Source organism: Kitasatospora sp. NPDC059812 (assembly GCF_042732075.1).
In the GTDB taxonomy this organism is placed as follows: domain Bacteria; phylum Actinomycetota; class Actinomycetes; order Streptomycetales; family Streptomycetaceae; genus Kitasatospora.
Window position 1 is genome coordinate 1 of sequence record NZ_JBHWIO010000058.1, and the last position, 45,639, is coordinate 45,639.

Genomic DNA, 45,639 nt, shown 5'->3' on the forward strand with positions numbered 1-45,639 from the left:
GGCGGCCGCCCAAGACCCACCCCATTCACCCGCCGCCCAGCCGCGCGCGCCCGGGGCGGGGCCCTCCCCGCCCACGGGAGCAACTGAGCTGGGGTGGGGGGCTCAGGGGCGGAGGAGGTGTTCGGCGAGGTCGACGGCTTCGCGGAGGGGGACGAGGCGGCAGTCGGTGGTGCCGAGGTGGGTGGTGGTGATGCCGGTGGCGGCGGCGAGGACGCGGGTGCCGAGGTCGGCGAAGTGGAGGTCGTCGAGCTCGGGGGCCCGGAAGGTGAGCCAGCCGTCGGGGCCGACGCAGCGGTATTCGCGCAGGGGGACGTCGGGCATGCGCTGGTCGGCGAGGTGGAAGGCGGTGAAGCGGGCCATCGGGACGCCGAGCATCAGCACCCGGGCGTCGAGGTCGTAGAGGCGTCCGAGCGGGGACTCGGGGCCGAGGTGGGAGGTGAGGGGGTGGTGGGCGGTGATCTCGCGGGCGTGCCGGCCGAGGGCCGTCCAGGAGGTCTGGGGGTGGCGGCTGCGCAGGGCGCCGGGGCGGGTGCGGATCTCCTCGGAGAGGGCGCCCATGGTCGGCGAGCAGGGGGTGGTCGCCGGGTCGAACCGCGGCATCCGGGCCCGGTAGGCGGCGGTCTCGGCCGGGGTGAGGCCGGCGGTGGCGGTCTGGTGGATGCGCGAGGTGGCGGAGTTCTCGGGGGTGGCGGTGTAGGCGACCAGGGTGCCGCCGGGGCCGAGGACGTGGAGCAGCGCGTCGGCGACGGTGGCGGCGCCGCCGTCCACCGGGCCGAGGGCGCGCAGGGAGGCCTCGACGTGCACCACCATGCCCGGGCGGACGCCGAGTTGGGCGAACCCGGCGGCCAAACCCCCAGCGGTGAGGGCGGTGCCGGTGAGAGCAGTGACGGTGCGCATGGCCGCTCCTCTGGGTCAGACCTCGGCGTGGCGGGCGTGGCCGCGCTCGTGACCGCGCTCGTGGCGGGCCCGTTCGGCGGCCCGTTCGGCGGCGGCGGGCACCGGTACGGCGAGCCACGGTGCGACGCTCTCACGCATGCCGTCGGCGAAGCGCAAGCCGAGCGCCGTGAGTGCGCCGGATCCGGCCAGCCGGTCAACGGCTTCGGCGGTGTACCGGCGCCAGAGCGCGAACTGGGTGCGAGCCCGGTCGGCGGCCTCGCCCGGCAGCCCGTCGTAGGCGAGCGCGCGGGTGCCCCAGTACTCGGTGACGGCGAGGTGCGCGTAGGTGCCCTGGAGCAGGCCTTCGAGCGGGCGCGGGTCGGGCCGCCACGGCGCGAGGTACAGCTGGTCGTCGGCCGGGTCGTGGAGGTCGAACAGGTCCAGTACGGCGCCGAGTTTGACGTGCTGGAACTCGTGCGCGAGCAGCAGTGCGAGCGTCGGCGCGGTCGCGGGCCGGGCGATGCCGACCGCGCCGTGGGCCTGCCGGGCGGCCGAGCTGACGTCCCGCCCGGTGGGGCCCGGCCGTAGCGGGGTGATGGTGGTGAGGCCGGCCCGGAGGCCTTCCGCGTACGCGGGCAGGTCGTGCCCGAGCAGTTCCCAGGCTTCGCGCAACGCGCCTGTCCAGTCGAGCAGTTCGCCGTCGGAGAGCCGGCCGGCCACGGCGTGGTCGTGGCTGTCGCGCAACGGGTCGACGTCCTCCAGGGTGACCGTCCACCCTCCGGCCAGCCGGACCCGCCGCAGCGGCTGGTCCAGGGCGGCGGACACCGATCCGTCGGACGCCCGCACGCTGAACCCGTCGGCCAGGCCGGTGACGACCGCCTCCCCGTCCGGGGCGGCGGTCCGCCCGAGGGTCGGCAGGTGCAGCCACCCGCCGCGCACCGGCACCGCGACCGCGTCCCCCCGCCCGGCGCGGACGGCGGCGGCGGCGGCCAGGGCGGCCAGCGGGCCGAGCCCGACGGTGAGGTCCCCGGCAAGCCGGCGGGCGGCCCAGGCGCGGGCGTACGGGTGGGCGAGGACGGCGTCGACGGCGGCGGGTGCGCTCGCGTCGAGTTCGGACAGCAGCGCCCAGGCCGCCGATCCGGGCTGCCCGGAGGCGTCCCAGGCGGCGGCCAGCATGGCCCGGGTGAGGGCGAGTTGGGCGCGGGACAGGGCCCGTACGGTGTCCTGGTCCCCGTACCCGCGGGCGAGCTGGTCGAGCTGCCGCTCGGTGAGGGTGGCCGGCACCACCGGCTCCCCGGCCTGGGCGGGCACGGAAGGACCCACCGCGGCGGCGGAACCGGCGGCGGAACCAGCGGCGGCCGCGGAACCGGCGGCGTCGCCGGCGAGTTCGTTGATGAGCTTCATGAGGTCACCGCAGTAGACGGAGGGATTGTCGAAGCCCGTGTCGGCCCGGTACCGGTGGGCGTACAGACCGCCGCCGCAGCTGCGGACGACCGGGCAGGCCCGGCAGGCCGCGCTCAGCCCGGCCAGCCCCGACTGGCGGGCGGTCATGCCGGGGTGCAGCGCGACCTGGTCGAGGCTGTGCGTGAAGACGTCGTACCCCGTCTCCGGCGCGCCGTCGTAGGCGGTCTTGAGGCTGTCGGCCTGTTCGAAGCTGCCGTCCGTCTCCAGGACGACGAGGTCGGAGGGTTCCAGGCCGAGCGATTCGGTGAGGCTGGAGAGCCCGTGCAACGTCCGGTGGACGGATTCGAAGGTGCGGACGGCGAACGGGCGGCCGTCGGCGTCCCATCTCCGGTACACGGCCAACAGCCAGTCCGCGTAAGGCGTTTGCGCACCGTCGGCGGCCGGTTTCGGCCGGTCCTCCCAAGTGGCGTGCGGCAGCAGGAAGTCGACGGCGGGGGGGTCGAGTTCGGCCAGGGCCCGGTAGACGGCGTCCGGGTCGTTCTCGATGTCGACGGTGCAGAGCAGCCCGGCGTAGAGGTGCCGGTACGCGGGCCGGCGCAGCCGCTCGACCGCCCGCAGGACGTGCGGGTGGCTGCTGCGGCCGTCGGCGAAGCGGCGGTGGCGGTCGTTGGCGGCGCGGTCTCCGTCGAGCGAGATGCCGACCCTCATGCCGACTTCGGCGAAGAGTTCGCAGTAGGCGTCGTCCAGTTGGACGCCGTTGGTGTGGATGCGCAGGTCGAGTGCGCAGCCGGGCGGCAGGGCCGCCCGGAGCGCCTTGGCCGCGTGGCGTAACCGGTCCGGGCCGGCGAGCAGGGGTTCTCCCCCGTGCAGGACGACCCGGACGGCGGGCAGCCGGTGTGCGGCCGCGTGGTCGCCGATCCGCTCGGCGATCTTGTTCAGGACTTCGTCACCGATGACCTTGGGGCGTCGACGCCAACTGGTGTCGGCGTGCTCGTATACGTAGCAGTGATCGCAGGCAAGATCACACCGGCTGTGCACTTTCACGACGAATTGGGTGAAAGGCAGCGGAGTTGGCGTCATGGTCGATCGGATTCAGCCGGAGCCGACGGTCAGTCGGCCGATCAGATGGAGGAGTTGAAGGCCGCGACCGGCACCGCACCCGCACCGGTGTCGGGCAGGGCTCGTCGGATCCTGGCAGAGAGTTCCTCGGCGCCGAGCTGGGCGAGGTCGGCCAGTGAAGGCCGGATTTCGCCCTGAGGCTCCGTCAGTTCAGTGCGGGGCATGGTGTCCAGTGCGGGTGTCATGTTCGATTCTCTTCCACGATGGGGGTTAGAGAGAAGCAGGGCCGGGTATATACGTCGGCCTAGTCGACCAGGGTACTGCCAGCACGTGGGCTGCGCCGTGCTCTTGCGCGCCCCTAACAGCCCACTACCCCCTTCACGCAGCGAAGTCTCGCCAAAAGTTCACCCACTCGGCGGTCGCGTGAAGACACCTGACCGGCGCACAGGGGCACGGCGTCGCGCCGTCGAACCCACCCCGGCGGCGCCCCTGCGCCAACGTACGGCCGCCGACCCGGCCCGACCCGCTCCACCGGCGCGGCCGGAGCCCCCTCCCTCGACGCTCGCGCCCCACCCGAACCACCGTTGGGCGAAGGCCAGTTGGCGCGATTCGACAGCGCCCAACACTCTCCCGCCTCCGCACGACGGCGAGCCCGACGGCGGACCCGACGAACCCGACCAGCCCAACGGCGGACCCGCCGACGGACCCGCCGGCATTCGAACGCCTCGCAGACCCGCCCGCTACGGGCAGAGCCGCTCCACCCGCCAGCCGCCCGCTCCGGCCGGATCGGCGAAGTAGCGCAGCCGGTCGTGCAGCCGGTTCTCCCGCCCCTGCCAGAACTCCACGCTCTCCGGGATCACCCGGTACCCGCCCCAGAACGGCGGCACGGGCACGCCCTCGCCCTCCGGGTAGCGGCGCTCCAGTTCGGCGTAGCGCTGTTCGAGGACGTCGCGCCCGCCGACCGGGCTGGACTGCTCGCTGGCCCAGGCGCCGAGCTGCGAGCCGTGCGGCCGGGTGCGGAAGTAGGCGGCGGTCTCGTCCCGGCCGACCTTCTCCACCCGCCCCTGGACGATCACCTGGCGGGCCAGCGCGATCCACGGGAACAGCAGCGCGGCGTGCGGGTTGGCGGCGAGCTCGGAGCCCTTGCGGGAGCCGTAGTTGGTGAAGAAGACGAAGCCGCGCGCGTCGTAGCCCTTGAGCAGGACGGTGCGCGAGCTGGGCCGCCCCTGGGCGTCGGCGGTGGAGAGCACCATCGCGTTGGGCTCGACCACCCCGGCGTCGTCCGCCTCGTGGAACCAGCGGGTGAACTGGGCGATCGGCTCGGGCGCGAGCTGTTCCTCGACCAGGCCCTCGTGGGTGTAGTGCTTGCGCATCACGGTGAGGTCCGGTCCGGGCCGGGCATCGTCGGCCAGGATCCGGGTGGCGGGGCTCAGGGGCGTCGACTGGGCGCGTTCCGGGGTCTGCACGTCAACATCATCCCGTACGACAAGCAACCGGCACCGCTACCTCCGGACAAACCCCGGTGGGAGATAAGGTGTCCCGCCACCGCTCGACCGCCCCCCGTAAGGTGAATTGTCCCGAACCAGGCGTTTGGTTCCGGAGATTCCCGGGCACGACCGACCCTCGGCGGAAAAGTCAAGCGGGCCCAAGCGCAACATCACCATGGTGGTGTATGGCGCAATGCACCCGGTGCCTGTCACTCTGGCACCGAGTGCCAACCACCATTCGGTCACTGGCGCGCCGCCCCACCACGGCGCAGCGCCGATCGCAGAACTGAAGGAGCCGTCGTATGTCCGACTTCGTACCCGGGCTTGAGGGAGTCGTCGCGTTCGAGAGCGAGATCGCCGAACCCGACCGTGAAGGCGGCGCGCTGCGGTACCGCGGTGTCGACATCGACGACCTGGTGGGCCACGTCTCCTTCGGCCACGTCTGGGGCCTGCTGGTGGACGGCAAGTTCAACCCCGGCCTGCCGGCCGCCGAGCCGTTCCCGATCCCGGTGCACTCCGGTGACATCCGGGTCGACGTGCAGTCCGCGCTCGCCATGCTCGCCCCGGTCTGGGGCCTCAAGCCGCTGCTCGACATCTCCGCCGAGCAGGCCCGCGACGACCTCGCCCGCGCCGCCGTGATGGCACTGTCCTACGTGGCCCAGTCGGCCCGCGGCCAGGGCCTGCCGATGGTCCCGCAGAGCGAGATCGACAAGGCCGAGACGGTCGTCGAGCGGTTCATGATCCGCTGGCGCGGCGAGCCGGACCCGAAGCACGTCAAGGCCATCGACGCCTACTGGACCTCCGCCGCCGAGCACGGCATGAACGCCTCCACCTTCACCGCCCGCGTCATCGCCTCCACCGGCGCCGACGTGGCGGCCGCGCTCTCCGGCGCGGTCGGCGCGATGTCCGGCCCGCTGCACGGCGGTGCGCCGTCCCGCGTGCTCGGCATGATCGAGGAGATCGAGCGCACCGGCGACGCCACCACCTGGGTCAAGAACGCGCTGGACCGCGGCGAGCGCCTGATGGGCTTCGGCCACCGCGTCTACCGCGCCGAGGACCCGCGCGCCCGCGTGCTGCGCCGCACCGCCAAGGAGCTCGGCGCGCCGCGCTTCGAGGTCGCCGAGGCGCTGGAGAAGGCCGCGCTGGAGGAGCTGCACAACCGCCGCCCCGACCGCGTGCTGGCCACCAACGTCGAGTTCTGGGCCGCGATCATGCTGGACTTCGCCGAGGTGCCGGCGCACATGTTCACCTCGATGTTCACCTGTGCGCGCACCGCGGGCTGGTCGGCGCACATCCTGGAGCAGAAGCGCACCGGCCGGCTCGTGCGCCCCGCCGCGCGCTACATCGGCCCCGGCCCGCGCCGCCCCGAGGAGATCGAGGGCTGGGACGCCATCGGCCACTGAGCCCACCGAGCGCCCCGAGCGCTCCGAGCGCCCGCCGAACGCCCCCGAGCGCCCCGGGCGCTCCGCGTCCGCACCACCCCTGAACAGCGGGTCCGGCCTCCGTCGGGCCCGCTGTTTCCGCAGTTCGGGCCCGCTGTTTCCGCAGCTGGGAGCCGTGAAGATCACAGTCTCAGCGTGCGGACGACCGTACCCCGGGCGGCGCCCCGGCCGGTAGGCTGCGCGCGTGGCTCAGATCCAGATCCCCGCTGACATCAAGCCCGCAGACGGCCGTTTCGGCTGCGGACCGTCCAAGGTGCGCCCCGAGGCCCTGAGTGCCCTCGCCGCCACCCAGACCTCCCTGCTCGGCACCTCGCATCGCCAGGCCCCGGTCAAGAACCTGGTCAAGCGCGTACGCGAGGGCGTGAGCAGCCTCTTCTCGCTCCCCGAGGGCTACCAGGTCGTCCTCGGCAACGGCGGCTCCACCGCCTTCTGGGACATCGCCGCGTTCGGCCTGGTGCGGGAGAAGTCCCAGCACCTGGACTTCGGCGAGTTCTCCTCCAAGTTCGCCTCCTCGGTCAAGGCCGCGCCGTGGCTCGCCGAGCCGAGCGTCATCAAGACCGCCCCGGGCACCCACCCGCTGCCGGTCGCCGAGGCCGGCGTCGACGTCTACGGGCTCACCCACAACGAGACCTCGACCGGCGTCGCGATGCCGATCAAGCGCCCGGTCGGCGCGGACGAGGGCTCGCTGGTCCTGGTGGACGCCACCTCGGGCGCCGGCGGCCTGCCGGTGGACATCACCGAGACCGACGTCTACTACTTCGCCCCGCAGAAGTCCTTCGCCTCCGAGGGCGGCCTGTGGCTGGCCGCGTTCTCCCCGGCCGCCCTGGAGCGCGCCGCCGAGATCGCCGGCTCCGGCCGGTACATCCCGCCGTTCTTCGACCTGCCGACGGCCATCGACAACTCGTCGAAGGACCAGACGTACAACACCCCGGCGATCTCCACCCTGTTCCTGCTGGCCGACCAGCTGGAATGGCTGAACGGCAACGGCGGGCTCGACTGGGCCGTCGCCCGTACGGCTGACTCCTCGTCCCGGCTGTACGCGTGGGCCGAGAAGTCCTCCTACGCCAGCCCGTTCGTGGCGAACCCGGCCGAGCGCTCCCAGGTGGTCGGCACCATCGACTTCGACGAGTCGGTGGACGCCGCCGCCGTCGCCAAGGCACTGCGTGCCAACGGCATCGTGGACACCGAGCCGTACCGCAAGCTGGGCCGCAACCAGCTGCGCGTCGCGATGTTCCCGGCGATCGACCCGGCGGACGTCGAGGCGCTCACCCACTGCATCGACTACGTGGTCGAGCAGCTCTGAGCGATCCCGTGCACGGCTGAGGGCCACCGCCTCCGGGCGGTGGCCCTCAGCCGTTGCGGCGGGGCCGACCAGCCGGGCCGGGTAGGCGGGCCCGCCGGCCGGGCCTACCCGCCGACCATCGAGCTGATCAGCACGACGACCAGCAGCAGCACCAGGGTGCCGGTCACGATACGCATACGAGTCTTGGGATCCACGGTCAACGAGCGTACCTCCGGCCCACCCGCCGACGGACCGGAGCCCCGGGCCCAACGGCCGCTCCGGGCCCAACGGCCACCCCGGCCGAAACGACCACCCGGACCCAAACCGCCGCCCCGGGCCCGACCGCGCCCCGGCTCAGCTCCAGTCGGCGAGCGGCCAGGCGCGCAGCGACGAGTAGTGGGCGAAGCCGCCGTCCAGGTCGCTCTGCATCAGGTGCAGCTCGGCGGCCTCCCACTCGGGCCCCCGGTAGTCGGCCAGCGCGGCCGCCAGGGTGTCCAGCTCGGCCGCCGCGAGCCGCTGGACGGCCCGCCGGTGGCCGCGCGAGGAGCCGGCCCGGGCGAGCGTGAGGTGCGGGTGGAAGGCGAAGGCGTCGACCTCCCCGGTCACCGCGGCGGTGGCCTCGGACACGGCCTCGGCGAGCCGGCGCAGCGCCCAGGTCTGCCCCTCCACCCCGACCCAGAGCACCCGGTCGCCGAACCGGCCGGCGCCGGACAGCCGCAGCCGGTGCACCGGGTGCACCTCGGCGACGGCGGCCAGGCCCGCCTCCAGCTCCGGCAGTTCCTCGGCCGGCACCTCGCCGAGGAAGGCCAGGGTCAGGTGCCAGCCCTCGACGGTGGTCCAGCGCAGCCGGTCCGCCCCGGGCAGCCCGCGCACCGGCGCCACCGCGTCCGACAGCCCCTGCAGCACGTTGACCGGCGGCAGGACCGCCACGAAGAGCCTCATGGAGACATCTTCCCGCGCGAGGCGGTTTGGGCTAGAACGTTTCCTATGAAGATCCGCACCGGGGGACCGGACGACATTCCCGACATCCTCGCCCTGCTCGACAGCGCCGTGGGCTGGCTGGCCGGCCAGGGCCGCACCGGCCAGTGGGGCGACCAGCCCTTCAGCACCATCCCGGCCCGGGTCGAGCAGGTCTCCGAGTACGCCACCGAACCGTTCCTGATCCGCCTCGCCGAGGACGACGAGGGCCGCACCGTCGGCTGCTGCGTGCTGTCCGAGCAGCGGGGGAAGTACATCCCCGCAGTGGACGAGCCCGAGCTGTACGTCCGCATCCTGGTCACCGACCGCAGCCGCAAGGGCTCGGGGATCGGCACCGCGCTGATCGCCGACGCGGTCGAGGAGACCCGCCGGCGCAGCCTCGGCCTGCTGCGGGTGGACTGCTACGCGGGCGCCGACCGCAGGCTGGTCGGCCAGTACCGGGCGCTCGGGTTCACCGAGACCGAGTCCTTCGAGGCCGAGCAGCCGAACGGCATCTGGCCCGGCCAGGTCCTCGCGATCCGGCTCTGACCCTTCGGCCCTGCACCGAAGGACCCCCGACCCTGCACCGAAGCCCCGGGGCGGACCACCACCCCGGGGCATGGCGCTTCGTCAGCAGGCGGGCGCCAGCTCCGACTTGGCGGCGGTGATGGTCCGCGGCACGAAGGCCACCACCCGGCCGCCACGGCCGGGGTGCAGGTCGAACCGCACCCGCAGGTCCGCGCTGCGGGCCAGCACCAGGCCCACCACACCGGCCGCCAGCGCGGACACCAGTCCGCAGGCCAGCAGGCCGAGCCGGGGCCCGTACGAGGCGGTCACCCAGCCGACGATCGGGGCGCCGATCGGCGTGCCGCCGGTGAAGACCAGCACCAGCAGGCCCATCACGCGACCGCGCATCGCGGGGTCGGTGGCCAACTGCAGCATGGAGTTGACGGAAGTGTTGAAGCTGAGTCCGAACACCCCGATCAGCGTCAGCAGCACCGCGAAGGTCCAGTAGTCGGGTGCGAACGCGGCCACCACCTCCAGCGAGCCGAAGGCCAGCGCCGCCACCACCAGCCGGCGCAGCCTGGGCACGCCCCGGCGGGCCGCGAGCAGCGCGCCGGCCAGCGAGCCGACCGCCATCGCGGTGTTCAGCAGGCCGTACTGCCCGGCGCCGACCTTGAAGGTGTCGTAGGCGAAGCCGGAGAGCAGCGTCGGGAAGTTGAAGCCGAAGGTGCCGATGAACCCGGCCAGGACCATCGGCCAGAGCAGCTCGGGCCGCTCCTTGACGTAGCGCAGGCCCTCCCGCAGCTGGCCCTTCTCGCGGGCGATCGGCTCGGTCGGGCGCAGTTCGCTCTCCCGCATGGCGAGCAGCCCGCCGATCACGGCGGCGAAGGACAGCGCGTTGACGGCGAACGCCCAGCCGCTGCCGACCACGGCGATCAGCAGGCCCGCGACGGCGGGGCCGACCAGCCGGGCGGTCTGGAAGTTGGCGGCGTTCAGGCTGACCGCGTTGGCGAGGTCCTTGGGCCCGACCATCTCGGACACGAAGGCCTGCCGGGTCGGGTTGTCGACCACGGTGACCAGGCCGAGCAGCAGCGCGAAGGCGTACACGTAGTACGGCGTCACGACGCCGCCGATGGTCAGGACGGCCAGGCCGGCGGCCAGCAGGCCCATGGCGCCCTGGGTGTAGATCAGCAGCCGGCGCTTGGGCATCCGGTCGGCGAGCACGCCGCCGAACAGGCCGAGCAGCAGCATCGGCAGGAACTGCATGGCGGTGGTGATGCCGACCGCGAGGGGGCTGCCGGTGAGGCTGAGGACCAGCCAGTCCTGGGCGATCCGCTGCATCCAGGTGCCGGTGTTGGACACCACCTGGCCGGCGAAGTAGTAGCGGTAGTTGCGAACGCGCAGGGAGGAGAACATCCCCCCGGGCCTCGTGAAGCGGGCACCTGTGGGAGACGTGGACGCGTGGGTGCGTCCGGGAGCGGCGGGGTCGTCCGCCGCGGTGCGTTCGTCGGGGTCGTCGTCGCCGCTGCCGGGCAGCCCCGTGGGGGCGGGTGCCTGGAGGTCGGCGGCCGCGGCGCCTGCCGCGGCGGGGTCGGTGGTCTGGTCGTCGGTGCGGATGGCGGCGGCGCTGGCTGCGGCCGGCGGTGTCACGGTGGTCTCCCCTCGCGGCGCGACGGCCCGAACTGCGGCCGTCGCGCTCCTGGTTTCTGTGGTCGGTCCTGCGGTGATGCGGTACTCCTTCTTCTCCCGGCCGGCGGGCCGGGGTCGGCGTGCCTAGAGGTGTGCGAGCTTGTAGAGCACGGGCGCGGCCTCCCGGAGGACGGCCCACTCCTCCTCGTCGAGCCCCTCGGCGAGCTCGGCGAGCCAGACGTTGCGGCGCCGGCGGCTCTCGGCGAGGATCGCCTCGGCCTGCTCGGTGCTGCTGACGACCACCTGGCGGCGGTCCTCGGGGTGCGGCTCGCGCCGCACCAGCCCCTTCTCCTCCAGCATCGCGACGATCCTGGTCATGGAGGGCGGCTGCACGTGCTCCTTCCGGGCGAGCTCACCCGGTGTCGCCTTTCCGCATCTGGCGAGGGTGCCGAGCACCCCCATCTCGGTGGGGCTCAGCGACTCCTCGACCCGCTGGTGTTTGAGTCGACGGGAGAGGCGCATCGTGGACGATCGCAGCTGATTGATCGCTGCGAGGTCCTGCTCGGACATCTCGGGCATGTTCTTTAGCTTACGTCATTACTCTCGCTAAGGAAAATGCGTTCCCATTCCACCCCGCCGGCCCCGTCCGTTCACCGCGCGCCGGAAGATCGACCCGGTGCGATGCTGGTGCTGGGTCTCGAATGATCTCGACTGGAAGGGCCGACCAGACATGTCCGACCTCGCCGCCGACCCCGCCTCCGGCCTCGCCGCCGGCCTCACCGCCGCGCCGGGCGACACCGGCTTCGCCCGCCTCGCCATGGTCACCATCGACTGCGCCGACCCGATCGCGCTGGCCGGGTTCTACGGCGAGCTGCTGGGCTGGGAGAGCCGCCACCTGGACGAGCAGTTCGCGATCCTGGACAACCCGGAGGGCGGCAGCCCGCTGGGCTTCGGCCGGGTCTCGGGCTACCGGCCGGAGCCGTGGACGGAGCCGGACGGCGGCAAGCACTTCCACCTGGACTTCTACGTGGACGACCTGGACGAGGCCATCGCGAAGGCGCTCGCGCTCGGCGCGACCGAGCCGACGTACCAGCACGGCCGGACGCTCAAGGTGCTGATCGACCCGGCCGGCCACCCGTTCGGGCTAGCCCCGCTGGAGTGACGAACCCGGAGCGACGAACCCGGAGCGACGAACCCGAGGTGACGAACCCGGAGTAACGGACGAACCGACCGGGTGCCGTGCGCAGGCGGTGTCAGGAGTTGGTGCCAAGATCATGCAGGCCGCGTAAAGGTCCATCCTGACCTGGGACTTCACGAAAAGCGCGAACCTTGTGCGACCGTCCGGTAGTGGCTACTGTCCCCCGTTGTCAGGGGCACCACACGCCAGGTCTCCCTTCGGCGGCGCCGTTCCCGCGCCCGTTGCCGCGTTCCTTCCCGACCATCCGTGTCCGCCCGAGGCCTGGCGCCCTTCCTCCCCCGCATCCGTCCTGGGAGCTCTCTTGGGTGAGATCCATCATGCCGACCACGGCTGGGTGACACCGGCGGTCTCGTACTTCGTCGCCTGCCTCGGCGCCTTCGTCGCCCTGCGCAGCGCCCGCTGGGCACTCGTCTCGCAGGGCCGGACCAGGGTGGTCTGGCTGCTCTTCGCCTCGACCTCGCTCGGCGCCGGGATCTGGTCCATGCACTTCATCGCGATGCTCGGCTTCTCCGTCACCGGGGTCGAGATCAGCTACCGCCCCGGGCTGACCGTGCTCAGCCTGCTGGTCGCCATCGCCGTCGTCGGCATCGGCCTGTTCACCGTCGGGTACAGCCGCCGCCCCGTCCTGTCCCTGCTGGCCGGCGGGCTGACCACCGGCCTCGGGGTCGCGGCGATGCACTACCTCGGGATGGCCGCGATGGTCCTGCCCGGCCACCTCGACTACGACCGGCTCACGGTCTGGCTGTCCGTCGCCATCGCCGTGTTCGCGGCCACCGCCGCGCTCTGGGCCACCCTGAACATCCGCGGCACGCTCGCCGTCCTGGCGGCCGCGCCGGTCATGGGCGTGGCGGTGTGCGCGATGCACTACACCGGCATGGCGGCGCTCTCGGTGCGGCTCGACTACTCGCACTCCACCCAGGGCGGCGTGATGGCGCTGCAGTTCATCTTCCCGCTCGGGGTCGGGCTCGGCTGCTACGTCTTCTTCGGCTCGCTGGCCTTCGCGGTCTCGCCGAGCCGCAGCACCACGCAGCCGCTCCTGCTCGGCCCGGCGGCGCCGCTGGTCCCGCTGGTCCCGCTGGTCCCGCGCCAGCGGCGGCAGCGGGACGAGGCCGGCACCAGGCGCTGAGCCGGGCGGGCCCCAAGGCCCCTGAAGCCCCCCGTCTCCCAGTCCCCCAAGCCCCGAGGGCGTCCGACCGGGTCCCCCACCCCAGCCGGACGCCCTCGGCTCACTCCGGCCGACGCCGCCCGCTCACTCCGGCCGCCCCAGCAGCCTGGTCAGGTGCGCGGGCGTGGCCACCGGGCAGACCTTGTGCACGAAGTCCCGCCGCAGCACGTGGTACGGCTCGCCCGCCCGGTAGAAGTTGGCGTGCATCCGCCGCAGTTCCTCCGCCCGGTACTCGGCCAGCGGCTTCGCCTCCTCGTCGACGGACCGGCGGCGCTTCTTGTCGACCAGCCGCCCGGTGAGTTCGGGCGAGGCGCCGAGCGCGGCGGCCTCCCGGACCACCCAGCGCCGGAAGGCGGCCGCGTCCCCGCCGCAAGTGCGGTCCACCAGGCCGATCCGGCGGGCGTGTTCGGCGCCGACCGGCAGCGCCTCGGTGGTCAGCCGCGCGGCCTGCTCATCGCCGACCCGGCGCGGCAGGGTGTACGTCCAGTACTCGGAGCCGTAGAGGCCCATCAGCCGGTAGTGCGGGTTGAGCACCGCCGACTCCCGGCACCACACCTCGTCGGCGGCGAGGGCCGCCATCAGGCCGCCGGCCGCCGCGTTCCCGGCCAGGGCGGCGACGGTGAGCTTGTCGGTCGTGGTGAGGACCGCGTGGACCAGGTCGTCCATCGCGTTGATGTTCTCCCAGGACTCCAGCGCCGGGAAGGCCGCACCCTCGATGACGTTGAGGTGGATCCCGTTGGAGTAGAAGTCCCGGGGCGCCCCGAGCACCAGCACCGAGGTGGGCCGGTCGGCGGCCTCGCGGTAGGCGGCGAGCAGCCGGCGGCACTGCCCGGTGCTCATCGCCCCGCCCGCGTAGGCGAATTCGAGGTAGCCGACGTCGCCCTCCTCGCGGTAGCGCAGCTCCGACCAGGTGTCCCGGCGGGCCGCCGAGGTCGGCGTCACCGGGACTTCGCGGACCCGGTGCAGCAGGCCGGCGAGCACCGTCGCGGCCGGCTGCTTGAACGTGGCGGGCCCGCCCGGGGTGCGGCGCGGGCGCAACTGGGGGATCCAGACCGCGCCGTCCACGGTGGCGCGGCAGATCGCGCCGTCGCGGGTGGCGAGCACGGCGCCGGGCACCGGGCCGCGCAGCTCGTCCTCGGGGTGGCCGCCGTGCAGGAAGTACTCGCGTCCGAACAGCTCGTCGAGCACGCCGGGTTGGGAGTCGGCGGCGCGGAGCTTGCGCAGCACGGTGGCGGTGTCGTCGGCGGCCCAGTCGATCCGGCGCGCGTCCTGCCGCAGCAGGGGCCGCAGCCTGCCGTGGACGTCCGGCCGGTCGTAGTCGAGCGGTTCGGGGGTGAACAGCCCGCCCTCGAAGCGCTGGACGGCGAGCAGGACGGCCTCGACGGCCGCGTCGGCGACCTCGCCCCGGTACAGCTCGCTCTTGCCGCAGTCGGTGACGGGGAACTCGACGGACGCCCAGATGTCGCCGGCGTCCATCTCCTCGACGGCCTGGAGGACGGTCACGCCCCAGCGGTCCGCCCCCTCGGTGATCGCCCAGTCGAGCGAGGAGGGGCCGCGGTCGCCCTGGGGCCCGGGGTGCACGATCAGGACGGTCCGGGTGGACCAGATGTCCTGCGGGACGGCCTTGGTGAGCATCGGACAGATGATCAGCTCGGGGTCGGTACGGTCCACCGCCGCCCTCATCGCCTCGTCGCCGAGGGCGAGTTGGACGGCGACCTGGTGGCCGCGCCCGCGCAGCTCGGTGTGGACGCGCTGGGTCAGGCTGTTGAACGCGCTGGCGATCAGGAGAATGCGCAAGAGGGCCTCCGGACAGGGACTGGGGTCGCGCGCAGGCGATGAAACCAGGGCATGGACACGTAATGATTACGTTCTACGCCTTCCCGCCCGACCCTCACGCACTCCGCACACCTGTGCGCCCGGCGTGGCGTCCGCTTCGCCGGATCTCCCCAGCCCCTCCCCGGAGTTGACGGCCGCGGCCGCCCGCCGGCATCGACAGGCCCGGCCGCTCCCCGGCATTGACGGCCCCGGCCGCTACCGGGCGTCGACGGCCCCGGCCGCTACCGCGGAAACGCCCGGCGGGCCCGCCAGGTGGTGTGCTCGCGGGACACCGCGTCCTCCGCCTCGGCGGCCATCCGGGCCCAGCGTGCCTCGGCGTCCGGCGTCTTGAGGTCGAGGTCGGAGAGCTGGTTGCCGACGTTCTCCAGTTCGCGCGCGGCCAGCTGGTAGGCGGCGGCCAGCGGGCGCAACTGCTTGAGCTGGGTCCAGGCGATGACGGCGGCGGCCGCGGCCGAGCTGGCGCCGAAGACGTGCACCTGGAGGGCGCCGGTGGCCTGGGCGACGGCCGCCGCCGCGCCGATGATGATCAGCGCCGCGATGCCGAGCCCCCAGGACACCGCCTGCGTCTCGCACGCCTCGGCCCGGGCGCGGTACCAGGTGCGCTGGCCCTCGACCCGGGTGCGCAGGTAGAGCATGCGGCGGGTGGTCAGGCTGCCGGCCCGCATCCGCCGCATCTCCGGGGTGATCTCGGGGACGGTGCCGGGCGGCACGATCTCCGGGTCCTCGAAGGCCCGCAGCACGTCCTCGACCTGGAGCAGGTAGCCGCGGTCCACGTCCGCGGACTCCGCCTCGCCGTCGAACGGCCGGGCCCGGACGGTGTACTTCCAGGCCAGCGTCTTGACCGACTCGGCCGCCGCCCGGGCCTCGTACCAGCGCCCCTGCGGGTTGCTGCGGCGCAGCCGGGACCAGAAGTAGCCGGCGATCAGGAAGGCGCCCACCGAGTACAGCGGCACGCTGTCGAAGGAGCCGCGGTCCTTCGGCCCGGGGAACGAGCCGATCACGGCGGCGATCACCAGCATGGCGATCAGTCCGCGGTACCAGCGCAGCGTCTCGCGCTGGCCGTCCAGCGAGGCCTTGTCCGCCGTCCAGAACAGCTCCGGCAGCAGCTTCGCCTCGTCTCCCCCGGGCGGATCCTGTTGCACCATCGGTCGAGCCCCCTCCCCGTGTCCGTCCAGGCAGTATTCCCTCCGTCAACTTCGCTACACAGGCCCCTTTTTGACATTTTCCCGGGCGGCGTTCGACCGGCCCCGCAGGCAACGGGCTCCGCGGGCACCGGGCAACGACGGCGGCCCCGCCCTTTCCCCGAAAGGGAGAGGACGGGGCCGCCGGTGGAGCGGTACGGCGTCAGAGCAGGCCGAGGGCCGGCATCAGGTAGTAGAAGGCGAACACCGACGCCACCGCGTACAGCGGGACGGGCACGCTGCGCCCGCGCCCGGCGGCCAGGCGCAGGACGCAGAAGGCGATGAAGCCGAAGCCGATGCCGTTGGTGATGCTATAGGTGAACGGCATCATCACGATCGTCAGGAAGGCCGGGATCGCGATGGTGTGGTCCGACCAGTCGATCTCCTTGATCGAGCCCGCCAGGATCAGGAAGCCGACGGTGACCAGGGCCGGGGTCGCGGCCTGGGCCGGGACCATGGTGGCGAGCGGCGTGAGGAAGAGCGCGACCACGAAGAGCAGGCCGGTGACGATCGAGGCGAAGCCGGTCCGGGCGCCCTCGCCGACACCGGCGGTGGACTCCACGAAGCAGGTGTTCGCGGAGGCGGAGGTGGCGCCGCCGGCCGCGGTGGCGATGCCGTCGACCATCAGGATCTTGTTGATGCCGGGCAGGTCGCCGTTCTCGTCGAGCAGGTGGGCCTCGTCGGCGACGCCGAGGATGGTGCCCATCGCGTCGAAGAAGCAGGACATCAGCACGGTGAAGACGAACAGCACGCCGGTCAGCACGCCGACCTTCTCGAAGCCGCCGAACAGGCTGACCTTGCCGACCAGGCCGAAGTCCGGGGCGGCGACCGGGTTGCCCGGCCAGGCCGGGACGGTCAGGCCCCACTTGAGCGCCGGGACGTCGACGAGCTTGTCGATCACCACGGCGAGCGCGGTGCTGACCACGATGCTGATCAGGATGGCGCCGGGCACCTTGCGGATCAGCAGGACGAGGGTGAGCAGCAGGCCGAACACGAAGATCAGCACCGGCCAGCCGAGCAGGTGCCCGCTGCCGCCGAGCTGCAGCGGGACGGTGGTGTGCGCGGCGTCCGGCATGCGGCTGACGAAGCCGGAGTCGACCAGGCCGACGAGGGCGATGAACAGGCCGATACCGATCGCGATGGCCTTGCGCAGCCCGAGCGGCACGGCGTTCATGACCCGCTCGCGCAGGCCGGTGGCGACCAGCAGCATGATCGCGAAGCCGGCCAGCACGACCATGCCCATGGCGTCCGGCCAGGTCATCTTGGGGGCGAGCTGGAGCGCCACGATGGTGTTGACGCCGAGGCCGGCGGCCAGGCCGATCGGGACGTTGCCGATCACGCCCATCAGCAGGGTGGTGAGACCTGCGGTGAGGGCGGTGGCGGTGACCAGCTGGGCGCTGTCCAGGTGGGCCCCGGTCATGTCCGTGGCGCTGCCCAGGATGATCGGGTTGAGCACCAGGATGTACGCCATGGTGAAGAAGGTGGCGACGCCGCCGCGGATCTCGCGCGGCAGGGTGGAGCCGCGCTCGCTGATCCGGAAGTAGCGGTCCAGGGCGCCGGCGGGGGGCTTGGGGGCGCTGGAGGCGGGTTCGGGCGACTCGGTGGTCGGCTGGACCACAGGCATGCGTGCGTCCTCTGTGGGGGAGCTGAGGAGGGGGGACGCCCGGGGCGACGGTGGCCGGGCGGGGAACTTTCAGTATGGTTTCCCGATCGCACACGCGCTATCTTCGCGCGTAGAAACCAGAGGGCCCCTGCGGGCCTGCCGCCGCACCGTACGCTAGGCCCCATGCCCAAGACGCCGCTGCACCCCTCGCCCCCTCCGCTGGAGGCCAACGACGTCGCCATCGTCGGCGGCGGCACGGTGCTGTGGTTCGTCGCCTTCCTGGCCCTGCTCCCCTTCCAGGGCACCCTCTCCGACCACGGCCACGGCACCTGGCCGTGGATCTGCCTCTCCGGCGGCCTGCTCGGCCTGATCGGCCTCTGGTACTGCCGCGCCCGACGGGACGCCATCGCCCGCGACCGCGCCGCCGAGGCCGCGAACCGGGCGGCCGGAGACGACGGCCAGGACCCGGCCACCCAGTCGGACTGAATAGTCCTTTAGTAGCACGCACCGGACATAAGGCACCCGTAGAGTCGGTGCCATGACGCAGCCTGCCCACCCCGCGGAAGAGCAGCCCGGCGACGCCGACCGCCCCGACGGTGCGCACCCCCTCGGGCTGCTGCCCGGCCGACGCGGCGGGCTGACCTCCGCCGAGGTGGCCGAACGCGTCGCGCGCGGACAGGTCAACGACGTCCCCGTACGGTCCAGCCGCTCCGCCAAGGAGATCGTCCGGGCCAACGTCTTCACCCGCTTCAACGCGATCATCGGCGTGATGTTCGGGATCATCCTGATCGTCGGCCCGCTCCAGGACGGCCTGTTCGGCCTGGTCATCGTCGCCAACACGGCGATCGGCATCATCCAGGAGCTGCGCGCCAAGAAGACCCTGGACAGCCTGGCCCTGATCGGCGAGGCCCGCCCCGAGGTCCGCCGGGACGGCACCGTCGAACAGATCTCCGTCGCCGAGATCGTGCTCGACGACACGGTGCTGCTCGGCATCGGCGACAAGGTGATCGTCGACGGCGAGGTCACCGAGGCGGACGGCCTGGAGATCGACGAGTCGCTGCTCACCGGCGAGCCCGACCCCGTCCTCAAACAGCCCGGCGACCAGGTCATGTCCGGCAGCTTCGTGGTGGCCGGCGCGGGCGCGTTCACCGCCACCAGGGTCGGCCGCGAGGCGTACGCGGCGCAGCTCGCCGAGGAGGCCAGCCGGTTCACCCTGGTGAAGTCGGAGCTGCGCAGCGGCATCAACAGCATCCTGCGCTTCATCACCTACCTGCTGATCCCCACCGCCATCGGCCTGATCATCAGCCAGCTGGCCGTCGAGGGCCGCGACTGGCGCGAGGCCGTGCGCCGGATGGTGGCCGGGATCGTACCGATGGTCCCCGAGGGACTGGTCCTGCTGACCTCGGTCGCCTTCGCGATCGGCGTGATCCGGCTGGGCCGCAAGCAGTGCCTGGTCCAGGAGCTCCCGGCGATCGAGGGCCTGGCCCGGGTCGACACCGTCTGCCTGGACAAGACCGGCACCCTCACCGAGGGCGGCATGGACGTCGTCGACCTGCGGGTCCTCTCCGACGGCGAGCCCGGCGCCCCCGACCCGGACACCATCAAGCACGCGCTCGGCGTGATGGCCGGCGCCGATGCCCGCCCCAACCCCTCCATGCAGGCGGTCATCGACGCCTACGGGCGCGGCGACGGCGGCGCCCCGGGGGCCGGCGGCTCCCCGGCCGCCGACGGCTGGCGGGTGATCGAGGCGATGCCGTTCTCCTCCGCCCGCAAGTGGAGCGGCGTGCAGCTGCTGGAGCCGCAGGGCGGCGAGGCCAGCTGGCTGCTCGGCGCCCCCGACGTGCTGCTGCCCGCCGGGCACCCGGCGCTCACCGAGGTCGACGAGCTGGGCGCCAAGGGCCTGCGGGTGCTGCTGCTCGGCCGCACCCCCACCCCGCTGGACTCCCCCGACCCGGCCGACGGGCTCGCCCCGCTCGCCCTGGTGGTGCTCCAGCAGCGGCTGCGCCACGACGCCGCCGCCACCCTGCGCTACTTCGAGGGCCAGCAGGTGCAGGCCAAGGTCATCTCCGGCGACGCCGCGGTCTCGGTCGGCGCGGTCGCCAGCCATCTCGGTCTGCCCGGCGCCGACCACCCGCTGGACGCCCGGACGCTGCCCGCCGAACCGGACGCCCTCGCCGACACGGCCGAACGGACCACCGTCTTCGGCCGGGTCACCCCGCAGCAGAAGCGCCAGCTGGTCGCCGCCCTGCAGTCCCGCGGACACACCGTGGCGATGACCGGAGACGGCGTCAACGACGTGCTCGCGCTCAAGGACGCCGACATCGGCGTGGCGATGGGCACCGGCAGCGACGCCACCAAGGCGGTCGCCCAGATCGTGCTGCTCAACGACTCCTTCGCCACCCTGCCCTCGGTGGTCGCCGAGGGCCGCCGGGTGATCGGCAACATCGAGCGGGTCGCGGGCCTGTTCCTGGTGAAGACGGTCTACTCGGTCCTGCTGGCCCTGCTGGTGATCTTCACCCACTCGCCGTACCCGTTCCTGCCCCGGCACTCCACCGTGCTCTCCACCCTCACCATCGGCATCCCGGCCTTCTTCCTCGCCCTCGCCCCCAACAACGAGCGGGCCCGCACCGGCTTCGTGAAGCGCGTCCTGCGGCTCGCCGTGCCGGGCGGCGTCATCGCCGGCACCGGCACCTTCGTCGCCTACGCGCTGGCCCGCTCCGACCACGCGACCGACCTCAAGGCCGACACCAGCGTTGCCACCCTGACGCTCTTCCTGATCGCCATCTGGGTGCTCGCCATCGTCGCCCGCCCCTACAACTGGTGGCGCCTGCTGCTGATCGGCACCATGGGCGGCGCCTTCGCCCTGGTCCTGCTGGTGCCCTGGCTGGCGGAGTTCTTCCAGCTCTCGCTGGTGGGCACCCGCGACCCCCTGGTCGGCGTCGGCATCGCGGTGGTCTGCGGCCTGGCCCTGGAGATCGCCTGGCGCTTCATGAAGCGCCGCGTCGACTCCTGACCGGGGGCGGCGCCCCGGCCACAGACACCTCTGGCGGTCCGCCCTCCCGGCCTGCATGATGGCCAGCAGGAACGGGGGTGCCGACATGGCCCACACGGGTGGGGAAACCGAGCGCGAGACCGGGCAGGTGGAGGCGTTCACCGCCTTCCTGGCCGGCCTGCTGGCGGCCGGACTGACGGTCCTGGTCCTGGTCGGCGGCCGCTGGCTGACGAACGCCGGCGAGGTGACCGCCCCGGCGCTGCCGTGGGTGCCGACGGCCGTGAAGGCCCTGGTGGCGGCCGTCTGGCTGGCCACCACCACCGTCGTCTACCTGCGGCTCAAGCGCCGTGGGCGGGCCCGCTGAGCGCTCAGCCCTCGAAGTCCCGCGCCGCGGACAGCTCGTACGCCCGGTCCGGATCGGTGAGCACGGCCAGCACCTCGAACCGCCGGTGCCACTGCCCGACCGACCAGGCGAGCCCGGCCGCCAGGCCCTCCGGGGTGGCCGCGTGCAGCAGCCCGGGCACCGGCGGGAGCTCGAACTCGTCGTCCTCGTCGGCGGCCTCGGCCGCGTCCGGGTCGTAGGGCGCCTCCGGGGCGTCCGCCTCGACGTCCCAACGCCAGTCCACGGCGGCGTCGTCGCCGTCCGGGCCGACCACCAGCAGCTCCTCGTGCTCCTCGTAGGCGACCGGGCAACCGGGCAGCAGCTCCCGCACCACGGCGGGGACCCGGTGCAGCACGCCCTCGGAGAGCACCCGCCCGCCCGCCACCTCGCTGGCGAGCGAGACGTGCAGCCGCTCGGCGAGGTCGGCGGCGAGCGCCGGGGCGACCGGCACCAGCGGGTACGGGTGCAGGAGCTGGACGAGGTCGGGCGCGTCGGCGACGACCGCCCTGGAGGAGTCGACGACCACCGTGTGGGCCGGCCGGCGGCCGGTGTCCGGGTCGAGCGGCGGCAGCGCCCGCACTACGTCGACCGGTTCGATCCGCTCGATCTCGACCCGGGCCAACGCGCTGTGCAGGCCGTGCAGTTGGCGGTGGCCGAGGTCGGAGGCCGGATCGGTGAGCCGGTCCAGCACCTCGTCCGGGCCGTGCGGTTCGGCGAGCAGCGCGGCCAGCGTGGTGCGCACCCCGAGCGCGTGCAGGAACTGCTCGTCCAGGGTCGTCCGGGCCTCGTCGTAGAGGCCGCGCAGCAGCGGGTCGGCCCCGGCGGCGCGCAGTCCGGCGGGCTCGCGGCCGTCCAGCACCGGGTGGTCGCGCAGCCACCAGGCGGTGTACGGCGGCAGGTCGGTGTAGGAGCCGTCCGGCAGCAGGGTGCGGACGGGGTTGACGACGGCGTCCCGGTACGGCGGGCGGGAGAGCGCGGCGAGCGCCTCGGGCCAGGCGTCGTCGTCGACCAGGTCGAGGTCGCGGACGGCCAGCAGTTCGGCGGCCACCGGCGGGACGCCCGCGACGTCGTCGGCCTGCAGGGCTTCGAGGGCGTCCTCGGCCCAGTCGGCGAGGCCGTCGGGCGCCTCGTCGAGCAGCCCGGTGGGGTGGCCGCCGGCCGCGCGGTCGGCGGGCGCGGTGGGGTCGAGCCGCTCCAGGTCGTCCGGGTCGAGCACCACGTCCTCGGCGCGGACGAGGACGAAGTCGGCGAGCACGCCGACGGCGGTGAGCACCTCCGGGCCCCAGCGCTCCAACAGCTCGTCGTCCACCCAGCCGGCGTCCTCCTCGCGGGCGAGAGCCGCGAACGGGCTGCCGGGCAGGACGAGTTCACCGGCGCGGGCGGGCTCGCCCTCGTCGTCGAGCAGAGCCAGCCGGGCCAGCCAGCGGTGCTCGCCGGCGGCCGGGCCGGCGACCTTGACCAGCGCCAGGACGGCGTCCGCCAGTTCGAGCGCGGCCTCGACGTCGTCCTCGGCCACCTGGTAGGAGCGGGCGACGGCGGCCCGCACCTCGGGGGTGTCGAGCACCCCGGCCGGGGTGGCGGTGCCGGCGCCGAGCTTGGCGAGCAGCGGGTGGGCCGCCTCGGGGTGGGCGAGCCGCAGGTCGAGGGCGGCGAGCGCGTCGGCCAGCGACTCGGGGTAGCCGGGGAAGGCCGCCCAGTCGGCGTCCTCGGAGGGCAGCAGGACGCGCCGGGGCCCGGTGATGGTCCGGCCGTCGGCGAGCGGGACGGGCAGCGCGCCGAGCGCCTCCGGGTCTGCGGCACCGAGCGCCGCGTACAGGTTGCGCCACCAGGCGGGCTCGCGGTCCAGGCCGCCGAGCTGGTCGACCACGTCGGCCAGCGGCACCCGGCGCACGTTCAGCACCCGCAGCTCGGTACGGCGCTCCAGCCCGGCCGGCAGCAGCCCGGGGAAGATCGGCGCCAGCGCCTCGACCACCGAGCCGTCCGCCCCCTCCAGCAGGGTGGCGTCCCGGGGGCGCAGCGCGGGCGTGCCCGCCTCGACCGGCGCCGGGTGCGGCAGGAACGGCGTGCCGGGCAGCCGGGAGAGGACGGCCGCGCGGAGCGCGTTGTCGAGCGCGCCCTGGCCGAGCGGGCCGGGGACGAGGCCGAGCGAGCCGAGGTCGGCGCCGCGGGCGCGCAGCAGGTCGGCGTAGCTGTCGGCGGCGCGCTCGGTGAGGAAGTCGGCGAGCGCGCCCGGGGCGACGTGCCGGCGGGTGGAGTCCAGCGGGTAGGAGGCGATGAGCAGCGCGGGCAGGCCGATCGGCTCGTCGCTGGGCGTGGGCGCGTGCAGCACCGGCGCGATGCCGGGCGCCTGCGGGGTGCCGTCGGCGGCGACCGGGACGGCCCAGGTGACCGTCCAGTACGGGCGGGCGCGCTCCTCGGTGGGGCGGTCGGCGAGCAGTTCGGCGGCCAGGGTGCCGGTGGCGCCGGCGGTCTGCCAGCGGGTCCGCCGCGGCCGGCCGTCCGCGTCGTCGGTGACGGTGACCTCGGTGACGCCGTCCGGACGGGGCTCGGCGGCGGCGCGGGTGAGCGTCCGGGTGCCCTCCGGGGTCTCCACCACGACCTCGGCGAGGCCGGGCAGGGTGAGCAGCAGCGCGTCGTCGATGCCGGCGAGCAGACGGCGGGTCAGGTCCTCGGCGGCGGCGTCCCGCAGCGGCAGCACGACCACCGTGTCGTAGCCCTCGGGGGCCGGGCCCTCCGCGGCGAACGGCAGCCGCAGCAGCGGCACGTGGCCGTCCCGGCGGCGCAGTTCCTCGGCCAGCGCGGGCTGCGCCTGGGCCAGCGAGCGGGCCTCGCCGAGCGACCAGCGCACCCCGCCGGCGGCGCCGAGCACGGCGGGCTCGTCGGTGACGGCGAGCACGGCGGCGAAGCCGACGCCGAACCGGCCGACGGCGGGCGTCTCACCGCGCTTGGAGGAGGCGCGCAGGGTGGACAGCGACTCGACGGCGGCCGCGTCCAGCGGGGCCCCGGTGTTGGCGGCGGCGAGCACGCCGTCGGCGAGGGTGAGGCGCAGCCGGCCGGGACCGTGCCCGGCCCGGACCGCGGCGTCGGCCGCGTTCTGCGCCAACTCGACGACCAGGCGGTCGCGGTAGCCGCCGAGCGCGAGTTCCTCCTCGGCGTTGGCGTCCTCCCGGAACCGGGCCGGCGAGGCGGCCCAGGCGTCCAGCACCCGCCGGCGCAGCGCGGCGCTCCCGAAGGGGTCCGCGAGGTGCTCGTCCGTGCTGCTGCCGATGATCCGAGGTTCCACTGGACCTGCCGCCTTCCGCCGCCCTGTACTTCGTACGGGGGGCATTCTCCCCCGCCCCGGCCGCTGCTCCGGACCGCGCCCCCGCCGCCGAGCCCCCGCAGGGCCCCCACCCGCACGAACGCCGCGGGCCCCGCCCCCCCCCCCGGGGGGGGGGGGGCCGCGCGCCCCCGGGGGTGGGGGGGGGGGGGGGCCCAACCCCCCCCGCGCGCGCGCCCGGCCCCGCCCCCCCGCCCCGGACGACAGGTCCGGTCAGGAGTGCCCGAGCTCCTCCGCCGGGGCGTCCGGCTCGACCGAGCCGGAGGTGCGGTCCGGGTGCAGCTGCATCGGCTCGACCACCAGCTCGTCCAGGATCAGCTCGGACGGCGCCGGCGGGGCCGGGATGACGGCCGCCTCGGAGTGCCCGCCGCAGCCGTACGCGAAGGAGACGATCTGCCCGTCCGCCGGCCCGAACTCGTTGCCGCACACGCCGAAGGCCTGTCCGAGCGAGCCGCCGATCGGGATCAGGAAGCCGCAGCTGCCGCACGCGGCGGGCGCGGCCTGCGCCATCGGCGTCTGCGAGCCGTGCGCCTTCTCCCAGCGGTCGGCGGCCAGGTGCAGGCCGAGCCGGGAGAGCACCCGGCTGCGGCCCATGCCGAGCTCCTCGGCGACGGCGTTGATCCGGGCCCGGGCCGGGGCGGGCTGGATGCCCGGGTCGGTGACGACCACGTCCTCCTCGGCCGCGAGGGCGACCGCGGAGTTCGGGGCGGGCTCGTCCTCGCCGCTCCAGCCGGGTTCCAGGCGCGCGTCGTCGGCGTCGGTGGGCAGCAGGTCGCCCGGGCCCATGTCACCGGGGCGCAGCCGCTCGCTCCACGGCACCCACTGGGGGGCGAGGACGGCGTCGGCGCCGGGCAGCAGGACGACCTCGTCGAGGGTGACGTTCTTCGCGCGCGGGGCACGGGCGACGGTGACCGCCCAGTGCCAGCCACGGTAGGCGGCGTCCAGGCACTCGAAGGTGTGGGTGACGACGCGGTCGGCGTCCGCCTGGGCGCCGAGATGTGGTCCGACGGTCTCCGGGCCGACGGCCTCCTCGGCCGCCTTCCGGGCGAGTTCGACGGCCTCGGCACAGAGCCGATCGGGGGTACGGCTTCGCATCGCAGCACTCACGGCGTCGATTCTCTCCCAGTTCTTCTGTCGCCCACGGCGTGTTGCCTGTTCCGTCGCGGCTCGATAGTCCCTTGTCCATTCTGCGCGACCAGAGGCCGCCGCGGATACCGGCCGCGCCGCTCGTCCGGGCCTGCCGGCGCCCCGGCGCTCGGCACGCGGCCCCTGGGCAGGCTACCCGCCGGTCGGCGCCCCAGCACAGTCCGGGGCGGTGGCGGCCGTTCCGGGGCCGCGCCGAGGGGGGTGGATTCCCGCGTCACTGCGGCGATTCTGGGGCAGGATGGGCATGTGGCGGACGAGGACCCGTCGCAGCACGCACTGCACGCCTCGCAGGCCGGCAGCCCCGACCAGGCGGACGCCGTGCCGCGACAGCAGTCTCCGGCCCCCGCTGCGGGCGAACCGCAGCCGGGGGGCGATTTCGAGTCGCCCACCGCCCCCGTGAGCCTCGTCAAGACCGGCGCCGCGATCGCCACCGCGACCGGCACCGGCGCGGACCCGGCCGTCCACGCCCGGCAGCTCGCCGCCCTGGACGGGGACCCCGGCGAAGAGGAACCCGAGCCGAGCCGCAACGTCCTGGTCCGGACCGCCTCCGCCGCCGGCGCCCGCACCGGCCGGGTGGTGCACGGCACCGGCCGCCGGATCCGCAAGGCCACCTCCGCGGAGGGCGCGGGCGAATCCGGCCTGGCGAAGCTGATCGAACTGCACGCGCTGAACTCCTTCGGCGACATGCTGATCACCGTCGCGCTGGCCTCGACCATCTTCTTCTCCGTGCCCACCGGCGAGGCCCGCGGCCGGGTGTCGCTGTACCTGCTGATCACGATGGCCCCGTTCGCCCTGCTGGCCCCGGTGATCGGCCCGCTGCTGGACCGGCTGCCGCACGGCCGCCGGGCGGCGATGGCGATGTCGATGCTGGCCCGGGCGGTGCTGGCCTGGACGATGGCCGGGGTGATCACCAGCGGCGGTCTGGCGCTGTACCCGGAGGCGCTGGGCGTGCTGGTGGCGTCCAAGGCGTACGGGGTGGTGCGCAGCGTGGTGGTGCCGCGGCTGCTGCCGAGCCGGCTGTCGCTGGTGAAGGCGAACTCCCGGGTCACCCTGGCCGGGCTGCTGGCCACCGGGGTGGCGGCCGGGGTGGGCGGTCTGCTGCACCTGATCGGGCCGGGCTGGCCGCTGCGCGGCGCGTTCCTGGTCTTCGTGATCGGCACCCTGATGGCCTTCCACCTGCCGCACGCGGTGGACTCCGCCAAGGGCGAGCAGCGCGCACTGCTGCACGCCGAGATGCACGGCGAGGCGCACGGCGAGCGGGCGCCGGAGGACGCCCGCGCCCCGAAGGCCTCGCTGCGCACCGTCGGCCCGTCGGTGATCCTGGCGCTGCGGGCGATGTCGGCGCTGCGCTGGCTGGTCGGCTTCCTGGTGATGTTCCTGGCGTTCCTGCTGCGCGAAGAGCCGATCGGGGGCCTGCGGCCGACGCTGGCACTGGGCCTGGTGGCGCTGGCGGCGGGGACGGGCAACGCGCTGGGTTCGGTGCTGGGCTCCTGGCTGCGCACCCGGGGCCCGGAGGCGACGGTCACCGCGATGCTGCTGCTGGCGACCGGCGCGACGGCGGCGGCCGCGCTCTGGTACGGCGTGGTGACGGTGGTCCTGGTCGCCGGCGTGGCCGGGGTGGCGGCCTCGCTGGGCAAGCTGTCGCTGGACGCGCTGATCCAGCGGGACGTCCCGGAGGCGGTGCGGACCTCGGCGTTCGCGCGGTCGGAGACGCTGCTCCAGCTGTCCTGGGTGGCCGGCGGCGCGGTCGGCATCCTGCTGCCGCTGAACGGCGTGCTGGGTCTGTCGGTGGCCGCCGGAGTGGTGGGCCTGATGCTGCTGTGGACGGTCCGCACGCTGTTCCGGGTGGGCCTGCGGCGGCGCCCGGCGGCGCCCAGGGTGGCCTGAACCGGCCATGGGCAACACGCGGTGGCCGACCCCCGCGTAGCGTGATCGGCGAAGCCCGGTAGATTCTGACGCATGAGCCTCAATACCCGTGCCATCGCCGCCCTCGGCGCCGTCGTCGTGGTCGGTGCTGCCACGGTCGGCACGTCCGTCGCCATCGCGAGCGGCCAGACCGAGCACAGCTCCCACCGCGCGACCCTCACGGTCGGCAACTCCTCGATCGTCGCGGACCCGCTGTGCTTCAACGGCGGCAGCCCGATCACGGAGGACCTGCAGCAGGAGTGCCAGCAGAAGGCCACCCAGGCCCTCGCGGAGGGCACCCTCCCGACCTCCGACGTCGTGGTGAGCGACCGGGTCGGCGTCGGTGTCTCCCCGAACGTGGCCGACACGGGCTGGTGGGCCTTCACCAACGGCGGCTCGCAGGGCCAGGGCGGGCGCTTCAGCCTGTTCTCCTACGCCAAGGGCCCGACCTTCTCCGGCTCCCAGCCGGCGAGCCAGGTGCTGAACGCCTCCGGCAAGACCCTGGTCACCGTGGTCGAGGGCGACAAGAACTCGGACAACCCGGTCGCCGTCTGGTACTTCCAGCTGAACACCCAGGACAGCTGACGTTCCCGCGATGACCGCACACGCCGTCGCGGACGAGCGCAGCGACCAGTCGGGCCCCGACCGGGCCCGGCTGCTCGTCGTCGTCGCGGTGCCCGCCGAGGCCGAGGCCGTCCTGCGCGGCCTGCCCGGCCCGGCCACCGTGCTGCCGTTGCCCGGCGGTGCGCTGCACCGGGCCGCGGGCGCCCCGGTGGACGTCCTGGCGGGCGGGGTCGGCCCGGCCGCCGCCGCGGCCGCCGCCTCCGCCGCGCTGGGCGCGCAGACGGCCTCGGGGGGCCGCTACGGCCTGGTCGTCTCGGCCGGGATCGCCGGCGGGTTCGCCCCGCACGCCCCGGTCGGCACCACCGTGCTGGCCGACGCGATCGTCACCGCCGACCTCGGCGCCGAGACCCCCGAGGGCTTCGCCGACGTCACCGAACTGGGCTTCGGCACCGTCCGGCACACCCCTCCCCCGGCCGCCGTCGCGCTGGCCGCCCGGGCCCTGGGCGCCGCCACCGGCCCGGTGCTGACCGTCTCCACCGTCACCGGCAGCGCCGAGCGGGCCGCCGCACTGGCCGCCCGCCACCCGGGCGCCCTGGCCGAGGCGATGGAGGGCTTCGGCGTGGCCGAGGCCGCCGCCCGGTACGGCGTGCCGGTGCTCGAACTGCGGACCGTCTCCAACCCGGTCGGCCCGCGCGACCGGGCCGCCTGGCGGATCGGCGAGGCGCTGGCCGCCCTGGAGCGGGCCTTCGCCGCGCTGCCCGTCCACGAACTGATCGAGGAGGCCGGCCGTGGCTGAACGGCTGAGCATCGCGTACTCGCCCTGCCCGAACGACACCTTCGTCTTCCACGCCTGGGCGCACGGCCTGGTGCCCGGGGCGGACGCCCCCGAGGTGACCTTCGCGGACATCGACGTCACCAACGGCCTGGCCGAGCGCGGCGAACTGGACGTCCTGAAGATCAGCTACGGCGCGCTGCCCTGGGTCCTGGACGAGTACACCCTGCTGCCCTGCGGCGGCGCGCTCGGGCGCGGCTGCGGCCCGCTGGTGCTCACCCGGCCGGGCACGGACGCCCCCGCGGACCTCACCGGGAAGACGGTGGCGGTGCCGTCCGAGCGCTCCACCGCCTACCTGCTGTTCCGGCTCTGGGCCGCGAAGGCGGTGCCGGGCGGCTTCGGCGAGATCGTCGTCCTGCCGTTCCACGAGATCATGCCCGCCGTCCGGGACGGCCGGGTGGACGCCGGCCTGGTGATCCACGAGGCCCGGTTCACGTACCGGCAGTACGGCCTGCACAGCCTGGCCGACATGGGCGAGGCCTGGGAGCAGGAGACCGGCCTGCCGATCCCGCTCGGCGCGATCGTCGCCCGGCGCTCGCTCGGCGCCGAACGGCTGCGCGCGCTCACCGACGCCGTCCGCGCCTCCGTCCGGCAGGCCTGGGCGGACCCGAGCGCCAGCCGGGAGTACGTGCTGGCGCACGCCCAGGAGATGGACCCGGCCGTCGCCGACCAGCACATCGCCCTGTACGTGAACGAGTTCACCGCGGACCTCGGCGAGGAGGGCTACGCGGCCGTCCGCGCGCTGCTCACCCGGGCCGCCGCGGAGGGGCTGGTGCCCCCGCTCGACCCGGGTGCGCTGGCGTTCTGATCCCCCTCGGTCAGACGTCGAACTGGTCGGCCACCGCGCGCAGCAGGCCGGCCAGCTTCTGGCCGGTCGCCTTGGCCGGGTAGCGGCCGTGCTGGAGGCCCGGCAGCACCGCGTCCAGCGTGGTGATCAGGTCCTGGACGATCGGCGCCATGTCGTCGGCGCTCTTGCGCTGGGCGGCGGCCACCGACGGCAGTGCGTCCAGCAGTTGCACGGCCATCGCCTGGTCGCCGCGGTGGCCGGCGACCACGCCGAACTCGACCCGCTGGCCCGGCTTCAGCACGGTGACACCGGCGGGCAGCGCCTTGGTGTGGACGAAGACGTCGCCGCCGTCGTCGCGTGACAGGAAGCCGAAGCCCTTCGTCTCGTTGAACCACTTGACCTGGCCGGTGGGCATCTCGACAGTCCTCGAATGGGTGTGAGGGATCCCGGCCCTGGCCGGGGATCACTGGGTGGTGGGGAAGGCAGCCGACCTCGGCTCGGCGCCCGCGGGCGCTCATGGTCAGCACGCTGTCAGGAGCAGACTAACGGTCCGTCACTGCCTCATCCGCGTTCCGCGAAAGATCCGCGTTCCAAGGCCCGTTGGGGGCGGTACGGGCGCGGCGTTCTCGCGATCACGGGCGACCCGGTACTGGCACAGCCGGGGCGCGGCTCAGCACGGTCCATCGGCTCACACCCCCGGGTCTGAGGAAACGGGGCGCACGTGTCGCACCCCTCGGCACCCCCTGCATACCCCCGCCCAGCAGGGATCAAAACGTTCAGCTTCCGAGAAACTGCGCAACGTGACCGGACCGCTCCGGTGACGGGGCCCGGCGGCCGCTCTGCCAGACTGGACCGACCGCCCGACCAGCCCCGAGGAGCGAGCAGACGTGAGCAGCCAGAGCGCCGACCCCGGCGACGTGTACGTCAAGGCCGGGACGATCGTCTTCGGTCTGGGCGCGCTCGCCACCCTGGTCACCTTCGTCCCGCTGTTCCTGCACCTGACGCCGCTGCCGACGGCCGCGTACTGGCTGAGCATGCTGATGCCGGCGGGCTTCCTGGCCGCGCTGACCGGGCTGTTCCTGAACGCGCGGGCCCAGCGCCGCCGGGTGGAGTCCGCGGCCGCGTCCTAGAACGCGGCCCCGGGACCCGGCCCCAGGGCGTGCCCCGGGGCCGCGGCTCAGCCGGCCAGGTGGGCGTCGAGCCAGGCCGGGAACCCGGTGAGGTCCGCCAGCACCACGTCCGCCCCGGCCGCGCGCAGTTCGTCCGCGCTGTACGGGCCGGTGGCCACGCACACCGCGACGGCGTCCGCGTGCCGGGCGCCCCGGATGTCGCCGAGGTGGTCGCCGACGTAGACGCTCGCGCCGTACTCGCGCAGCGCCTCGCCCTTGGTCTCCGCCCAGAGGTCGCCGACCAGCGCGTCCGCGTGCAGCCCGGCGTGCTCCAGGTGCAGGCGGGCGTTCGGCTCGTACTTGCCGGTGATCACCGCGACCCGGCCGCCGTGGTCGCGGACCGCCTCGACGGCGGCATGCGCGCCGGGGAGGGCGACGGTCGGGGCGAAGGCGAGGTCGCGGTAGAGCTCGCGGTAGCGGGTGGCGGCGCGCTCCACCTCGTCCTCCGGGAACCAGTTGCGGATCTCGTCCAGCAGCGGCGGGCCGAGCCGGGTGACCACCAGGTCGGCGTCGATGCGGGCGCCGGTCTCGGCCGCGAGCGCCAGGTAAGTGGCGTGGATCCCCGGCCGGGTGTCCAGCAGCGTCATGTCGAGGTCGAAGCCGACGGTGAGCGGGGCGGTGCGGGTCTCGGGCATGCCGCCAGGCTATCCAACGGGCGGTTCGGGGAGCCGGGGCAATTTGCCCCGGCTTCCGACGGGAACTTAGGTTTACCTGAGTTGTCTGCGGAGAGGGCCCATGACCGACACCACCGCGCCACCCGGCGCGCGACGGACAGCGCGCCGCCGAATACTGTGGCTCGCCGCCGCGCTGGCCGTCCTGGCCGCCGCGGTGCTGCTGAGCCTGGCGGTCGGCAGCCGCACCATCCCCTTCGGCGACACCCTCGACGCCCTGCTGCACGGCGGCGACACGGCCAACGCCGTCGTCGTCCGCGAGCTGCGGGTGCCGCGCACCGTCGTCGGGCTGGCCGTCGGCGCGGCGCTCGGCCTCGCCGGGGCCGTCATGCAGGGCCTCACCCGCAACCCGATCGCCGACCCCGGCATCCTCGGCGTCTCCCAGGGCGCGGCGGCCGGCGTGGTCCTCGCCATCTCCGGCTTCGGCGTCTCCACCCTCACCGGCTACGTCTGGTTCGGCTTCGCGGGCGCCGTGATCGCCACCGTGCTCGTGTACGGCCTGGCCGGGCGCGGCCGGGGCGGGGCCACGCCGATCAAGCTGGCGCTGGCCGGCTCGGCGATGTCCGCGTTCATCGCCTCGCTCAACACCATGGTGCTGACGACCGACGCGGCCACCATGGACCAGTTCCGCTTCTGGCACGTCGGCTCGCTCTCCGGGCGGACCTCGGACGTGGCCTGGCAGCTGCTGCCGTTCCTCGCCGTCGGCACGGTGCTGGTGGTCGCGGTGGCCCGCGGCCTGGACGCGCTCGCGCTCGGCGAGGACACCGCCAAGGGCCTCGGTGCCAAGACCGGCCTGGTCCGGGCGGTCGGCGCGCTCGGCGCGACGGTGCTGACCGGCTCGGCCGTCGCGGCCGCCGGGCCGATCGCCTTCATCGGCCTCGCCGTCCCGCACGCGGCGCGGGCCGTCGCCGGCGCGGACCACCGCTGGGTGCTCGCCTTCTCCGCCGTCCTCGGCCCCGCCCTGCTGCTGCTCGCCGACACCCTGGGGCGGGTCCTCTTCCCGCCGTCGGAGGTCCCGGCGGGCGTGATGACGGCGCTCGTCGGCGTCCCGGTCCTGGTCGCGCTGGTGCGCCGCCGGAAGGTGGTCGCGTCATGAGCGCGCAGGGCGGGCGAACCGTCGGGCGCGGCGCCGTCTCCCCGCGCGGGTACGCCGTGCTGCGGGCCGGGCGGGCGTCCGTGCTGCTGCACCGCCGGTCGGCGGTGGTGGCGCTGGGCCTGCTGGTCGCGCTGGCCGGGACGGTCGTCGCCTCGCTCTGCCTGGGCGAGTCCGCCGTGTCGCCGGTCGAGGTGGTGAAGGTGGTGCTCGGGCAGCCGAGCCCGCACGAGCTGGTGGTCGGCGAGTTCCGGCTGCCCCGGGTGGTCGTGGGCCTGCTGGTCGGCACGGCGCTGGGGCTGGCCGGGGCACTGATCCAGACCGTCGCCCGCAATCCGCTGGCCAGCCCCGACGTGGTGGGCGTGACCTGGGGCGCGACCGCCACCGTCGTCGGGCTGATGGCGTACGGCGTGGTCGGCTCGACCGGTCAGGCCCCGTACGCGGCGGTCGCGGGCGGGCTGGTGGCCGGGCTGCTGGTGTACGCGCTGGCATGGCGGCGCGGCCTGCACGCGCAGCGCTTCGTGCTGATCGGGATCGGGATCAGCGTGGCCCTGTCCTCGCTGACCTCCGTGTTCCTGACCAAGGGCGATGGCTTCCAGGCGCAGGCCGCGAAGGTCTGGATGACGGGCAGCCTGAACGGCGCCGGCTACGACCAGGCCGGCTGGCTGGCCTGGGTGCTGCTCGCCGCCGTGCCCGTCGTCCTGTGGGCGGCGCGGGCGCAGCGCTCGATCTCCTTCGACGACGCGACGGCCGTCGGTCTGGGCCTGCAGCTGCACCGGATCCGCCTCGGCATGGCGCTGCTGGGCATCGTGCTGGCCTCGTGCGCGGCGGGCGCCGCCGGGCCGGTGGACTTCGTGGCGCTGATGGCGCCGCAGATCGCGCTGCGGCTGGTCCGGTCCGCGCAGGTCCCGCTGTTCTGCTCGGCGCTGACGGGCGCGCTGGTGGTCGTGCTGGCCGATCTGATCGCCCGGCGACTGATGGCGCCGACCGAACTGCCGGTGGGCGTGGTGACCGGCATGGTCGGCGCGCCGTACTTGATGTGGCTGCTGATCCTCCCCCGAACTCCGTTCGGGGGTACCCCCATCCGTCGTGGAGGTTCCTGATGTCCGCTCACCGACTGGAGGCCCGGGGCCTCACCCTGGCCTACGAGGCGCGCACGGTCGTCGAGGGCCTGGACGTCGGCATCCCGGACGGGCGGGTGACGGTGATCGTCGGCCCGAACGCCTGCGGCAAGTCGACGCTGCTGCGGGCCCTGGGGCGCCTGCTGAAGCCGGTCCGGGGCGCGGTGCTGCTGGACGGCGAGGAGCTGGCGCGGATCCCGACGAAGCGGATCGCCCAGCGGCTGGGGCTGCTGCCGCAGTCGCCGACGGCGCCGGAGGGCATCTCGGTGGCGGACCTGGTCTCGCGGGGCCGCCAGCCGCACCAGAGCTGGTGGCAGCAGTGGTCGCCGGAGGACGAGGCGGCGGTGACGGAGGCGCTGGAGCGGACGTCCACGGCGGAGCTGGCCGAGCGCAGCATGGACGAGCTGTCCGGCGGCCAGCGGCAGCGGGCGTGGATCGCGATGGCGCTGGCGCAGGGCACGGACATCCTGCTGTTGGACGAGCCGACCACCTACCTGGACATCGCGCACCAGGTGGAGGTGCTGGACCTGGTCCGCCGGCTGAACGTCGAGCGCGGCCGCACGGTGGTGGCGGTGCTGCACGACCTCAACCAGGCGGCCCGGTACGCGGACCACCTGGTGGCGATGCGGGACGGCCGGGTGGTGGCGCAGGGCGCGCCGACCGAGGTGGTGACGGCGGAGCTGGTGCGGGAGGTGTTCGGGCTGGAGTCGGTGGTGGTGCCGGACCCGGTGACGGGTACGCCGTTGGTCGTTCCGGGGGCCCCGTGGGCGGCGGCCGTGAACGCCTGACGGCAATTCCACACCAAACCGGACATAATCGGCGCGCCCCCGAAGCCTCACCGCCTGAGGACCGCCGATGCACCGGATCGCCCGCCGTTCGTTCCTCGCCGGTCTCGGCGGGGCCGCGCTCGCGGCCTGCACCACCCGGCGGCCGGCGCCGCCGACCGCCGACGGCCTGGGCGCGGCCGCCTCGCCCACCCCGGTGCCGCCGGTCACGGTGGACACGGCCACCGGGCCGGTGCTGGTGCCGGGCGAGCCGCTGCGGGTGGTCGTCCTCGACACGGACGTGCTGGACTCGGCGCTGACCCTCGGCATCACCCCGGTCGGCGCCGCGCTGCCGGCCGCCGACATCCGGTTCCCGAGCTACTGGCCGGCCTCCCGGGTCGCCGGGATCCACCGGGTCGGCCTGGCCGGCGCCCCGGACCTGGTCGCGATCCGGGCCCTGCGGCCGGACCTGATCCTCTCCAACCAGGCGCGCGACGGCGACCGCTACGACCAACTGCGGGAGATCGCGCCGACCGTACTCACCCAGACCACCGGCGCGCCGTGGAAGGCCGATTTCCAGGTGCACGCCCAGGCGTTGAGCCGGGAGGCCGCGGCGGCGGCCTTCGTCTCCTCGTACCAGCGGCACGCCAACCAGGTGGTGCAGGCCCTGTCGGCGGCGAAGGCGTCCGGCCGGAAGGTGAGCCTGGTGCGGTTCGTGGAGGGCGGCGGGATCCGGCTGTTCGGGAAGCAGAGCTTCCCCGGGATCGTGCTGTCGGACGCCCAGGTGGGGCGGCCGGACGCACAGAACGTCGACCAGTCCGACGTCGAGATCCCGCTGGACCAGATCGCGAAGGCGGACGGCGACCTGCTGCTGTACGCCACCTCCGGCGACCCGGCCCTGGCCGGCACCGACGCCGCGCTGGAGAGCCCGGGCTGGCAGGCGCTGGGGGCGGTCAAGGCGCACCGGGCGTTCCCGGTGGACGACCAGCTGTGGTTCCAGGGGATCGGGTACACCGGCGCCAACTTCATGCTGGCCGAGCTGCAGCGCTTCCTGGAGGCGTGACCCGCCGCGCGGCGTCGGCGTAGCGGGCCGGGGAGGTGCCGACGGCGGCCGTGAAGTCGCGGGTGAGATGGGCCTGATCCGCGTACCCGAGTTCGGCCGCGAGCGCCGCCAGGTCCAACGCGCCGCCCGCGTCGGCGCGTTCGGCGGCCTCGTGGAGGCGGGCGCGGCGCAGCACCCACTTCGGGGAGGCGCCGACGTACTCGGCGAACAGCCGCTGGAGCCGGCGGACGGTGAGGCCCAGCTCCCGCGCCAGGTCGTCGACCCGGCACAGGTCGGGTGTGCCGGTGATCCGCTCCACCATGGCGGCGACCTCCTGCGCGACCGGGTCGGGCGCGGGCAGCCGGGGCAGCAGGAAGGCGTCCGCGAGGGCGGCCTGGTCCCGCGGCCGTTCACCGAGCACGTCCTCGTTGAGCCGGTCCACCTCGGGGCCGAAGTAGGCGGCCGCGGGCACCGACCGGTCCGCGAGCCCGGCCACCGGGTGCCCGGCGAACGAACGGAACGCGCCCGGCCGGAACTTCACTCCCAGCACGTGCCCGGCGCCCTCCAGGCGGCGGACGAAGAGCGACCGGTCGACCCCGTAGACGCGAGCCCTCGGGGCCTCGAAGACCAGGTGCACGTTCGGGTGGGCGAGCACCTTCTGCTCGTACGGGGGCCGGCCGCGCCGGTCCCAGCGGACCAGCCAGTAGAACTCGACGAAGCGCGCCACGGCGGGGGCGGGCGCGCGCCGCTCCACCCTGATCGCCTCCGCCGCGCGGGCGGGGTGGAGCACGCCGCGTCCGAGGTCGGGAGAGTCCATACCCGCCAGGCTAGGCCTTGTCCGGTATGGACTCTCCGGGCCCGCGACGCCCGGGTTCCGGCGCCGGTCGGGGTGGCTGCACCCTGCCATAAGCTGGCGCGGTGAGTAGCGAACCGGCCCCGCCCGAGGACACCGCCGTCGAGCTGATGCGCGCGATGACGCGGCTGCGGGCACGGCTGCGCACCGAGGCCCCGATCGACGACCTGCCGTGGAACTGGTCGCACCTGACCACCCTGCACCGCGTCGTGCAGCAGGGCCCGGCGACCGTGACCGAACTCGCCCAGGCCGAGCACGTGCGCCGCCAGTCCATGGCGGAGACCGTGGCCGCGCTGCGGGCCGGCGGCCTGGTCAGCGCCGCCAAGGACCCGAACGACGGGCGCAAGTCCCTCTTCAGCGCGACCCCGGCCGGAGCCGACCTGTGCGAGCGGATCCCGGCGGCGCGGGAGGCGTGGCTGGCCGAGGTGATCGGCTCCACCCTCCGGGCCGGCGAGCGCAAGACGCTCGACCGGGCCGCCGAGATCATGAACCGCCTGGCGGACAGCTAGGACTCGGCGAGTCGCCGGTCACAGACGGTCAGGGCGATGAGGAGGGCGGAGATCGCGACCAGCACCCAGGCGATGGAGTGCAGGCCGCCGTCGTCCACCCGGTCGTGGAAGGCGGTGCCGGTGATCGCCGCCGAGGCGATGGAGCCGAGGTAGCCGAAGGTGCGCAGCAGCCCGGAGGCGGTGCCGACCGTGGCGGCGGGGGCCTCCTGGTAGAGGACGGTCTGGTTGGCGACCGTCCCGGCGCCGGAGGTCAGTCCGAACACCGCGCTGACGGCGACGACCGCCGCCATCGGGGTGCCGCCGCCCACGAACAGCACGGCCACGGCGCCGAACAGCAGCAGCACCGAGCAGACGATCAACGGCAGCCGCACGCCCGTCCGTTGGGCCACCACCCGGGCGGCCACGGCGCTCAGGACGCCCATCGGCATCAGCGCCAGGCCGGCCTGGTAGGCGGACAGCCCGCGGGCCGCCTCCAGCCACTGGGTGAGCCCGTAGAGGATCACGTACGTCCCCATCAGCGTCAGGCCGTTGCGCACGTAGGTGCGGGTCAGGGCCCCGTTGGAGGCGAGCAGCCGGACGTCGAGGAACGGGTGGGCGGCGCGCAGTTCCCAGCCGACCAGCACGGCGGCGAGGACGAGGGCGGCGGCGAGCGCGGGCCAGTCCGGGCGCGGCAGGGCGGAGAGGAAGACCATCAGGGCGGTCAGCGAGCCACCGAAGCCCAGCATGCCGGGCAGGTCGAGGCGGGAGGCGAGGGCGCGGGGTGAACCGGGGCGCACCGGGTCGGGGTCCGGCGCGATCCCGACCACCGCCAGGACCAGGGCGACGGCGGCGACCGGAATGTTGATCCAGAAGGCGGTCTGCCAGCCGAACCAGCCCACCAGCAGCCCGCCGAGCGCGGGGCCTACAGCGACGGTGGCGGCGCCGGTGATCGCCAGGCCGCCGAGCACCCCGCGCGGCGGGGCCTGGTACCCGACCTGTTCGGCGCGGCGGCGGATCAGCAGCATCGCGGCCGGGTAGCCGGCCGAGGTGCCCGCGCCGATCAGCACCCGGGCCGCGATCAGGGCGGCCATCGAGTGGGCCAGCGTGCCGACGATCCCGGCCGCGAACACCAGCACGATGCCGGCGATGAAGATCCGCCGGGGCCCGAACTCCTCGGCGAGCCGCCCGGCGGCGGGCTGGGCCAGCGCGCTGGTGAGGTACAGGCAGGAGATCAGGACCGCGGTGTCCCCGACGGGGAGGTGCAGGGCGGCCGCGATGGCCACCAGCGCGGTCGCGATGATCGAGCTGTTGACCGGGTTGAGCGAGGCCCCCAGGTACAGCGGGACCACGAAGCGCGGGCCGAAGGGGTTTCCGGCGGGCGCCGGGGTCGTCTGCCGCGGGGTGCGGGTGTCGCCGGGGAGAGGCATGCCGGGTTCCTTCCGCTTCCTCCGGGACCTCTGCGACGGGGCGGGGCCTGCTGGGGAGATCCCGGCGGAGATAGGCAGGCTGCCTGCTGAACATTAGCAGTCTGCCTGCCTATTTTGAACCGTTCGCCGCAGTCGGGGCGGGCCGCCGCGAGCCCCGGCCCGACGCTCCTGGTCAGGGCGCCGACCGTCGCGTTTCTTCAAGACCCGGCAGCCCCGACCGGCGCAGGATCGGGGCATGAACGATCACCCCACCCCGGACACCCACCCCCTGCACCCCCTGCTGGCCCGCGCCGCCGCGGCCGCCGCACGCGTCGCCGACGGCGTCCCGGCGGGCCACCCGCTGGACGGCCCGACGCCCTGCGCGGACTTCGACACCCGCGCGCTCGTCAACCACTGGGTGCTCTACACCTCGCACGGCCTGGAGCACCGGGCCCGCCGCACCGAACTGCCCAAGGCGCTGGTCGACCACGACTTCACCGCCGACCCCGGCTGGCCCGCCGCCTACGCGGCCCAGCTGGACCGCGCCGTCGAGGCCTGGGCCGACCCGGCCGCCTGGGCGGGGGACGTCGACCTCGGCGGCTCCCCGGCACCGGCGGAGGGCGTCGCCCGGATGCTGATCGCGGAGCTCGTCCTGCACGGCTGGGACGTCACCCGGGCGACCGGCGGTCCGATCGGGATCGACGAGGAGCTCGCGCAGCTGGTGCTGGAGGTCGTCGAGGAGAACGCCGAGCTGTACCGCCAGTACGGCGGGTTCGCCGCCCCGGTGGCGGTGCCGGACGGCGCCCCGGCGCTGGACCGCGCGCTGGCCGCCTCCGGGCGCGATCCGCGCTGGAACGCCTGAGCGGCTGAGCGGCTGAGCGGCTGGGTGCTCAGCCGGTTAGCCGGTCAGGCCCTCAGCCCGTCGCCCGCAGGGACGCGCGGAGCCGGGCGTGCAGCAGGCGCACGGCCGGCGAGTGCTGGCCGGGTCGGGCGACCAGGCCGAGGCGGGCCCGGACCGGCGCATCGGCGACGGGGACGGTCCGGAGGCCCTCGCCGGCGGCGGAGGAGGGGCTGAGGACGGCGACGCCGGCCCCGCGCTGGGCGAGCCGGAACAGCGTGGCCGGGGAGCTGGCGTCGATGTCCACCCGCGGATCGAGGCCGAGTTGCAGGCAGGAGTGCTCGTAGGCGGCGCGGATGCCGGTGCCCGGGGAGAGGCAGAGGATCTTCTCGGACGCGAGGTCGGCGAGCCGGAGGGAGGGGCGGTCCAGGCGGTGGCCGGCAGGGACGATGGCGGCGATCGGCTCGTCGACGACGACGGTGACGTCCAGGCCGGGGCCGGCCTCCTTGGCGAAACCGATCAGCGCCAGGTCGAGGGCGCCGGAGAGGACCTGCGCCTGGAGCAGCTCGGAGTGGCCCTCGTGCAGGCTCAGTTCGATGCCGGGGTGGGTGCGGCCGAGGTCGGCGACGACGTCGAGGAACGGCGGGATCGCACACCCCATGATCATCCCGAGCCGGACGCGGCCGCGGACGGCGTCGGCGAACTCGGCGGCGGTGTGCTGAATGGCTTCGAGCGTGGCGAGGGCGTCCTTGGCCAGCGGCAGGACGGCCTCGCCGGCGGGGGTGAGGCGGACCCGGCGGCCGGAACGGTCGAGGAGCAGCTGGCCCAACTCGCGTTCCAGCTTGCCGACCTGGGTGCTGATGCCGGACTGGCTCACGTGCAGGCGGGTCGCGGCGGCGGTGAAGGAGCCCTCGTCGACGACGGCCGCGAAGTAGCGCAGCTGGTGCATCTCCATAATCAATGATGATAGCTGGGATCTGATCCATCTGTTGGACGGATGGCGGAGTGCTCGGGAGGATGGAGGCATGACGACGACGAAGACTGCGCGTGAGATTTCCGAGACCTACTTCGCGGCCTGGCAGGCGGGCGACTTCGAGACGCTGCGGGGGCTGCTGGCGGAGGACGTCGACTTCGTGGGGCCGCTGGCCACGGTGTCGGGGGTGGAGAACGCCTTGGCCGGGCTGAAGGGGCTCGGGCAGGTCCTGGAGAAGATCGAGGTGCACGCCCGAGTGGTCGAGGGGGACGACGTGATCACCTGGTTCGACCTGCACACGAGCGTCGCACCGCCGGCGCCGACGGCGAACTGGAGCCACGTGGAGAACGGGCGGATCACCCGGATCCGGGTGACCTTCGACCCGCGGGAGCTGCTGGCGGGCTTCGCCCGCTGAGCGGCTGGGGCGCACCGCGCCGCCGGACTGAGGGGCTGGGGGGTTGAGGGGCTGAGCGATCCGCCGCCGGGCCAAGCGGGGCCACGCCGGACCAAGCGGGGCCAAGCGGTCCGACCCGCCGGGCCGGATCGCCCAGCCCGGCGGGTCGGATCGCGGCGGCCCCGGCTACCGTCGCGCCAGCCGGCCGCGAACCGCCCAGGCCGCCGCGCCGAGGGCGAAGCCGTAGACCGCCACCAGGCCGTGCCCGTTGTCCTGGGCGAGCCACATGGCGAGGCCCAGCACCGGGACGCCGACGGCCAGGGCGCGCTCCTTGGGCAGGCGGGTGCGGGTGAGGAAGGCGAGGGCCAGGGTGGCGCCGAGGAAGTAGGTGGCGCCGGAGCTGCCGGCGAAGTTGCGGGGGTCGGTGCTGGGGCCGTCGCCGAAGCCGAGCAGGTCGTCGATCCGGCCGGGCAGCAGGATGCCCGCGAGGAAGAAGGCGAGGGTGAGCGGGCCGCCCCAGTACCGCTGGGCGAGCGCGGCGACGGCGGCGAGGGTGGCGAGGTTCCACAGGCCGCCGCCGAGGCCGCCGTTCTGCAGGAAGACCGAGGTGAACTCGCGCCACCAGCCGGACTTGGCGGGGTCGGCGTCGAGCGCGTCCATGGCGCCGGACCAGAGCAGCTGGAGCAGCACGCCGCCGACGGCGAGCGCGGTCAGGGCGACCGCCGCCCACGGGGTCGGCCGCCCCCGCAGCGTGTCCCGGCCGACCACGCCGAGCCCGCAGTTGACCATCATGACCATCAGCGCGGCCGTGGTCACGTTGAACAGGATCGCCCCCATGACTGCCCCTCCCCCATTGCATTCCAACACCGTTCGAAAACCGGGCAGGGCAAAGCTAGCACAGCTTTCGAACGGTGTTTGAAAACGTTGTACGGTGGAGCCATGAAGCTCACCAAGGAGCGCATCGTCGATGCGGGCATGGCCGTCTTCGCGGAGGTCGGCTACCACAACCTGTCCATGCGCCAGGTCGCCGACCGCCTCGACGCCCACGCCGGCAGCCTCTACTACCACGTGCGCGGCAAGGACGAGTTGCTCACCCTGATGGCCGACCGCGTCTGCCGGCAGGCCTACGACACCGGCACCGGAGCCCTCGCCGCCCTCGGCCCCGACGCCACCTGGCGGGACCGGGTCGAAGCCCAGGCCACCACCCTGCGCCGCAGCATCCAGCAACACCCCGGCGGCGCACTGCTCCTCGCCGAGAGCCCCGGCGTCCTCAGCTCCGGCGGCCTCTCCCTGATGGAACGCCTGCTGCGCACCCTCCTCGACGCCGGCCTGCCCACCGTCCACTGCGGCATCGCCGCCGACATCCTGCTCAGCCACGTCACCGGCTTCGTCCTCCAGGAACAGAACCAGCCACCGGCCCCACCACCCGTCAGCGCCGAGCTCTACGCCGACCTGTGCGCGCAGTTCCCGCTGATCATGGGCGAGTTGATCCCCCGGATCAGCCAGGACGAGAAGTTCACCCAGAGCATCCGACTGCTCTGCACCGGCTTCGCCGCCCTCGTCCCGGGCCTCAGCCCTGCTGCGGCGGACGACGGCGCAGGCTCAACAGCAGCAGCACCACCGCCGACAGCACCGCCGACAGGCGCAGCACGCCCGGGGCCGCCGACCAGCTGATCTGGCTGAACTGCGCACCGGCCTGCACGCCCGCGCCGCCCTGGGCGCCCGGCTTGGCCTGCATGGCGTGCAGGGTGGCCGCGCTCATCGTGATCAGCGGGATCCCGAGGATGACGAACTTTCGCATCAGGTCGGAGAGTTGGCGGGACAGGTAGCCGAGGGCCCAGCCCACCAGCATGGCCGGGAAGAAGCTCATGGCGGCGCCGCCGATCAGCAGCCCGCAGGAGAGCAGGACCAGCAGGGACGGCCGCCGAACCCCGACGCCTGCACCTGCACTTGCGCCCGCACCCGCACCCGCATCGGCACCGGCCTGGCCGGCGGGGACGGCCGGCTGCGCCTTCGCCTTCCCCGCGGCGGCCGCCTTCCCCTTGGCCTTGCGCAGCTTCTTCCCCTTCCCCGAAGCCGCCGCAGCCGCCCCCGCCGCAGCTCCCGCCGGATCGGCAGCCTGCGCGCCCGCCGCACCCGCCGCTCCCGCCCCGCCCCCGGCGCGCTGCTCAGGGATCGGCTTCGGCGGAGCCTGCGGCGAGTCCGAGAAGTTGAGCAGCACCAGATCCCAGCCGTTCGCGCCGGAGCTGTACACCTGGGGCGGCGGGATGGAGTCCGAATCGTCCTCGGGCCCGTCGAAACGCGACTTGTCCAGCTGTACGGGCGGCGCCCCGGCCCCCGGGGCGCGCGGCGTCCGGGGCGGATCCAGCGGCACCGACGGAGTCCCGCCGCCCGGCGCCGCCGTGTCGTACACGCTGTCCCCGTCGGAGGCGCCGGACGGACCGGAGGCCCCGGACCCACCCGACGCACCCGGACCGCCCGAACCGCCCCTGTCACCGGCAGCACCGGCCCCGGCAGACCCGCCGGAGGCCCCCGCCCCGCCCCCCGAACGGCCGCTCCACGGCCCGCTCCTGCGCCACCACTCGCCGTCCGTCATCACCGACACCCCGCCTCGCGCCCGAACCCCGGCCCACCGAACCACCCTCGGCCGTGACGCTACCCACCCCGCCCCCGCCCACGCGAGTCCTGAGGACCGGTCCACCACGGGCCGCCGCACGGACACCCCGCCGTCCGCCCGCCCGACTAACCTAGGTCGAATGACCACACAGCAGGGCCCTCAACGCCAGGGCAGGTCCGCCGCCGGCCCCCGCACCCTCGCCGAGGAGTTGCGCGCCCGCCCCGACGACGCGCTCGCCGCCCTGCTCCGCTCCCGCCCCGACCTGCTCAACCCCGTCCCCGGCGACCTCACCCAGCTGTCCGCCCGGCTCTCCTCCCGCGCCTCGGCGCTGCGCGCCCTGGAGCGCCTGGACCGCTTCACCCTGCAGGTCGCCGAGGTCCTGGCCACCGCCCCGGACGGCACCGGCCTGGCCACCGTCCGCACCCTGCTGACCGGCCCGGCCAAGGTCAAGCCGCACCCCGGCGCGACCCCGCTGACGCCCGCCGACCGGTCCGCCGTCGCCGCCGCCCTCCCCCGGGCCATCGCCACCCTGCGCGACCGGTCCCTGCTCTGGGGCCCGGACAACGGCCTGCGGCTGGTCCTCGCCGTCCGCGAGGCACTCGCCCCGACGGCCGCCAACCCCGGCCGCACCGGCCTCGGCCCAACCCTCTCCGACGCGACCGTCGGCATGTCCCCGGCCCGGCTGCAACAGCTGCTCGCCTCCGCCGGACAGCCCGCCACCCCGGACCCGGTCACCGCCGTCGACGCGCTCGCCGCCCTGCTGAACGACCGCGCCCGCTGCGCGGCGCTGCTCGACACCGCCCCCGAGGCCGCGCTGCGGCTGCTGGAGCGGCTGGTCTGGGGGCCGCCGACCGGCACCGTCCCGGACGCCACCCGCCCGGTCACCGCCGAGGACGCGCAGAGCCCCGTCGAGTGGCTGCTCGCCCGCGGGCTGCTGCTGCCCAGCGGGCCGGGCAGCGTCATCCTGCCGCGCGAACTGGCCCTGCACCTGCGCGGCGGCCGCACCCACCGCGCCGTCGAGCCGGTCCAGCCCGAGCCCGCCCCGGCCGCCGCCCCGCGCGATCCACAGGCTGTGGACGGCGCGGCGGCCGGCCAGGCCCACACCGCCGTCAAGACCGTCGAGGAACTCCTCGACACCTGGGGCCTCACCCCACCGCCCACACTGCGCGCCGGCGGCCTCGGCATCCGCGACCTCAAGCGCACCGCGCAGGCCCTGGAGACCACCGAGCAGCAGGCCGCCTTCTGGCTCGAACTCGCCTACGCCGCCGGGCTGCTGGCCCCCGACGGCGAGGCCGACGAACGCTGGGCCCCGACCCCGGCCTACGACGGCTGGCTCCAGCGGGACACCGCCGAACGCTGGTCCGTCCTCGCCGCCGCCTGGCTCGCCGCCACCCGCGTCCCCGCCCTCACCGGCACCCCGGACGGCAAGGGCAAGCCGCGCGCCGCACTCGGGCCCGAGCTCGACCGCACCCTCGCCCCGTCCGTCCGCCGCGCCACCCTCGCGCTGCTCGCCGAACTCCCGCCCGGCACCCCCGCCACCGCCGCCGAGCTCCTGCCCACCCTGCGCTGGCAGCGCCCGCTGCGCGGCGGCCCGACCGGCCCGGACGGCCACGAGCTGCGCGACGACCTCACCGCCTGGACCCTCGCCGAGGCCGAACTCCTCGGCGTCACCGGCCGCGGCGCCCTCGCCGCCCCCGCCCGCGCCCTGCTCACCGCAGAATCCGACCCGGCCGAGGTGCTCGCCCCGCTGCTGCCGCAGCCGCTCGACCACGTGATCCTGCAACCGGACCTCACCGCGATCGCCCCCGGCCCGCTGCTCACCCCGCTCGCCCAGGCCCTCGCGCTGTGCGCCGACATCGAATCCAAGGGCGGCGCCACCGTCTACCGCTTCACCCCGGTGTCCGTGCGCCGTGCCCTCGACGCCGGACGCACCGCCGCCGACCTGCGGGCCTTCCTGGAGCAGCACTCCCGGACGCCCGTCCCGCAGCCGCTCGGCTACCTGATCGACGACGTCGCCCGCCGGCACGGCATCCTGCGGGTCGGCGCCGCCTCCTCCTACCTGCGCTGCGACGACCCGTCCCTGCTGAACGAGGTCCTCGCCGACCGCCGCTCCGCCGACCTGCGGCTGCGGCTGCTCGCCCCCACCGTCCTCGCCGCCCAGGCCGCCCCGGACGTCCTGCTCGCCGCCCTGCGCACGATGGGCTACGCCCCGGCCGCCGAGTCCGCCGAGGGCGACGTGCTGATCACCCGCCAGGACAGCCACCGCACCCCGCCCCGCACCGCCCCCGCGCCCGTCCCGGACGGCCCGCCGACCCCCGACGACACCCTGCTCGCCGCCGCCATCAAGGCCATCCGGGCCGGCGACCGCGCCGCCACCGTCAACCGCCGGGACTCCACCCCCGACCCGCGCCAGCTGCCCCGCACCGCCGCCGCCGAGACCCTCGCGGCCCTGCAGACCGCCGTCCTGCTCGGCGAACGGATGTGGATCGGCTACCTCAACGCCGAGGGCATCGCCAGCCAGCGGATCATCGACCCGGTCAAGGGGGGGGGGGGGGGGGGCGCCCCCCACCCCCCCCCCCCCCCCCCCCCCCCCCCCCGACCCCCCCCCCCCCCGGGGAGGTTAAAAAACAAGACCAGCCCCCCCCCAAGCAACAGGTGAT

Annotated in this window: 41 protein-coding genes; 22 read left to right on the forward strand and 19 right to left on the reverse strand. The window is 74.5% G+C overall.

Annotated features, from left to right (window positions below):
* Positions 1–102: 102 nt before the first annotated feature.
* The 4 genes from ACFV6D_RS25685 to pdxH all read right to left on the reverse strand — a co-directional run bounded on the left by ACFV6D_RS25685 (position 103) and on the right by pdxH (position 4,712).
* Positions 103–897: an aminoglycoside N(3)-acetyltransferase gene (locus ACFV6D_RS25685; protein ID WP_380561240.1), complete on the reverse strand. Its 795-nt coding sequence runs from the start codon at positions 895–897 to the stop codon at positions 103–105.
* Between the two features lie 15 nt (positions 898–912).
* Positions 913–3,360: an FxsB family cyclophane-forming radical SAM/SPASM peptide maturase gene (locus tag ACFV6D_RS25690; RefSeq protein ID WP_380561241.1), complete on the reverse strand. Its 2,448-nt coding sequence runs from the start codon at positions 3,358–3,360 to the stop codon at positions 913–915.
* A 41-nt stretch (positions 3,361–3,401) separates the two neighbouring features.
* The gene (gene fxsA, locus ACFV6D_RS25695; protein WP_063348191.1) at positions 3,402–3,584 is read right to left on the reverse strand and encodes an FxSxx-COOH cyclophane-containing RiPP peptide; all 183 of its coding nucleotides are present in this window, start codon (positions 3,582–3,584) and stop codon (positions 3,402–3,404) included.
* 495 nt (positions 3,585–4,079) lie between these two features.
* A complete protein-coding gene (gene pdxH, locus ACFV6D_RS25700) occupies positions 4,080–4,712 on the reverse strand; it encodes a pyridoxamine 5'-phosphate oxidase (RefSeq protein WP_063351198.1) in 633 nt (210 codons plus the stop codon).
* A 416-nt stretch (positions 4,713–5,128) separates the two neighbouring features.
* Here pdxH and ACFV6D_RS25705 point away from each other — a divergent pair, with 416 nt between their 5' ends.
* Both ACFV6D_RS25705 and serC read left to right on the forward strand, forming a co-directional pair.
* A complete protein-coding gene (locus tag ACFV6D_RS25705; protein WP_350877533.1) occupies positions 5,129–6,229 on the forward strand; it encodes a citrate synthase 2 in 1,101 nt (366 codons plus the stop codon).
* 223 nt (positions 6,230–6,452) lie between these two features.
* A complete protein-coding gene (gene serC / locus ACFV6D_RS25710) occupies positions 6,453–7,571 on the forward strand; it encodes a phosphoserine transaminase (protein ID WP_063348193.1) in 1,119 nt (372 codons plus the stop codon).
* 333 nt (positions 7,572–7,904) lie between these two features.
* On the opposite strand, the gene thpR is transcribed toward serC, so the two are convergent.
* Positions 7,905–8,492: an RNA 2',3'-cyclic phosphodiesterase gene (gene thpR, locus ACFV6D_RS25715; protein ID WP_363378227.1), complete on the reverse strand. Its 588-nt coding sequence runs from the start codon at positions 8,490–8,492 to the stop codon at positions 7,905–7,907.
* Positions 8,493–8,537: 45 nt separating this feature from the next.
* Between thpR and ACFV6D_RS25720 the strand changes: the two genes are divergently transcribed.
* Positions 8,538–9,056, forward strand: coding sequence for a GNAT family N-acetyltransferase (locus tag ACFV6D_RS25720; RefSeq protein WP_380561242.1), 519 nt, complete (start codon positions 8,538–8,540; stop codon positions 9,054–9,056).
* A gap of 81 nt (positions 9,057–9,137) precedes the next feature.
* Here ACFV6D_RS25720 and ACFV6D_RS25725 read toward each other — a convergent pair whose 3' ends face one another.
* Entirely contained in the window at positions 9,138–10,661 is a 1,524-nt protein-coding gene (locus ACFV6D_RS25725) for an MFS transporter (protein WP_380491310.1), read from the reverse strand.
* Positions 10,662–10,784: 123 nt separating this feature from the next.
* On the reverse strand, positions 10,785–11,219 hold the full coding sequence (locus tag ACFV6D_RS25730) for a MarR family winged helix-turn-helix transcriptional regulator (protein WP_063348195.1): 435 nt from the start codon (positions 11,217–11,219) through the stop codon (positions 10,785–10,787).
* A gap of 151 nt (positions 11,220–11,370) precedes the next feature.
* Between ACFV6D_RS25730 and ACFV6D_RS25735 the strand changes: the two genes are divergently transcribed.
* Together ACFV6D_RS25735 and ACFV6D_RS25740 are read left to right on the forward strand one after the other, a co-directional pair.
* Positions 11,371–11,802, forward strand: a complete 432-nt coding sequence (locus ACFV6D_RS25735) for a VOC family protein (RefSeq protein WP_380561243.1) — start codon at positions 11,371–11,373, stop codon at positions 11,800–11,802.
* A 337-nt stretch (positions 11,803–12,139) separates the two neighbouring features.
* A complete protein-coding gene (locus tag ACFV6D_RS25740) occupies positions 12,140–12,964 on the forward strand; it encodes an MHYT domain-containing protein (protein WP_380561244.1) in 825 nt (274 codons plus the stop codon).
* Positions 12,965–13,087: 123 nt separating this feature from the next.
* Here the strand turns inward: ACFV6D_RS25740 and ACFV6D_RS25745 are convergent, their stop codons facing one another.
* From ACFV6D_RS25745 to ACFV6D_RS25755, 3 genes are all read right to left on the reverse strand, one after another.
* Positions 13,088–14,800, reverse strand: coding sequence for a hydrogenase maturation protein (locus ACFV6D_RS25745; protein WP_380561245.1), 1,713 nt, complete (start codon positions 14,798–14,800; stop codon positions 13,088–13,090).
* 260 nt (positions 14,801–15,060) lie between these two features.
* Positions 15,061–15,984: a DUF4231 domain-containing protein gene (locus ACFV6D_RS25750; protein WP_063348198.1), complete on the reverse strand. Its 924-nt coding sequence runs from the start codon at positions 15,982–15,984 to the stop codon at positions 15,061–15,063.
* Positions 15,985–16,183: 199 nt separating this feature from the next.
* Entirely contained in the window at positions 16,184–17,644 is a 1,461-nt protein-coding gene (locus ACFV6D_RS25755) for an NCS2 family permease (RefSeq protein ID WP_063348200.1), read from the reverse strand.
* A 162-nt stretch (positions 17,645–17,806) separates the two neighbouring features.
* On the opposite strand from ACFV6D_RS25755, the gene ACFV6D_RS25760 reads away from it, so the two are divergent.
* The 3 genes from ACFV6D_RS25760 to ACFV6D_RS25770 all read left to right on the forward strand — a co-directional run bounded on the left by ACFV6D_RS25760 (position 17,807) and on the right by ACFV6D_RS25770 (position 20,979).
* On the forward strand, positions 17,807–18,109 hold the full coding sequence (locus tag ACFV6D_RS25760; protein WP_063348201.1) for a DUF2530 domain-containing protein: 303 nt from the start codon (positions 17,807–17,809) through the stop codon (positions 18,107–18,109).
* A gap of 52 nt (positions 18,110–18,161) precedes the next feature.
* Positions 18,162–20,636: an HAD-IC family P-type ATPase gene (locus ACFV6D_RS25765; RefSeq protein ID WP_380341688.1), complete on the forward strand. Its 2,475-nt coding sequence runs from the start codon at positions 18,162–18,164 to the stop codon at positions 20,634–20,636.
* Positions 20,637–20,721: 85 nt separating this feature from the next.
* Entirely contained in the window at positions 20,722–20,979 is a 258-nt protein-coding gene (locus ACFV6D_RS25770) for a hypothetical protein (protein ID WP_063348203.1), read from the forward strand.
* Positions 20,980–20,983: 4 nt separating this feature from the next.
* Here ACFV6D_RS25770 and ACFV6D_RS25775 read toward each other — a convergent pair whose 3' ends face one another.
* On the reverse strand, positions 20,984–24,280 hold the full coding sequence (locus ACFV6D_RS25775; RefSeq protein ID WP_079135690.1) for a sacsin N-terminal ATP-binding-like domain-containing protein: 3,297 nt from the start codon (positions 24,278–24,280) through the stop codon (positions 20,984–20,986).
* A 249-nt stretch (positions 24,281–24,529) separates the two neighbouring features.
* The gene (locus ACFV6D_RS25780; RefSeq protein ID WP_063348204.1) at positions 24,530–25,411 is read right to left on the reverse strand and encodes a DUF3027 domain-containing protein; all 882 of its coding nucleotides are present in this window, start codon (positions 25,409–25,411) and stop codon (positions 24,530–24,532) included.
* 582 nt (positions 25,412–25,993) lie between these two features.
* Between ACFV6D_RS25780 and ACFV6D_RS25785 the strand changes: the two genes are divergently transcribed.
* From ACFV6D_RS25785 to ACFV6D_RS25800, 4 genes are all read left to right on the forward strand, one after another.
* On the forward strand, positions 25,994–27,349 hold the full coding sequence (locus ACFV6D_RS25785; protein ID WP_380561258.1) for an MFS transporter: 1,356 nt from the start codon (positions 25,994–25,996) through the stop codon (positions 27,347–27,349).
* A gap of 72 nt (positions 27,350–27,421) precedes the next feature.
* On the forward strand, positions 27,422–27,952 hold the full coding sequence (locus tag ACFV6D_RS25790; protein ID WP_350877487.1) for a hypothetical protein: 531 nt from the start codon (positions 27,422–27,424) through the stop codon (positions 27,950–27,952).
* A gap of 10 nt (positions 27,953–27,962) precedes the next feature.
* On the forward strand, positions 27,963–28,727 hold the full coding sequence (locus ACFV6D_RS25795; protein ID WP_380561246.1) for a futalosine hydrolase: 765 nt from the start codon (positions 27,963–27,965) through the stop codon (positions 28,725–28,727).
* Positions 28,720–29,571: a 1,4-dihydroxy-6-naphthoate synthase gene (locus ACFV6D_RS25800; RefSeq protein WP_208869081.1), complete on the forward strand. Its 852-nt coding sequence runs from the start codon at positions 28,720–28,722 to the stop codon at positions 29,569–29,571. Before ACFV6D_RS25795 ends, ACFV6D_RS25800 begins: the two co-directional genes overlap by 8 nt.
* A gap of 10 nt (positions 29,572–29,581) precedes the next feature.
* On the opposite strand, the gene ACFV6D_RS25805 is transcribed toward ACFV6D_RS25800, so the two are convergent.
* Positions 29,582–29,965: a cold-shock protein gene (locus ACFV6D_RS25805; RefSeq protein ID WP_063348207.1), complete on the reverse strand. Its 384-nt coding sequence runs from the start codon at positions 29,963–29,965 to the stop codon at positions 29,582–29,584.
* A gap of 472 nt (positions 29,966–30,437) precedes the next feature.
* Between ACFV6D_RS25805 and ACFV6D_RS25810 the strand changes: the two genes are divergently transcribed.
* The gene (locus ACFV6D_RS25810) at positions 30,438–30,680 is read left to right on the forward strand and encodes a hypothetical protein (RefSeq protein WP_063348208.1); all 243 of its coding nucleotides are present in this window, start codon (positions 30,438–30,440) and stop codon (positions 30,678–30,680) included.
* A gap of 47 nt (positions 30,681–30,727) precedes the next feature.
* Here ACFV6D_RS25810 and ACFV6D_RS25815 read toward each other — a convergent pair whose 3' ends face one another.
* On the reverse strand, positions 30,728–31,354 hold the full coding sequence (locus ACFV6D_RS25815) for an HAD family hydrolase (protein ID WP_363377331.1): 627 nt from the start codon (positions 31,352–31,354) through the stop codon (positions 30,728–30,730).
* A 100-nt stretch (positions 31,355–31,454) separates the two neighbouring features.
* On the opposite strand from ACFV6D_RS25815, the gene ACFV6D_RS25820 reads away from it, so the two are divergent.
* From ACFV6D_RS25820 to ACFV6D_RS25835, 4 genes are all read left to right on the forward strand, one after another.
* Positions 31,455–32,486: a FecCD family ABC transporter permease gene (locus tag ACFV6D_RS25820; RefSeq protein WP_380561247.1), complete on the forward strand. Its 1,032-nt coding sequence runs from the start codon at positions 31,455–31,457 to the stop codon at positions 32,484–32,486.
* Positions 32,483–33,586, forward strand: a complete 1,104-nt coding sequence (locus tag ACFV6D_RS25825) for a FecCD family ABC transporter permease (RefSeq protein WP_380561248.1) — start codon at positions 32,483–32,485, stop codon at positions 33,584–33,586. The genes ACFV6D_RS25820 and ACFV6D_RS25825 overlap by 4 nt, the downstream gene beginning before the upstream one ends.
* Complete coding sequence (locus ACFV6D_RS25830) at positions 33,586–34,392, forward strand: ABC transporter ATP-binding protein (RefSeq protein ID WP_380561249.1); 807 nt, start codon at positions 33,586–33,588, stop codon at positions 34,390–34,392. The genes ACFV6D_RS25825 and ACFV6D_RS25830 overlap by 1 nt, the downstream gene beginning before the upstream one ends.
* Positions 34,393–34,459: 67 nt before the next feature.
* Positions 34,460–35,431: an ABC transporter substrate-binding protein gene (locus tag ACFV6D_RS25835; RefSeq protein ID WP_380341668.1), complete on the forward strand. Its 972-nt coding sequence runs from the start codon at positions 34,460–34,462 to the stop codon at positions 35,429–35,431.
* Here the strand turns inward: ACFV6D_RS25835 and ACFV6D_RS25840 are convergent.
* On the reverse strand, positions 35,394–36,227 hold the full coding sequence (locus tag ACFV6D_RS25840; RefSeq protein ID WP_380489624.1) for a DUF6597 domain-containing transcriptional factor: 834 nt from the start codon (positions 36,225–36,227) through the stop codon (positions 35,394–35,396). The genes ACFV6D_RS25835 and ACFV6D_RS25840 overlap by 38 nt on opposite strands.
* A 101-nt stretch (positions 36,228–36,328) precedes the next feature.
* Here ACFV6D_RS25840 and ACFV6D_RS25845 point away from each other — a divergent pair, with 101 nt between their 5' ends.
* Complete coding sequence (locus tag ACFV6D_RS25845) at positions 36,329–36,772, forward strand: MarR family winged helix-turn-helix transcriptional regulator (RefSeq protein WP_371517520.1); 444 nt, start codon at positions 36,329–36,331, stop codon at positions 36,770–36,772.
* On the opposite strand, the gene ACFV6D_RS25850 is transcribed toward ACFV6D_RS25845, so the two are convergent.
* The gene (locus ACFV6D_RS25850) at positions 36,769–38,178 is read right to left on the reverse strand and encodes an MFS transporter (RefSeq protein ID WP_380561250.1); all 1,410 of its coding nucleotides are present in this window, start codon (positions 38,176–38,178) and stop codon (positions 36,769–36,771) included. The genes ACFV6D_RS25845 and ACFV6D_RS25850 overlap by 4 nt on opposite strands.
* Before the next feature lie 235 nt (positions 38,179–38,413).
* Here ACFV6D_RS25850 and ACFV6D_RS25855 point away from each other — a divergent pair, with 235 nt between their 5' ends.
* Positions 38,414–39,019 carry a TIGR03086 family metal-binding protein gene (locus ACFV6D_RS25855; RefSeq protein ID WP_380561251.1) on the forward strand — a complete coding sequence of 202 codons (606 nt, stop codon included), beginning with the start codon at positions 38,414–38,416 and terminating at the stop codon, positions 39,017–39,019.
* Positions 39,020–39,071: 52 nt separating this feature from the next.
* Here ACFV6D_RS25855 and ACFV6D_RS25860 read toward each other — a convergent pair whose 3' ends face one another.
* Entirely contained in the window at positions 39,072–39,950 is an 879-nt protein-coding gene (locus ACFV6D_RS25860) for a LysR family transcriptional regulator (protein WP_380561252.1), read from the reverse strand.
* Positions 39,951–40,020: 70 nt separating this feature from the next.
* Here ACFV6D_RS25860 and ACFV6D_RS25865 point away from each other — a divergent pair, with 70 nt between their 5' ends.
* Complete coding sequence (locus ACFV6D_RS25865) at positions 40,021–40,383, forward strand: nuclear transport factor 2 family protein (RefSeq protein ID WP_380341650.1); 363 nt, start codon at positions 40,021–40,023, stop codon at positions 40,381–40,383.
* Positions 40,384–40,548: 165 nt separating this feature from the next.
* On the opposite strand, the gene ACFV6D_RS25870 is transcribed toward ACFV6D_RS25865, so the two are convergent.
* Positions 40,549–41,199, reverse strand: coding sequence for a hypothetical protein (locus tag ACFV6D_RS25870; RefSeq protein WP_380561253.1), 651 nt, complete (start codon positions 41,197–41,199; stop codon positions 40,549–40,551).
* 102 nt (positions 41,200–41,301) lie between these two features.
* Here ACFV6D_RS25870 and ACFV6D_RS25875 point away from each other — a divergent pair, with 102 nt between their 5' ends.
* Positions 41,302–42,036 carry a TetR/AcrR family transcriptional regulator gene (locus ACFV6D_RS25875; protein ID WP_380561254.1) on the forward strand — a complete coding sequence of 245 codons (735 nt, stop codon included), beginning with the start codon at positions 41,302–41,304 and terminating at the stop codon, positions 42,034–42,036.
* Here the strand turns inward: ACFV6D_RS25875 and ACFV6D_RS25880 are convergent.
* Positions 41,933–42,775 carry a hypothetical protein gene (locus tag ACFV6D_RS25880; protein WP_380561255.1) on the reverse strand — a complete coding sequence of 281 codons (843 nt, stop codon included), beginning with the start codon at positions 42,773–42,775 and terminating at the stop codon, positions 41,933–41,935. The genes ACFV6D_RS25875 and ACFV6D_RS25880 overlap by 104 nt on opposite strands.
* 343 nt (positions 42,776–43,118) lie before the next feature.
* Here ACFV6D_RS25880 and ACFV6D_RS25885 point away from each other — a divergent pair, with 343 nt between their 5' ends.
* Entirely contained in the window at positions 43,119–45,638 is a 2,520-nt protein-coding gene (locus ACFV6D_RS25885; protein ID WP_380561256.1) for a helicase-associated domain-containing protein, read from the forward strand.
* Position 45,639 lies beyond the last annotated feature (1 nt).

Excerpts from the sequence above, each read along its gene's own strand:
- ACFV6D_RS25805 (WP_063348207.1), bottom strand. The coding sequence starts at position 29,965 with ATGCCCACCGGCCAGGTCAAGTGGTTCAACGAGACGAAGGGCTTCGGC.
- thpR (WP_363378227.1), bottom strand. The coding sequence starts at position 8,492 with ATGAGGCTCTTCGTGGCGGTCCTGCCGCCGGTCAACGTGCTGCAGGGG.
- ACFV6D_RS25830 (WP_380561249.1), top strand. The coding sequence starts at position 33,586 with ATGTCCGCTCACCGACTGGAGGCCCGGGGCCTCACCCTGGCCTACGAG.
- ACFV6D_RS25795 (WP_380561246.1), top strand. The coding sequence starts at position 27,963 with ATGACCGCACACGCCGTCGCGGACGAGCGCAGCGACCAGTCGGGCCCC.
- ACFV6D_RS25755 (WP_063348200.1), bottom strand. The coding sequence starts at position 17,644 with ATGCCTGTGGTCCAGCCGACCACCGAGTCGCCCGAACCCGCCTCCAGC.
- ACFV6D_RS25705 (WP_350877533.1), top strand. The coding sequence starts at position 5,129 with ATGTCCGACTTCGTACCCGGGCTTGAGGGAGTCGTCGCGTTCGAGAGC.
- ACFV6D_RS25825 (WP_380561248.1), top strand. The coding sequence starts at position 32,483 with ATGAGCGCGCAGGGCGGGCGAACCGTCGGGCGCGGCGCCGTCTCCCCG.
- ACFV6D_RS25865 (WP_380341650.1), top strand. The coding sequence starts at position 40,021 with ATGACGACGACGAAGACTGCGCGTGAGATTTCCGAGACCTACTTCGCG.
- ACFV6D_RS25690 (WP_380561241.1), bottom strand. The coding sequence starts at position 3,360 with ATGACGCCAACTCCGCTGCCTTTCACCCAATTCGTCGTGAAAGTGCAC.
- fxsA (WP_063348191.1), bottom strand. The coding sequence starts at position 3,584 with ATGACACCCGCACTGGACACCATGCCCCGCACTGAACTGACGGAGCCT.
- ACFV6D_RS25815 (WP_363377331.1), bottom strand. The coding sequence starts at position 31,354 with ATGCCCGAGACCCGCACCGCCCCGCTCACCGTCGGCTTCGACCTCGAC.
- ACFV6D_RS25750 (WP_063348198.1), bottom strand. The coding sequence starts at position 15,984 with ATGGTGCAACAGGATCCGCCCGGGGGAGACGAGGCGAAGCTGCTGCCG.
- ACFV6D_RS25765 (WP_380341688.1), top strand. The coding sequence starts at position 18,162 with ATGACGCAGCCTGCCCACCCCGCGGAAGAGCAGCCCGGCGACGCCGAC.
- ACFV6D_RS25780 (WP_063348204.1), bottom strand. The coding sequence starts at position 25,411 with ATGCGAAGCCGTACCCCCGATCGGCTCTGTGCCGAGGCCGTCGAACTC.
- ACFV6D_RS25840 (WP_380489624.1), bottom strand. The coding sequence starts at position 36,227 with ATGGACTCTCCCGACCTCGGACGCGGCGTGCTCCACCCCGCCCGCGCG.
- ACFV6D_RS25860 (WP_380561252.1), bottom strand. The coding sequence starts at position 39,950 with ATGGAGATGCACCAGCTGCGCTACTTCGCGGCCGTCGTCGACGAGGGC.
- ACFV6D_RS25720 (WP_380561242.1), top strand. The coding sequence starts at position 8,538 with ATGAAGATCCGCACCGGGGGACCGGACGACATTCCCGACATCCTCGCC.
- ACFV6D_RS25835 (WP_380341668.1), top strand. The coding sequence starts at position 34,460 with ATGCACCGGATCGCCCGCCGTTCGTTCCTCGCCGGTCTCGGCGGGGCC.
- ACFV6D_RS25760 (WP_063348201.1), top strand. The coding sequence starts at position 17,807 with ATGCCCAAGACGCCGCTGCACCCCTCGCCCCCTCCGCTGGAGGCCAAC.
- ACFV6D_RS25875 (WP_380561254.1), top strand. The coding sequence starts at position 41,302 with ATGAAGCTCACCAAGGAGCGCATCGTCGATGCGGGCATGGCCGTCTTC.
- ACFV6D_RS25870 (WP_380561253.1), bottom strand. The coding sequence starts at position 41,199 with ATGGGGGCGATCCTGTTCAACGTGACCACGGCCGCGCTGATGGTCATG.
- ACFV6D_RS25685 (WP_380561240.1), bottom strand. The coding sequence starts at position 897 with ATGCGCACCGTCACTGCTCTCACCGGCACCGCCCTCACCGCTGGGGGT.
- pdxH (WP_063351198.1), bottom strand. The coding sequence starts at position 4,712 with ATGCGCAAGCACTACACCCACGAGGGCCTGGTCGAGGAACAGCTCGCG.
- ACFV6D_RS25730 (WP_063348195.1), bottom strand. The coding sequence starts at position 11,219 with ATGCCCGAGATGTCCGAGCAGGACCTCGCAGCGATCAATCAGCTGCGA.
- ACFV6D_RS25790 (WP_350877487.1), top strand. The coding sequence starts at position 27,422 with ATGAGCCTCAATACCCGTGCCATCGCCGCCCTCGGCGCCGTCGTCGTG.
- ACFV6D_RS25770 (WP_063348203.1), top strand. The coding sequence starts at position 20,722 with ATGGCCCACACGGGTGGGGAAACCGAGCGCGAGACCGGGCAGGTGGAG.
- ACFV6D_RS25850 (WP_380561250.1), bottom strand. The coding sequence starts at position 38,178 with ATGCCTCTCCCCGGCGACACCCGCACCCCGCGGCAGACGACCCCGGCG.
- ACFV6D_RS25855 (WP_380561251.1), top strand. The coding sequence starts at position 38,414 with ATGAACGATCACCCCACCCCGGACACCCACCCCCTGCACCCCCTGCTG.
- ACFV6D_RS25820 (WP_380561247.1), top strand. The coding sequence starts at position 31,455 with ATGACCGACACCACCGCGCCACCCGGCGCGCGACGGACAGCGCGCCGC.
- ACFV6D_RS25735 (WP_380561243.1), top strand. The coding sequence starts at position 11,371 with ATGTCCGACCTCGCCGCCGACCCCGCCTCCGGCCTCGCCGCCGGCCTC.
- ACFV6D_RS25885 (WP_380561256.1), top strand. The coding sequence starts at position 43,119 with ATGACCACACAGCAGGGCCCTCAACGCCAGGGCAGGTCCGCCGCCGGC.